Source organism: Bradyrhizobium sp. Kon56, from assembly GCF_055807635.1.
In genome coordinates, this window is record NZ_JBVVOU010000016.1 from 114192 (window position 1) to 170264 (window position 56073).

General features: G+C 64.3%; 51 protein-coding genes and 2 pseudogenes (1 of these 53 cut by a window edge). 32 read left to right on the forward strand and 21 right to left on the reverse strand.

Translation table 11 applies throughout. From position 1 onward, the window contains the following. Positions 1-114 precede the first annotated feature (114 nt). A complete protein-coding gene (locus AC0L3B_RS24160) occupies positions 115-693 on the forward strand; it encodes a hypothetical protein (RefSeq protein WP_247487493.1) in 579 nt (192 codons plus the stop codon). Positions 694-719: 26 nt separating this feature from the next. On the opposite strand, the pseudogene AC0L3B_RS24165 reads toward AC0L3B_RS24160, so the two are convergent. Beyond that, positions 720-936, reverse strand: a pseudogene (locus AC0L3B_RS24165) (hypothetical protein). Beyond that, positions 936-1202 (reverse strand): hypothetical protein, encoded by a 267-nt coding sequence (locus AC0L3B_RS24170; protein WP_473381132.1) that lies wholly within the window; start codon positions 1200-1202, stop codon positions 936-938. Before AC0L3B_RS24170 ends, AC0L3B_RS24165 begins: the two are co-directional and overlap by 1 nt. A gap of 694 nt (positions 1203-1896) precedes the next feature. On the opposite strand from AC0L3B_RS24170, the gene ilvD reads away from it, so the two are divergent. Continuing rightward, positions 1897-3621 carry a dihydroxy-acid dehydratase gene (gene ilvD / locus AC0L3B_RS24175; RefSeq protein WP_446481451.1) on the forward strand — a complete coding sequence of 575 codons (1725 nt, stop codon included), beginning with the start codon at positions 1897-1899 and terminating at the stop codon, positions 3619-3621. Further along, positions 3608-4429: a tetratricopeptide repeat protein gene (locus tag AC0L3B_RS24180; protein WP_007590646.1), complete on the forward strand. Its 822-nt coding sequence runs from the start codon at positions 3608-3610 to the stop codon at positions 4427-4429. Before ilvD ends, AC0L3B_RS24180 begins: the two co-directional genes overlap by 14 nt. Before the next feature lie 15 nt (positions 4430-4444). On the opposite strand, the gene xth is transcribed toward AC0L3B_RS24180, so the two are convergent. Further along, positions 4445-5242 carry an exodeoxyribonuclease III gene (gene xth / locus AC0L3B_RS24185; protein ID WP_473381133.1) on the reverse strand — a complete coding sequence of 266 codons (798 nt, stop codon included), beginning with the start codon at positions 5240-5242 and terminating at the stop codon, positions 4445-4447. Positions 5243-5375: 133 nt separating this feature from the next. On the opposite strand from xth, the gene AC0L3B_RS24190 reads away from it, so the two are divergent. Next, positions 5376-7706, forward strand: coding sequence for a hybrid sensor histidine kinase/response regulator (locus AC0L3B_RS24190; RefSeq protein ID WP_473381134.1), 2331 nt, complete (start codon positions 5376-5378; stop codon positions 7704-7706). Positions 7707-7715: 9 nt separating this feature from the next. On the opposite strand, the gene erpA is transcribed toward AC0L3B_RS24190, so the two are convergent. Further along, complete coding sequence (gene erpA / locus AC0L3B_RS24195; RefSeq protein WP_007610737.1) at positions 7716-8045, reverse strand: iron-sulfur cluster insertion protein ErpA; 330 nt, start codon at positions 8043-8045, stop codon at positions 7716-7718. 134 nt (positions 8046-8179) lie between these two features. Here erpA and AC0L3B_RS24200 point away from each other — a divergent pair, with 134 nt between their 5' ends. From AC0L3B_RS24200 to surE, 12 genes are all read left to right on the forward strand, one after another. Further along, positions 8180-9388, forward strand: a complete 1209-nt coding sequence (locus AC0L3B_RS24200; protein ID WP_026233487.1) for a deoxyguanosinetriphosphate triphosphohydrolase — start codon at positions 8180-8182, stop codon at positions 9386-9388. Between the two features lie 9 nt (positions 9389-9397). Then, positions 9398-11188 (forward strand): arginine--tRNA ligase, encoded by a 1791-nt coding sequence (argS, locus tag AC0L3B_RS24205; RefSeq protein WP_473381135.1) that lies wholly within the window; start codon positions 9398-9400, stop codon positions 11186-11188. A 139-nt stretch (positions 11189-11327) separates the two neighbouring features. Further along, positions 11328-12902: an SPOR domain-containing protein gene (locus tag AC0L3B_RS24210; protein WP_247392821.1), complete on the forward strand. Its 1575-nt coding sequence runs from the start codon at positions 11328-11330 to the stop codon at positions 12900-12902. A gap of 45 nt (positions 12903-12947) precedes the next feature. Then, entirely contained in the window at positions 12948-13976 is a 1029-nt protein-coding gene (gene nagZ / locus AC0L3B_RS24215; protein WP_247409280.1) for a beta-N-acetylhexosaminidase, read from the forward strand. Further along, entirely contained in the window at positions 13973-14812 is an 840-nt protein-coding gene (locus AC0L3B_RS24220; protein ID WP_027518127.1) for a segregation and condensation protein A, read from the forward strand. The genes nagZ and AC0L3B_RS24220 overlap by 4 nt, the downstream gene beginning before the upstream one ends. A 21-nt stretch (positions 14813-14833) precedes the next feature. After that, on the forward strand, positions 14834-15586 hold the full coding sequence (gene scpB / locus AC0L3B_RS24225; protein WP_018458030.1) for an SMC-Scp complex subunit ScpB: 753 nt from the start codon (positions 14834-14836) through the stop codon (positions 15584-15586). A 166-nt stretch (positions 15587-15752) separates the two neighbouring features. Beyond that, positions 15753-15989: a twin-arginine translocase TatA/TatE family subunit gene (locus AC0L3B_RS24230; protein WP_007610722.1), complete on the forward strand. Its 237-nt coding sequence runs from the start codon at positions 15753-15755 to the stop codon at positions 15987-15989. Between the two features lie 88 nt (positions 15990-16077). Continuing rightward, the gene (tatB, locus tag AC0L3B_RS24235) at positions 16078-16632 is read left to right on the forward strand and encodes a Sec-independent protein translocase protein TatB (protein WP_018458029.1); all 555 of its coding nucleotides are present in this window, start codon (positions 16078-16080) and stop codon (positions 16630-16632) included. Then, complete coding sequence (gene tatC, locus AC0L3B_RS24240) at positions 16629-17441, forward strand: twin-arginine translocase subunit TatC (RefSeq protein WP_018458028.1); 813 nt, start codon at positions 16629-16631, stop codon at positions 17439-17441. Before tatB ends, tatC begins: the two co-directional genes overlap by 4 nt. A gap of 199 nt (positions 17442-17640) precedes the next feature. Next, a complete protein-coding gene (gene serS / locus AC0L3B_RS24245; protein ID WP_247392815.1) occupies positions 17641-18972 on the forward strand; it encodes a serine--tRNA ligase in 1332 nt (443 codons plus the stop codon). Between the two features lie 94 nt (positions 18973-19066). Then, positions 19067-19429: a hypothetical protein gene (locus tag AC0L3B_RS24250; RefSeq protein WP_247392816.1), complete on the forward strand. Its 363-nt coding sequence runs from the start codon at positions 19067-19069 to the stop codon at positions 19427-19429. 104 nt (positions 19430-19533) lie between these two features. Next, positions 19534-20301: a 5'/3'-nucleotidase SurE gene (gene surE, locus AC0L3B_RS24255; protein WP_085353192.1), complete on the forward strand. Its 768-nt coding sequence runs from the start codon at positions 19534-19536 to the stop codon at positions 20299-20301. 35 nt (positions 20302-20336) lie between these two features. Here surE and AC0L3B_RS24260 read toward each other — a convergent pair whose 3' ends face one another. Beyond that, complete coding sequence (locus tag AC0L3B_RS24260; RefSeq protein WP_007590670.1) at positions 20337-20708, reverse strand: response regulator; 372 nt, start codon at positions 20706-20708, stop codon at positions 20337-20339. A 225-nt stretch (positions 20709-20933) separates the two neighbouring features. Here AC0L3B_RS24260 and AC0L3B_RS24265 point away from each other — a divergent pair, with 225 nt between their 5' ends. Together AC0L3B_RS24265 and AC0L3B_RS24270 are read left to right on the forward strand one after the other, a co-directional pair. After that, entirely contained in the window at positions 20934-21584 is a 651-nt protein-coding gene (locus AC0L3B_RS24265) for a protein-L-isoaspartate(D-aspartate) O-methyltransferase (protein ID WP_026233485.1), read from the forward strand. Positions 21585-21693: 109 nt separating this feature from the next. Then, positions 21694-23079 carry a LysM peptidoglycan-binding domain-containing M23 family metallopeptidase gene (locus tag AC0L3B_RS24270; protein ID WP_247548107.1) on the forward strand — a complete coding sequence of 462 codons (1386 nt, stop codon included), beginning with the start codon at positions 21694-21696 and terminating at the stop codon, positions 23077-23079. Between the two features lie 157 nt (positions 23080-23236). Here the strand turns inward: AC0L3B_RS24270 and AC0L3B_RS24275 are convergent, their stop codons facing one another. Continuing rightward, on the reverse strand, positions 23237-24253 hold the full coding sequence (locus AC0L3B_RS24275; RefSeq protein ID WP_018458021.1) for an ATP-binding protein: 1017 nt from the start codon (positions 24251-24253) through the stop codon (positions 23237-23239). 180 nt (positions 24254-24433) lie between these two features. Between AC0L3B_RS24275 and yajC the strand changes: the two genes are divergently transcribed. Genes yajC through AC0L3B_RS24305 form a run of 6 tightly spaced genes read left to right on the forward strand, consistent with a single transcriptional unit; the run spans position 24434 to position 30087 of the window. After that, positions 24434-24799: a preprotein translocase subunit YajC gene (yajC, locus tag AC0L3B_RS24280; protein ID WP_007610701.1), complete on the forward strand. Its 366-nt coding sequence runs from the start codon at positions 24434-24436 to the stop codon at positions 24797-24799. A gap of 59 nt (positions 24800-24858) precedes the next feature. Beyond that, positions 24859-26463: a protein translocase subunit SecD gene (secD, locus tag AC0L3B_RS24285; RefSeq protein ID WP_018458020.1), complete on the forward strand. Its 1605-nt coding sequence runs from the start codon at positions 24859-24861 to the stop codon at positions 26461-26463. A 10-nt stretch (positions 26464-26473) separates the two neighbouring features. Then, positions 26474-27493 (forward strand): protein translocase subunit SecF, encoded by a 1020-nt coding sequence (gene secF / locus AC0L3B_RS24290; protein ID WP_018458019.1) that lies wholly within the window; start codon positions 26474-26476, stop codon positions 27491-27493. Positions 27494-27553: 60 nt separating this feature from the next. After that, positions 27554-27937 (forward strand): Mth938-like domain-containing protein, encoded by a 384-nt coding sequence (locus AC0L3B_RS24295; protein WP_018458018.1) that lies wholly within the window; start codon positions 27554-27556, stop codon positions 27935-27937. After that, positions 27934-28797 carry a phytoene/squalene synthase family protein gene (locus AC0L3B_RS24300; protein ID WP_018458017.1) on the forward strand — a complete coding sequence of 288 codons (864 nt, stop codon included), beginning with the start codon at positions 27934-27936 and terminating at the stop codon, positions 28795-28797. The genes AC0L3B_RS24295 and AC0L3B_RS24300 overlap by 4 nt, the downstream gene beginning before the upstream one ends. A gap of 45 nt (positions 28798-28842) precedes the next feature. After that, on the forward strand, positions 28843-30087 hold the full coding sequence (locus AC0L3B_RS24305; RefSeq protein ID WP_473381136.1) for a threonine ammonia-lyase: 1245 nt from the start codon (positions 28843-28845) through the stop codon (positions 30085-30087). A gap of 16 nt (positions 30088-30103) precedes the next feature. On the opposite strand, the gene AC0L3B_RS24310 is transcribed toward AC0L3B_RS24305, so the two are convergent. From AC0L3B_RS24310 to AC0L3B_RS24330, 5 genes are all read right to left on the reverse strand, one after another. Continuing rightward, on the reverse strand, positions 30104-31282 hold the full coding sequence (locus AC0L3B_RS24310) for an aminotransferase class V-fold PLP-dependent enzyme (protein ID WP_473381137.1): 1179 nt from the start codon (positions 31280-31282) through the stop codon (positions 30104-30106). Positions 31283-31360: 78 nt separating this feature from the next. Beyond that, positions 31361-31939: a CAP domain-containing protein gene (locus tag AC0L3B_RS24315; RefSeq protein WP_247392817.1), complete on the reverse strand. Its 579-nt coding sequence runs from the start codon at positions 31937-31939 to the stop codon at positions 31361-31363. A gap of 84 nt (positions 31940-32023) precedes the next feature. Next, complete coding sequence (locus tag AC0L3B_RS24320) at positions 32024-33118, reverse strand: serine/threonine protein kinase (protein ID WP_085384637.1); 1095 nt, start codon at positions 33116-33118, stop codon at positions 32024-32026. Between the two features lie 7 nt (positions 33119-33125). Further along, positions 33126-34553, reverse strand: a complete 1428-nt coding sequence (trmFO, locus tag AC0L3B_RS24325) for a methylenetetrahydrofolate--tRNA-(uracil(54)-C(5))-methyltransferase (FADH(2)-oxidizing) TrmFO (RefSeq protein ID WP_085353185.1) — start codon at positions 34551-34553, stop codon at positions 33126-33128. 126 nt (positions 34554-34679) lie between these two features. Then, on the reverse strand, positions 34680-34832 hold the full coding sequence (locus AC0L3B_RS24330; RefSeq protein ID WP_018458011.1) for a DUF1127 domain-containing protein: 153 nt from the start codon (positions 34830-34832) through the stop codon (positions 34680-34682). Between the two features lie 616 nt (positions 34833-35448). Between AC0L3B_RS24330 and AC0L3B_RS24335 the strand changes: the two genes are divergently transcribed. Then, positions 35449-35775: a hypothetical protein gene (locus AC0L3B_RS24335; RefSeq protein WP_018458010.1), complete on the forward strand. Its 327-nt coding sequence runs from the start codon at positions 35449-35451 to the stop codon at positions 35773-35775. 76 nt (positions 35776-35851) lie between these two features. On the opposite strand, the gene AC0L3B_RS24340 is transcribed toward AC0L3B_RS24335, so the two are convergent. Both AC0L3B_RS24340 and AC0L3B_RS24345 read right to left on the reverse strand, forming a co-directional pair. Further along, entirely contained in the window at positions 35852-36676 is an 825-nt protein-coding gene (locus tag AC0L3B_RS24340) for a lytic murein transglycosylase (RefSeq protein WP_018458009.1), read from the reverse strand. Positions 36677-36806: 130 nt separating this feature from the next. After that, positions 36807-37715, reverse strand: a complete 909-nt coding sequence (locus tag AC0L3B_RS24345; protein ID WP_026233481.1) for a DUF2189 domain-containing protein — start codon at positions 37713-37715, stop codon at positions 36807-36809. Between the two features lie 334 nt (positions 37716-38049). Between AC0L3B_RS24345 and AC0L3B_RS24350 the strand changes: the two genes are divergently transcribed. Further along, a complete protein-coding gene (locus tag AC0L3B_RS24350) occupies positions 38050-38433 on the forward strand; it encodes a DUF3597 domain-containing protein (protein ID WP_085384623.1) in 384 nt (127 codons plus the stop codon). Positions 38434-38486: 53 nt separating this feature from the next. On the opposite strand, the gene AC0L3B_RS24355 is transcribed toward AC0L3B_RS24350, so the two are convergent. Together AC0L3B_RS24355 and AC0L3B_RS24360 are read right to left on the reverse strand one after the other, a co-directional pair. Continuing rightward, positions 38487-38762, reverse strand: a complete 276-nt coding sequence (locus AC0L3B_RS24355; protein ID WP_018458006.1) for a GNAT family N-acetyltransferase — start codon at positions 38760-38762, stop codon at positions 38487-38489. A gap of 248 nt (positions 38763-39010) precedes the next feature. Beyond that, positions 39011-39367 (reverse strand): hypothetical protein, encoded by a 357-nt coding sequence (locus tag AC0L3B_RS24360; protein WP_018458005.1) that lies wholly within the window; start codon positions 39365-39367, stop codon positions 39011-39013. Between the two features lie 179 nt (positions 39368-39546). On the opposite strand from AC0L3B_RS24360, the gene AC0L3B_RS24365 reads away from it, so the two are divergent. Both AC0L3B_RS24365 and AC0L3B_RS24370 read left to right on the forward strand, forming a co-directional pair. Continuing rightward, positions 39547-41154, forward strand: coding sequence for an acyl-CoA synthetase (locus AC0L3B_RS24365; protein ID WP_473381138.1), 1608 nt, complete (start codon positions 39547-39549; stop codon positions 41152-41154). 9 nt (positions 41155-41163) lie between these two features. Continuing rightward, complete coding sequence (locus AC0L3B_RS24370; protein WP_473381139.1) at positions 41164-42024, forward strand: PCC domain-containing protein; 861 nt, start codon at positions 41164-41166, stop codon at positions 42022-42024. A gap of 16 nt (positions 42025-42040) precedes the next feature. Here AC0L3B_RS24370 and AC0L3B_RS24375 read toward each other — a convergent pair whose 3' ends face one another. Continuing rightward, a complete protein-coding gene (locus AC0L3B_RS24375) occupies positions 42041-44113 on the reverse strand; it encodes a DUF1217 domain-containing protein (protein WP_473381140.1) in 2073 nt (690 codons plus the stop codon). Positions 44114-45276: 1163 nt separating this feature from the next. On the opposite strand from AC0L3B_RS24375, the gene AC0L3B_RS24380 reads away from it, so the two are divergent. Both AC0L3B_RS24380 and AC0L3B_RS24385 read left to right on the forward strand, forming a co-directional pair. Beyond that, a complete protein-coding gene (locus tag AC0L3B_RS24380; RefSeq protein WP_018458001.1) occupies positions 45277-45858 on the forward strand; it encodes an SRPBCC family protein in 582 nt (193 codons plus the stop codon). Positions 45859-45860: 2 nt separating this feature from the next. Further along, positions 45861-46814 carry a YVTN family beta-propeller repeat protein gene (locus AC0L3B_RS24385; RefSeq protein ID WP_085353173.1) on the forward strand — a complete coding sequence of 318 codons (954 nt, stop codon included), beginning with the start codon at positions 45861-45863 and terminating at the stop codon, positions 46812-46814. 48 nt (positions 46815-46862) lie between these two features. On the opposite strand, the gene AC0L3B_RS24390 is transcribed toward AC0L3B_RS24385, so the two are convergent. The 5 genes and pseudogenes from AC0L3B_RS24390 to AC0L3B_RS24410 form a co-directional block, all read right to left on the reverse strand. Next, positions 46863-47537, reverse strand: a complete 675-nt coding sequence (locus tag AC0L3B_RS24390; protein ID WP_377790973.1) for an HAD-IA family hydrolase — start codon at positions 47535-47537, stop codon at positions 46863-46865. An 18-nt stretch (positions 47538-47555) separates the two neighbouring features. Beyond that, positions 47556-48096 (reverse strand): annotated as a pseudogene (locus AC0L3B_RS24395) (DinB family protein). Between the two features lie 46 nt (positions 48097-48142). Then, a complete protein-coding gene (gene uvrA, locus AC0L3B_RS24400) occupies positions 48143-51124 on the reverse strand; it encodes an excinuclease ABC subunit UvrA (RefSeq protein ID WP_018457997.1) in 2982 nt (993 codons plus the stop codon). A 282-nt stretch (positions 51125-51406) separates the two neighbouring features. Further along, a complete protein-coding gene (locus AC0L3B_RS24405) occupies positions 51407-52096 on the reverse strand; it encodes an outer membrane protein (protein WP_018457996.1) in 690 nt (229 codons plus the stop codon). Between the two features lie 231 nt (positions 52097-52327). Further along, positions 52328-53110, reverse strand: a complete 783-nt coding sequence (locus tag AC0L3B_RS24410; RefSeq protein ID WP_204511275.1) for an outer membrane protein — start codon at positions 53108-53110, stop codon at positions 52328-52330. A 459-nt stretch (positions 53111-53569) separates the two neighbouring features. On the opposite strand from AC0L3B_RS24410, the gene AC0L3B_RS24415 reads away from it, so the two are divergent. Both AC0L3B_RS24415 and gyrA read left to right on the forward strand, forming a co-directional pair. Further along, positions 53570-54067, forward strand: coding sequence for a single-stranded DNA-binding protein (locus tag AC0L3B_RS24415; protein WP_007590726.1), 498 nt, complete (start codon positions 53570-53572; stop codon positions 54065-54067). A 370-nt stretch (positions 54068-54437) separates the two neighbouring features. Then, positions 54438-56073: the 5' portion of a DNA gyrase subunit A gene (gyrA, locus tag AC0L3B_RS24420; protein WP_085353167.1), read on the forward strand. Its footprint extends 1109 nt past the window's final position; the window shows 1636 of its 2745 coding nt (coding positions 1-1636); the start codon lies at positions 54438-54440; the stop codon falls past the right edge of the window.

Sequence of the window (56073 nt, forward strand, 5' to 3'; positions counted from 1 at the left end):
GCAAGAGGGCGCGCGTCACCATCCGTCGGGACCTCTGATGAGGCAGTTGGAACTGCCGCGGGAGGTGATCCAAGCAGGTGCAAATGTGCTAGGATCGTCGGCATGAGTTCATCCATGCCCCGTCCAATCCTGCCGCCCCTCGGCGACCGTTTCCGCCTTAACCCGGTCGCGGCGCGCCTTGCGCCGCTGTTCGGCTTCGCGCTGCTGATCGTGTCATGCGCGCTGGCAAGCTTTGCATTCGCCTGTGCCACGCCGTTTGCGGCTTGCGCGGTTGTCGCCGCCGCCATGCTGCCGCTGCGTCCGGCGCTGCTCGTCGTCACGGGCGCCTGGCTGGTGAACCAGGGCATCGGCTTCGGCGCGCTGCACTATCCGATCGACCCCAGCACTATCGCCTGGGGCTTCGTCATCGGCGCTGCTGCGCTGCTATCGACCGCAGCAGCATCGACGGTCCTCCGTAGGCTGCCGCAAGGCCGCACGCCGCTGATGCTTGCGATTGCATTCGTTGCCGCCTACGCGGTCTATGAGTTCGCGCTGCTTGCCGCGACGCCGGTCCTGGGCGGCGAGGGCGCCTTCACCGCCGCCATCGTGACACGGATCGGGCTGACCAGCGCCATCTGGCTCGCCGGCCTCGTCGCCGCCTGTGAGATCGTCCGTCTGGCCGATCCGTTCGGGCGCGCGATGCGGAACGCCTGAGCGCCAACCAAGGCACTGAAGTCCGGTCAGGCCGATAACCGGACCTTTGCCCAGCGCTGCAAGGCGACCGCTGTCCAAACCGTCTCGACAAACCCGAACGGCCAGGCGCCCTGGAGAAAGCCATAGACCCCGCTGAGCGCGCAGGCTGCCGCGAAGGCCAGCACGAAATGCGGTCCGCGCGGCTCGAGCGCGTAAACAGCAGCATCGCACTGATCGCAGTCCGAAGATTGTGATTGCGTCCATCAGCCGGCCGGAGGCTTCGGCTTCTTGGCGACACCGCGGGTGTGGAAGACGGCGGACCCCATCACCGGCCACAGCGCGGCCGTCGCGGTCAGAACGGTCGCGGCGCACATTGCAGCCAGCACGGACGATCGGATTTTCAAGCCGCGCGTCCGCGATCGACAGACGATCCAGACCCAGGCGCAGACCACGACGGCGATGGACAGTTTCGCCATCAGCCCGTGCGCACGGTCGAGCACCGCGATCAGGCTGCCCACGCTGGCGAGCACGACAGCGGGTACCCTGCGCCCTCTTGGACAAGAGGGTGAAGCGACGAAGCAAAGCTCGGGCGGAATCAGCCGCGAGAACGCGAAGCGTGTCTGCAAGTTGAATCTGCATTGGCGGATGGCGATTGCTGCCCCTTGCTCCGTCATTGCGAGCGCAGCGAAGCGATCCAGAGTCTTTCCGCGGAGGATTCTGGATTGCTTCCGCCTTCGCTAAAGCTTCGGCGGACAAGTCGCTCCGCTCGCAAAGACGATGTGGAGAGAGTGTGCACAACACTTCGATCTGTGGCCTGGACGCAGCGCCCTTGCAGCGCGTCCGGACAGGCGGGGAGATGAAGGCGCCGACTCACCTTGGCTGCGCCTCGTGGTCGCGCCGAAGTTGCAACGCAGGCACGCACCGGAAACTTGAAGTGGATTGTCCTCCCGCCGGGGGTATCGCAGTAAGCTCGATCGTGTCCTCACGGCCACGATTGTGCCGTCCGTGCAACACCCGTCACGGATTTAACCATCTTCTCTGTCCGTTCGCATCGACGCCGCTTTTTGGCCACACCCGAACATGAATAAAATCACTCGAATATTTTAGCGGCAGCGGTGATCCTGGAAGACGACGGAAATCCCCAAGGTCGATTCAAAAGGTCGATTAAAGTCTTGGCTCTGATTTTTCGGGTCTGAAAGGGTTGGCCGGGGAAACTGGTTTGCGATGGACGCGAAGAGCAACATCAAGCAGAGGCTGCCGAGCCGTCACGTGACGGAAGGTCCTGCGCGCGCGCCCCATCGCTCCTACCTCTACGCCATGGGTCTGACCACCGACCAGATCCACCAGCCCTTCGTCGGCGTCGCCTCGTGCTGGAACGAGGCCGCGCCCTGCAACATCTCCCTGATGCGCCAGGCGCAGGCGGTGAAGAAGGGCGTCGCAGCCGCCGGCGGCACGCCGCGCGAGTTCTGCACCATCACCGTGACCGACGGCATCGCGATGGGGCATGACGGCATGCGCTCCTCGCTGCCGTCGCGCGAATGCATCGCCGATTCCGTCGAACTGACGATCCGCGGCCACGCCTATGACGCTCTCGTTGGCCTGGCCGGCTGCGACAAGTCGCTGCCGGGCATGATGATGGCGATGGTCCGTCTCAACGTGCCCTCGATCTTCATCTATGGCGGCTCGATCCTGCCCGGCAATTTCCGGGGCCAGCAGGTGACCGTGCAGGACATGTTCGAAGCCGTCGGCAAGCACTCGGTCGGCGCAATGTCGGACGAGGACCTCGACGAGATCGAGCGCGTGGCGTGCCCCTCGGCGGGTGCCTGCGGCGCGCAGTTCACCGCCAACACGATGGCGACCGTCTCCGAGGCGATCGGGCTGGCCTTGCCGTACTCGGCCGGTGCTCCGGCACCCTATGAAATTCGCGACGCCTTCTGCATGACCGCGGGCGAGCAGGTCATGGAGCTGATCGCCCAAAACATCCGGCCACGCGACATCGTCACCCTCAAGGCGCTGGAGAATGCCGCCGCCGTGGTCGCCGCGTCCGGTGGCTCGACTAATGCTGCACTGCACCTGCCGGCAATCGCGCACGAGTGCGGCATCAAGTTCGACCTGTTCGACGTCGCCGAAATCTTCAAAAAGACACCGTACGTCGCGGATTTGAAGCCAGGCGGCCGTTATGTCGCCAAAGACATGTTTGAAGTAGGTGGCATACCGCTTCTGATGAAGACGCTGCTCGACAACGGATTTCTCCACGGTGACTGCATGACCGTCACCGGTCGAACGATCGCCGAAAACCTCAAAAGCGTGAAGTGGAATCCGCACCAGGACGTGGTGCACCCGGCAGACAAGCCCATCACCGTCACCGGCGGTGTGGTCGGTCTGAAGGGCAATCTGGCGCCAGAAGGTGCGATCGTGAAAGTCGCGGGAATGTCCAACCTCAGGTTCACCGGTCCGGCCAGGTGCTTCGACCGTGAGGAGGATGCTTTCGAGGCCGTCCAGAAGCGCACCTACCGCGAAGGCGAAGTCATCGTGATCCGCTACGAGGGGCCGAAGGGCGGTCCCGGCATGCGGGAAATGCTCCAGACCACCGCGGCGCTGACCGGCCAGGGCATGGGCGGCAAGATCGCGCTCATCACCGACGGCCGCTTCTCCGGCGCCACCCGCGGCTTCTGCATCGGCCATGTCGGGCCGGAAGCCGCCATCGGCGGCCCGATCGGGTTGCTGGAGGACGGCGATATCATCGAAATCGACGCGGTCGCCGGTACCCTTAACGTAAAATTGAGCGACCAGGAGCTTGCCAAACGCAAGACCAAATGGACCGCTCGCGCGACTAACCACACGACGGGCGCGCTCTGGAAATATGCTCAGCAGGTTGGACCAGCGGTCGGTGGGGCAGTGACCCATCCGGGCGGCGCGCACGAGAAACAGTGCTATGCGGACATCTAGGCGTACCATCGTTGCATTTGTGTTGGGGGCTACTGCGCTGGCCGCGCCGGCGCTCGCCTTTGACGGCGCACCCGTCAGCCAGAAGGATGCGACCATCCCGGTGGTCACGACCTTGCCGGGCGCAGCAGGCAAGGTGCGCAATGTACCGCCAGTCGTGCCCCAGGAAACCTCGCTCAGCGCCCTGCAATATGCCGCGGAGGGTGGCCACCCCATCGCGCAGTGGAAGCTCGGCCGCATGTACGCCAATGGCGACGGCGTCGCCCAGGACGATGTGCGTGCGTTCGAGTATTTCACCCGCATCGCCAACGCGCACGCCGAAGACAGCCCGTCCGCGCCGCAGGCGCAGATCGTCGCCAACGCCTTTGTGGCGCTCGGCCGCTATTATCTCAGCGGCATCCCGAATTCGAAGGTCAAGCCGGACCAGGAGCGGGCGCGGGAGATGTTTTCCTATGCCGCGTCCTATTTCGGCAATGCGGATGCGCAATACGATCTCGCCCGCCTGTACCTGAAGACGCCGGACGCTTCGCGCGAGGATTTCCGCTACGGCGCGCGCTGGCTTGGGCTCGCCGCGCAGAAGGGTCAGCACGAGGCCCAGGCGCTGCTCGGCCAGATGCTGTTCAACGGTGACCGCCTGCCGCGGCAGGCCGCCCGCGGCCTGATGTGGCTGACGCTGGCGCGCGACAGCGCAGGCAGCGACGAGACCTGGATCAAGGAAAACTACAACCGCGCCTTCGCAAAGGCCTCCGACGACGATCGCGCCATGTGCCTGCAGATGCTGGAGCAATGGGTGCAGGGTCGACGGGAGTGATGGGTTGAGGCGGCCTCACGCCGCCTCAAGATCGAGATCCGCCCACACCGGCACGTGGTCCGACGGCTTCTCCCAGCTGCGCACATAGCTGTCGATGCCGACATTGGCGAGCCGGTCGCTGGCCTGTGGCGACAGCAGAAGGTGGTCGATCCGCAGGCCGTGGTTCTTCTGCCAGGCGCCGGCCTGGTAGTCCCAGAACGTGTAGAGCCCGGGCTCGTCGGTGACGGCCCGAAGCGCATCGGTCAGGCCGAGGCCGAGCAGGGACTGAAAACTTTCCCGCGTCTCGGCCTTGAACAGGGCGTCCTCGGTCCAGGCGGCGGGATTATGGACGTCCCGGGCATGCGGGATGACGTTGAAGTCGCCTGCGAGGATCAGCGGCTCCTCGGTCTTGAGGCGCTCCTTCGAATACTCAAGAAGCCGCGACATCCATTTGAGCTTGTAGGGATATTTCTCGGTGCCGACCGGATTGCCGTTGGGCAGATAGAGGCAGGCGATGCGCAGCACGCCGGACTTGAGCGTCACCACGCCTTCGAGGAAGCGGGCATGCGCATCCTTGTCGTCGCCGGCCAGCCCCGACTTGGTCTCGTCGAACCGGAGCTTGGAGAGCAGGGCGACACCGTTGAACGTCTTCTGCCCGTGGGTGACCACGTTGTAGCCGAGCGCCTCGATCTCCAGCCGCGGGAAGGCGTCGTCGACGCATTTGATCTCCTGGAGGCAGACGATGTCCGGCTGGCACTCCTTCAGCCAGGTCAGGAGGAGATCGATGCGCTGCCGGACCGAGTTCACGTTCCAGGTGGCTATTCTGATGGGCATCTTGGCGGCTCCGGGCAGGGGCCATGGTTAGAACAAAATGCAAACGCGCCCGTCAAGGACGCTGCGAAATCTCCCACAAAATTAACCCGGCTTAAGTCGGGCCTGGGCCATTGATCGTGAAAAGGTTTTTCGAATGGGACGGCCGAACAAAGCCATGAAGCGAACCGAGCCCCGCGACGGGTTGATCGGCGCGTTCCTGTACTGGCTCGGCGGCTACGAGATCGAGGACGGCCTGACCGCCGGTCTCAGCGAGCGCGAGCTGAGCCGCATCCGTGCCAAGCAGATCGACGCGGTGATACGCCTGATCCCGGTGACGATGGCCGTCACTATGCTCAACGTCGCGGTGGTGCTGATTTTGTTCTGGGGTCGTGGCTGGAACGACTTTCTCGCGATCTGGGGCATGACCCTCGCGACCGCCGCCTCGCTCGCGGTGCGCGCGTGGCGGCGCTCCCACCAAAGCCCGCCTCAGGAAGCCTCACCCCGCGCCGCGCGGCAGATGTTGCGGCAGGCGTTCTTCCTCGCCGCAATCTGGGGCACGCTGCCGGTCGCGCTGTTCAGCCGCATCGAGCCGACCAGTCAGCTCATTCTGGCCTGCCTTATGGTCGGCATGATGTCCGGCGGTGCCTTCACGCTCTCGACCTTCCCGCGTGCGGGCCTTGTCTATCTCGCGACGACGACGATCGCCTGCGCCGGTGCGTTGCTGTTATGCGGCACCGGGCCTTACCTCGTGACCGCCGTGTTCCTGCTGCTGTTCGCGTTCTTCATGGCGCGCAACATCGTCTCGCAAGGCAATCTGTTCCTTGGCAATCTCAAGGCCCAGCTTGAGCTCGAGCGCCAGACCGAGATCATCTCGCTGTTGCTGAAAGATTTTCAGGAGAACGCCAGCGACTGGCTGTGGCAGACCGACGCCGAAGGGCATTTGGTCGACGTGCCCGAGCGCTTCGCCGCGGTCGCACAGCTGCCACTGCCCTTGCTGAAGGGCTCGCATTTCGCCGACGTGCTCGACATGCTGTGCCCCGAAGACAAGAGCGCGGCCTACAATGTCGTCGGCCTGATGGAGCACGCCGAACCGCTGCACGAGATGAATCTCAAGGTCGTCGCCGGCGGCGAGGCGCGGCTGTGGTCGCTCACCGCGAAGCCGGCCTACGACCGCGACGGTCAATTCCTCGGCTATCGCGGCTTCGGCCGCGACGTGACCGAGCGCTGGCGCGCGGAAAAGGCCGAGGCCGAGAGCCGCGCCAAATCGGATTTCCTCGCGGTGATGAGCCACGAGATCCGCACGCCGATGAACGGCGTGCTCGGGCTTGCCAGCATGCTTCTGGAGACAAAACTCGATCCGGAGCAGCACGAGGCCGTCACCACGATCCGCGAGTCCGGCGACAATCTCCAGCGCATCCTCAACGACATCCTGGACCTCTCCAAGCTCGAGGCCGGACGCTTCGCATTCGAGGTGATCGACTTCGCGCCGCAGGCGCTGGTAGAGACATTGGCGACCGTCGTGCGCGCGAGTGCCAAGAGCAAGGGGCTCGCGGTCAAGGTCAAGCTCGATCCGAACCTGCCGCCGACGCTGCGCGGCGATGTCGCGCGTATCCGCCAGGTCCTGCTCAACCTCGCATCCAACGCGGTGAAGTTCACCGACCAAGGCGAAGTCACGATCGCAGCCGTCTGTCAGGCCCGCCGCGATCTGCTCGCCACCGTCGAATGGAGCGTGACCGACAGCGGTATCGGCATCGCCCCCGAGAAGCTTGGCCAGCTCTTCTCCGACTTCGCGCAGGCCGACGCCTCGATCAGCCGCCGCTTCGGCGGGACCGGGCTTGGGCTTGCGATCTCCCGGCGCATCATCGAACAGATGGGCGGCACCATCGGCGTCACCTCGACGCCGGGCGAGGGCTCGACATTCAGCTTCACGCTGGTGCTGCCCTGGAGCCAGGAGCAGGCATCCGACTACATTGCCGACCGCGACGAAGCCGACGACCTCAAGGCGCGTATCGCGAGTCTCGACCGACCGCTGAGGGTGCTGGTCGCCGAGGACGACGCCGTCAACCGCATGGTCGTGAGCAAGATGCTTGGCGCCTTCGATGTCGAGTTGCGCGTCGTGACCGACGGTGTTGACGCCGTCGCGGCCATGTCCCAAGGCGAATACGATATCGTGCTGATGGACGTGCGGATGCCCGACATGGACGGCCTTGCCGCAACCCGGGCGATCCGTGCGCAAGGTGGCCGATTCGAATCCTTGCCGATCATCGCGCTCACCGCCAATGCCTTCCCCGAGGACGTCAAAATCTGCCGCGAGGCCGGCATGTCGGACTTCCTGGCCAAGCCGCTACGCAAACCCGCGCTGCTGGCGGCGCTGCTGCGCGCGCTCGATGGACATGTGATGGCGGGAGACGCACCACTTCAGCCGGAGCTCATGTCGGTCGACGTGGAGTGGACGGACGAGGAAAGGCAGATGACCGGCGCCTAGCCGGCGACGTCAGATCGAGAAGCTGGTCCCGCAGCCGCAGGACGCCGTGGCGTTCGGATTGTTGACGCGGAACGAGGCGCCGATCAGATCGTCGACGAAATCGACCTGCGACCCCGCCAGGAACGGCTGCGAGGCGGAATCGACCAGCACCACCGCATTGTCCTGCTCGATCACGAGATCGTCGTCAGTGCGGGCACGGTCAATGTCGAACTTGTACTGGAAGCCGGAACAGCCTCCGCCCTCGACCGAGATCCGCAGCATCGCGCCAGACCCTTCGCCCTTGAGGATCTCCCCAATCCGGCGTGCGGCCTTGTCACTGATGGTCACGTCAGTCGTCATCGTTCGTCTCCGATAGGCCCGCGGTCACACCAAGGTCACCTGAAGGTCACGTGCCCTATTCAGTTGGTATCCCGCGTCCGGCATAGTTAAGTGCCACCATACGCAGAATCAAATGGATAGAGACTAAATTCGCCGTGTCCGTCGGAATGGCTGCCCCCCACGCGCCCTATGCCTGCGATCCCGAGCGCAGTCGCGGCCGATTGGTCGCGGAACCGCCAAGCCGGACCCGCAGCCCGTTTCGACGGGATTGCGACCGGGTGATCCATTCCACCGCGTTCCGCCGGCTGAAATACAAGACCCAGGTGTTCGTGTTCCACGAGGGCGACCACTACCGCACCCGGCTGACCCATTCGCTGGAGGTGGCGCAGATCGCCCGCGCGCTGGCCCGGCAGCTCGGGCTGGACGAGGACCTCACGGAAACCCTGGCGCTCGCCCACGATCTCGGCCATCCGCCGTTCGGGCACGCCGGCGAGCGGGCGCTGGACGCCTGCCTGAAGGATTTTGGCGGCTTCGATCACAACGCCCAGACGCTCCGCGTCGTTGCGGCCCTGGAACAGCGCTATCCCGAATTCGACGGGCTCAACCTGACCTGGGAAGCGCTCGAGGGCATCGTCAAGCACAACGGCCCGCTGACCGATCGCAGCGGTGCGCCGGCCGGGCGTTATCGCGAGCGCGGCGTTCCCGTCGGCATCGCCGACTACATCAAGATCTATGATCTCGAATTGTGGAGTTTCGCCTCGCTGGAGGCACAGGTCGCCGCGATCGCGGACGACATCGCCTATGATGCCCACGATATCGACGACGGTCTGCGCGCCGGCCTGTTTCACCTCGACGACCTCAAGGTGATGCCGCTGACCGCGGAGATTATCGCCGAGACTTCTGCGCATTACCCCGATCTCGAAGACGTCAGGCGCGGCGCCGAGCTGGTGCGCGAGCTGATCTCACACTTGATCGGTGCCGTGTTCGCCGAGGCCCAGATAAACCTTGCCGCCGTGAAACCGCAATCCGCACAGGACGTGCGCCAGCAGAGCCGGGCATTGATCGCATTCCCCGCCGCGGTCGCCGAGGAGGAGGCCGCCATCAAGCGCTTTCTCTATCAGCACATGTACCGCCACAAGCGGGTCATGCGGGTGATGGGCGAGGCGGAACAGATCCTGTTCGACCTGTTCGCAAAATACCTCACCTCGCCCGGCGAGCTGCCGCCGGAATGGCTGGTCGGGGCGGAGGCGGACAATGAGGGCGACCGGGCCCGCCGGATCGGGAATTTCATTGCCGGAATGACCGACCGTTTCGCCCTGACCGAGCACCAGCGGCTCTTTGACTCGACCCCGGATTTGCGTTAGGCGGCGCCCATGCCCGACACATCCTCAGCACTGCACCTGTTCGCCGACGTGCTCGCACGCGTGCACGCGGTCTGCCGCGCGCTCGCGGCGGAAGCCAACTGGCCCGAGGGCATCGATTTCTCGCGCGTGGTGGTCGAGCCGCCGCGCGATGCTTCCCATGGCGACATGGCGACCAACGCAGCCATGGTGCTTGCGAAAGAGGCAAAGGCAAAGCCGCGCGACCTCGCCGAGCAGATCGCCGAACGGCTGCGCGCGGACCCGTTGATCGCCAAGGTCGACGTCGCAGGTCCAGGCTTCATCAACCTGACGCTGGAGCCGGCCGCATGGGCCGAGGCGCTACGGACCGTGCTGCGCGAGGGCGCCGATTACGGCCGCGTCCGCGGCGGCTCCAAGGTCAACGTCGAATATGTCTCCGCCAACCCCACCGGACCGATGCATGTCGGCCATTGCCGCGGCGCCGTGTTCGGCGATGCGCTGGCGAGCCTGCTTGAATTCGCAGGCCGTGACGTCACGCGCGAATATTACATCAACGACGCCGGCGCGCAGGTCGACGTGCTCGCCCGCTCCGCGTTCCTCCGGTATCGCGAGGCGCTCGGCGAAGACATCGGCGCGATGCCGGAAGGCCTCTATCCCGGCGACTATCTGAAGCCGGTCGGGCAGGCGCTGGCGCAGGAGCACGGCGACAAGCTCCTCGCCGTGAGCGAGGGCGCGTGGCTACCGACGGTGCGCGCCAAGGCGATCGCGATGATGATGGACGAGATCAAGGATGATCTCGCCGCGCTCAACATCCGCCACGACGTGTTCTTCTCCGAGCGCTCGCTGCAGGACGCCAGCAACAACAAGGTCGCCGAGACCATCGATTTCCTGCGCGCCAAGGGCGACGTCTACCAGGGCCGTCTGCCGCCCCCAAAGGGGGCTCCGACCGAGGATTGGGAAGATCGCGAGCAGTTGCTGTTCAAGGCGACCGCCTATGGCGACGACGTCGATCGCCCGCTGATCAAGTCGGATAATTCCTACACCTACTTCGCCGCCGACATCGCCTACCACAAGAACAAGTTCGATCGTGGTTTCGCGGAGATGATCGACGTCTGGGGCGCCGACCATGGCGGCTACATCAAGCGCATGCAGGCGGCGGTGAAGGCGACCACCTCCGGCAAGGGGGCGCTCGACGTCAAGATCGTCCAGCTGGTGAAGTTGCTGCGCAACGGCGAGCCGGTGAAAATGTCCAAGCGGAGCGGGGACTTCGTCACCTTGCGTGAGGTGGTGGATGAAGTCGGCCAGGACGCCGTCCGCTTCATGATGCTCTACCGCAAGAACGACGCGGTGCTCGACTTCGACCTCGCCAAGGTCATGGAACAGTCGCGTGACAACCCGGTGTTCTACGTGCAGTACGGCCACGCCCGCGGCCACTCGATCTTCCGCAACGCCCGGGCCGAGGTGTTCCCGGAACTCCCGGAGGAAACGGAAAAGCGCATCGCCTGGCTGGGTGAGTCGGCGGTGGAACGGCTGTCGAACCCGGCTGAACTCGACCTTCTTAAGCGGCTCGCAATATTTCCGCGCATGCTGGAAGCGGCCGCAACCGCCCACGAGCCGCACCGAATTGCCTTCTATCTCTATGATTTAGCCAGCGAATTTCATGCACTTTGGACGAAGGGGCGCGATTTGCCCTATTTACGCTTCATTATCAATAATGATGCAGATCTAACGAAGGCGCGGCTGGCCATGGTCCAGGGCGTCGTCTCTGTCCTGGCATCGGGCCTCGCCATCCTCGGCGTCCATGCTCCGGACGAGATGCGGTAGTTTGGGGCGAACTACTTAAGGGATTTCGGGGGTAACCGGCAGAAGCCGGATCGCTTAGACTTGGTTGAAAGCCTTGTGGGTCGAAAGCCGCGCCTTGGTCGAGGGGCGCGCGGCTTTCCCGAAGGGACGCATCATCACGATGGCCGAACGATATCAGGACAGACCGTTTCCTTCCGATGACTATCGCGGTGGCGATCAGCATGGGAGGGCGGAGAACGGTGATCCCTTGGCCGAACTTGCTCGCCTGATCGGGCAAACCGATCCGTTCGCAGCGCAAGGGCGGCCGGGCGTGCACCCGCCTGCAGCACCTGCGCCTGCCCAGAGCTATCAGGACGATGACTATCGCCAGGACGATGGCCAGCAGGACTATGCCGAGCAGGCCCCGCCGCCGCCCGGGCCACCCTCATGGATGCGGCGCGCCAATGTGCAGCCGCAGACGGTGCCAGCTGAGCCTGCCTATCCCGCTTCCGTAAACCCGGTTCATCCACTGCATCGTTATTCAGCCCAGCCGACTGCGCCCGAGCCTGAACCTGATTATCGTCAGCCGCAGGCCTATCCGGATCAGGCCTATCAAGCTCGCACCCATCAGGGGCAGGCCTATCAGGATCAGGCATATCAGCAGCCCGATCAGGCTTACCAGGAGCAAGCCCACCAGCAGCCCGATCCGGCGCGCTACGACGAGGCGCTCTACGGACGGCTGGAGGCGGGCGAGCAGGACTATCAGCGCGATCCCGCCTATCCCGACGATCCTTACGCGTTCCAGAGCGACTATCCCGAGGCCGATCTCGACGAGCCGAAGAAGCAGCGCGGCGGCATGATGACCGTCGCGGCGATCCTGGCCCTTGCCGTGGTCGGGACCGGCGCTGCGTTCGCTTACAAGACCTATGTGGGCTCGCCCCGCAGCGGCGAGCCGCCGATCATCAAGGCCGACAACACGCCGACCAAAATCGTGCCGGCGCCGTCGGACTCCTCAGCCAAGGTACCGGACCGCATGGTCACCGGAGATGGCGCCGAGAAGATAGTGCCGCGCGAGGAGGCGCCTGTCGACGTCAACGCCAAGGCGGGAGGTCCCCGCGTGGTGTTCCCGGCGCTGAACCAGAACGCGAACCCGCCGCCAGTCGCGAGCGTGTCGCCGTCCAGCATTCCGCTGTCGAGTGCGGGCCCGAATCCGAGTAACGGCACGCTGCCGAACAATTCGCCGCGCGCGATCAGGACCGTGGCCGTGAAGGGCGATCAGACCGACGCCACCGCGTCGCAAGCGGCCACGGCCGCGAAGCCGACAGCTCTCCCGAAGCCCGTTGCGGCACCAGCTGCACCACGCACGCCGCCGACCTCGGCCAATGCCAGTGCCAATCAGCCGCTCTCGCTGGCGCCGCAATCGGCGCCGGCCGCGGAGCCACCGCAGCGGATGGCTGCGACCAATCCGACGCAAATTGCGCCCGCGAGCAGCGGTGGCGGCGGCTACGTCGTGCAGGTCTCCTCGCAGCAGACCGAGGATAGCGCCCACGCCTCCTACCGGGTGCTTCAGAGCAAGTACGGCAGCGTGCTTGGCTCCCGCGCACCCGTGGTCAAGCGGGTCGACCTGACCGACAAGGGCAAGGGAATCGTCTACCGCGCCTTCGCTGGGCCGTACGGATCGCTCGAAGAGGCGAACCAGGCCTGCAACAGTTTGAAATCCGCTGGCCTGTCTGCCTGCTTCGTCCAGAGGAATTAACGGCCGTTTCCTTGACCCTCTCGCGGGTCAGGGTTAATCGGCCGTATGAGCACGCGGGCCTTCATTACCGGCGTTTCCGGAACGGAACTAACCGCCGCCGAGCGGGAGTTTATCCGCAGCGAACGCCCGTGGGGCTTCATCCTCTTCAAGCGCAATGTCGAGACGCCGGCTCAAGTTGCTGCACTCGTTGCGGAATTGCGGGCGGTTGCGGGTTTCGCTGATGCCCCTGTCCTGATCGATCAGGAGGGTGGGCGGGTGCAGCGCCTGGCGCCGCCGCATTGGCCGGTCTATCCGCCGGGCGCTATTTTCGCAGGCCTCTACGATACTGATTCGGCGCTCGGGCTGACCGCGGCGCGCCTCAGCGCCCGGCTGATCGCGTGCGATCTCGCAGATCTCGGCATTACCGTGGATTGCTTGCCGCTGGCCGACGTGCCGGTGGCTGGCGCCAACGCCGTCATCGGGAACAGGGCTTACGGCACCGAACCGGGAAAGGTCGCCGCGATCGCCCGCGCGGTCACCGAGGGCCTGGAACAGGGTGGCGTGTTGCCGGTGCTCAAGCACATCCCCGGCCATGGCCGAGCTACGGCCGATACCCATTTCAATCTGCCGACGGTCGACACGTCGCGCGACGAACTGGATCGCACCGACTTCGCGGCATTCAAGCCTTTGGCGGATTTGCCGATGGCCATGACTGCACATGTTGTGTTTAGCGCGGTCGACCCCGCCCATCCGGCGACGACATCTGCGACAATGATCGCTGAGGTGATTCGCGGCGCAATCGGGTTCCAGGGTTTGTTAATGAGTGATGACGTGTCGATGAACGCGCTGTCGGGCAACATCGCCGAACGGACCCGCGCCATTTTTGCGGCCGGCTGCGACATGGCCCTGCATTGCAACGGCAACATCGAGGAAATGCGTGAGGTCGCCGGCCAGACACCCGAACTGGCGGGCAGGGCGCTGGAGCGGGCGAACGCCGCGCTCGCTGCGCGTAAAGGACCGCAACCGTTCGATCGCGCGGCCGCGCGCGCCGAACTGGAGGCATTGATCGCACGGGCAAACACGGCATCGGCATGACCGCAGAAATCCTATCGTTTGAAACCGGGCGGCCCGCAGAGCTCGCCGAGGGTGAGCCGGCGTTGGTGGTGGACGTCGAGGGTTATGAAGGTCCGCTCGACCTGCTGCTCGCACTGGCGCGGCAGCAGAAGGTAGATCTCGCCAAGATCTCGATCCTGGCGCTCGCCGACCAGTATCTCCACTTCATCGAAGCCGCGCGAAAGATCCGCCTCGAGCTCGCCGCCGACTATCTCGTGATGGCGGCATGGCTCGCCTTCTTGAAATCGCGTCTGCTGCTGCCGGAGCCGCCGAGTGCGGAAGGCCCGAGCGCCGAGCAGATGGCAACGGCGCTCGCCAATCGGCTGCGCCGGCTGGAGGCCATTCGTGAAGCCGCCAACCGGCTGATGAACCGGCAGCAATTGCTGCGCGACATTTTCCCGCGCGGCGAGCCCGAGCAGATCGCCGAGATCAGGCATCCGAAATATACCGCGACGCTCTATGACCTGCTCACCGCCTATGCCGCGCAGCGCCAGTCGCGCGTGCTGGCGAGCGTGCATCTGGCCAAGCGCACGGTGTGGTCGCTCGCCGAGGCGCGCGCCACGCTGGAGCGGCTGGTCGGCAGCATCAGCGAGCAAGACGATTGGGGCGTTCTCGACGATTTTCTGCTTCAGCATGTCGCCGATCCGACGCAGCGCGCGACGGTGCTCGCCTCGAGTTTCGCGGCTGCGCTCGAGCTGGTGCGCGAAGGTCAGCTCGAGCTGAATCAGAAAGAGGCGTTTGCGCCCATCTATTTCCGGAAGGGGCGCCCCAAGCCGGTCATGGACGCAGCTCCTGCGCCCGATGCGCCGGTCGCTTAAGTGCAACAAGGAGAATCTGCCATGGCAAGCCTGGCTGAAGTGCGGGTAGAAGAGGCCGAGCCGATGGAGAACGAGTCCCAGGCACGTCCCGAAGAATTGCGGCTGCTGGAAGCGCTGCTGTTCGCTTCGAATGAACCGCTGGACACCGCGACGCTGGCCAAGCGCATGCCCGAGGGCGTCGACGTGAAGGCCGCGCTCGAGCAGTTGCAGGCCGACTACTCCCTGCGCGGCGTGAATCTCGTGCGGGTCGCCAACAAATGGACCTTCCGTACCGCGGGCGATCTCGCCTGGCTGATGACCCGCGAGAGCACCGAGACCCGCCGCCTGTCGCGCGCCGCGATCGAAGTGCTGGCGATCATCGCCTATCACCAGCCGGTGACGCGCGCCGAGATCGAGGAGATCCGCGGCGTCGTCACCTCGAAGGGCACGCTGGACGTGCTGCTGGAAACCGGCTGGATCAAGCCGCGCGGTCGTCGCAAGACGCCGGGCCGTCCCTTGACCTTCGGAACCACCGAGGACTTCCTGTCGCAGTTTACTCTGGAACAGCTCGGCGATTTGCCGGGCCTGGAGGAGCTGAAGGGCACGGGCCTGCTGGATTCGCGCCTGCCGACCGGATTCAGCGTGCCGACGCCGTCGGATGACCCGACTTTGCGGGAAGACGAGGATCCGCTGGAGCCGGGCGAGGACCTTGATCTGGCGCTGGCGCCCGCGGTCGAGCCCGAGACGCCGCCGGAAGGCGGCCATGAGGGGGGCGGGGGTGGCAGCGAGGACTGAAGTCCCGGCCTTTTACCGGCCGCCTGCGACCAGTTAACACTAGCAAAATTACGTAGCGCCAACAGCGAATTGGCGCTGCCTTGGTCCTTGTTTTTGACACCTGCCAAGCCTAGGTTTCGGTGAAGATCGGCCGGTCCCCGGCCATGCGCGTTTGGAGGGTTGCAGGATGGGTTCACTCAGCATTTGGCACTGGGTCCTGGTGATCGCAGTGGTCCTGCTGCTGTTCGGTCGCGGCAAGATCTCGGATCTGATGGGCGACGTGGCGCAGGGCATCAAGGCGTTCAAGAAGGGCATGCAGGACGACGACAAGGTCGCCGACAAGCCCGAGCCGGCCAAGTCCATCGAGCACAACAATGCCGCGCCGACCGCGGCACGGTCGGACGTCGGCAGCAAGGCCGTCTGAGCCAGAGAGCACGCGAGACGCGGGTAGCGGACCCGATCCTGCGCGCGAGGGATTGGGCCGGCTGCGGCTGGCGTGAACGGAAGACCTCATGTTCGACATCGGGTGGAGTGAACTGGTCCTGATCGGGGTCGTGGCCCTGATCGCCATCGGCCCGAAAGAGCTGCCGGGCGTGCTGCGCATGGTCGGGCAGTGGATGGGCAAGGCGCGCAAGATGGCCGCCGAATTCCAGGGCCAATTCCAGGAAGCGATGCGCGAGGCCGAAATGGCCGACCTCAAGAAGAGCTTCGACGAGGTCAAGGAAGCGGCTTCCGGCTTCGCCGGCAACAATTTGATGACCTCGCTCCAGAAAGACGTCAGCGACGCGCTCCGCGTCGATGCGCTGGACAAGCCCGCCGAGACCTCGATCTCCACCGCTGTCGAACCGTCGGCGACTTCAAGCGAAGCGCTGACGACGCCCACCACGCCGGAAGCGCCGACGCCGGAGACCTTCGTGGAAGCCGAGGCACATGCGGCCGTGAACGAGCCGCTCGCCATCACCCGTGAGGTCGAGCAGGCGCAGGTCGCTCAAGGTTCGGTCACGCAAGATTCGGTCACCCAGGACACTGCGCCGGCCGAGGCGATTAAGGGCGCCAAAGCGTCATGAGCGCCGCCGATATCGAGGCCAGCAAAGCTCCCCTGATGGACCATTTGATCGAGCTGCGTTCGCGGCTGATCAAAGCGCTGCTCGGCTTCGGCATTGCCTTCATCTTCTGCTTCTTCTTCGCCAAGCAGATCTACAACGTGCTGGTCTGGCCGTTCGTGTGGATCGCGGGTCCCGAGAACTCGAAATTCATCTACACCGCGCTGCTGGAATATTTCATCACCCAGCTCAAGCTCGCGCTGTTCGGCGCCGGCTTCATCTCGTTCCCGATCGTCGCGACACAAATCTATAAGTTCGTCGCTCCCGGACTCTACAAGCACGAGAAGCAGGCCTTCCTGCCGTATCTGGTCGCGACCCCGTTCTTCTTCGTGCTGGGCGCAGCACTGGTCTATTTCGTCGTGCTGCCCATGCTGGTCCGCTTCTCGCTCGGCATGCAGCAGGCCGGCAGTGACGAGACCGCGCAGATCCAGCTGCTGCCCAAGGTCGGCGAATATCTGTCGCTGATGATGTCGCTGATCTTCGCCTTCGGCATCGCCTTCCAGCTTCCGGTGATCCTGACGCTGCTGGGGCGCATCGGCATCGTCACGTCTAAAATGCTGCGCGAGAAGCGCCGCTATTTCATCGTCGTTGCCTTCGTCATCGCGGCCGTTCTGACCCCGCCCGATGTGCTCAGCCAGTGCTCGCTCGCGATTCCCTTGCTCGCGCTCTACGAGGGCTCGATCATCGCGGTGGGAATTGTGGAGAAGAAGGCTGCAGCTTCGCAAGCCTCTAGCGGCACCGACGTATCGACGCCGGCCAATCCGGCAGAGTAGGGCGCCCCATACTCCGGTGTCATTCCCCGCGAAAGCGGGGAATCCAGTACGCCGCGGCCTATCGGGGAATCAGTGATGTTTCTGGAATACTGGATCGCCCGCTTTCGCGGGCGATGACAGCCGTGCTAGGGGAAGCAGCCATTTGCATAAATGCAAATCCAGGATTTGCAGGGTTGCAACAAGCCCCAGGACCACGGCCATGCACGACATCAAATCGATCCGCGACAACCCGCAAGCCTTCGACGCCGGCCTCGCACGACGCGGCCTGAAGCCGATGTCGGCATCGCTGCTTGCGATCGACGAGACCCGGCGTGCGGCGATCCTGGCTTCCGAGCAGGCGCAGGCGCGGCGCAATGCGGCCTCAAAGGAAATCGGCGATGCCAAGAAGACGAAGGACGAGGCGCGCGCGGCGAAGCTGATGGCGGAGGTCGCCGAGCTCAAGACCACCATGCCGGAGCTCGAGGCGACCGCGAAGGCTGCCGACGCGGAGCTCGCCAAGGAGCTGGCGGCGATCCCCAATCTGCCGCTCGGCGAGGTGCCCGATGGTGTCGACGAGCACGGCAATGTGCAGCGCCATGTCTTCGGCAACAGGCGCAACTACGCGTTCGTGCCAAAACCCCATGACGATCTCGGCGCCGCGCTCGGTGACATGGATTTCGAGACCGCAGCGAAGCTCTCCGGCGCGCGCTTCGTCGTGTTGAAGAAGGGACTGGCGCGGCTCGAACGCGCGCTCGGCCAGTTCATGCTGAATCTACACGTTGACGAGCACGGCTATACCGAGATCAATCCGCCGCTGCTCGTGCGCAACGAGATCATGTTCGGCACCGGACAATTGCCGAAGTTCGAGGACGACCAGTTCTGGGCGATCAAGGGCGAATTGCTCGCCGCGCCCGACCATGAGCGGCTCCGGACCGAGCGTCTCGGGATCATTCCGACCGCGGAGGTGGCGCTCACCAATCTCGTCCGAGAATCCATCCTCGACGAAAAGCAGCTGCCGATGCGGCTGACTGCGCTGACGCCGTGTTTTCGCGCGGAGGCGGGCGCCGCAGGGCGCGACACCCGCGGCATGATCCGGCAGCACCAGTTCACCAAGGTCGAACTGGTCTCGATCACGACGCCGGAGACGAGCAAGGACGAGCACGAGCGCATGCTCGCCTGTGCCGAGGAAGTGCTGCGACGGCTTGAGCTGCATTACCGCGTGATGACGCTGTGCACCGGGGATATGGGTTTCTCGTCGCAAAAAACCTATGACATCGAGGTCTGGATGCCGGGTCAGGGCGACGGCGGGGCATTCCGCGAGATCTCAAGCTGCTCGGTTTGCGGCGATTTCCAGGCCCGCCGGATGGACGCGCGCTCGCGCGGCCCCGATGGCAAGCCGCGGTTCGTGCACACGCTCAACGGCTCCGGCACAGCGCTAGGCCGCGCGTTGATCGCCGTGATGGAGACCTATCAGCAAGAGGACGGCTCGATTGCGGTCCCCAGCGTGCTCCAGCCCTATATGGGCGGGCTGAAGGTGGTCGCACGCGACTAGGCGTGCCGCCAATCTGAAACGGAGAAACGTTTGGTTGCGAAGATCGGGCGGCCGGTTATCCTGCCGGCCACCCGACAACGCGAACCGATCGTTCATGGCCTTGCACCGCGATATCTTCTGGGTCGGCAGACAATGGGCGGTGACGGGTGCCGGTATCCAGGCCGTCGATCAGCGGCTGCGTGGCGTGCTCGACATCGCGATCACGCGGCTCTGGGACGACGATCTGGTCCAGAGCCGGCGCGCCAAGCCCGGTGTGAATGCCGCGGATTTCGACCAGGCACTGTCGCTGGCACGCGAACGCTTTCCGCAGGCGCCGGTGCCGGACGCGTTCGTCGCACAGCTGGAGGCGCTCGGCGTCATCGAGGCTCCCATCGTGAGCCCGGTCGTGCCGGCGATGAAATTGCACGCGGAGGGCCGGCTGGCGCGCTTCCTGCCGCAATGGCGCGTTCGCCGATAGCCGGCCAAGCCGGCAACCGGGTGCCGCCCCCAGCCGGCCGGTTTGCCTGATGGGCCCCGGCCGGATAAGACGGCTCAGACCCGCTTCAGGAATCGACCTTTCCCATGCGCATTCTCTGCACCAATGACGACGGCATCCACGCCCCCGGCCTCAAGGTCCTGGAGGAGATCGCGCGTGCATTGTCCGATGACGTCTGGGTGGTCGCGCCTGAGCTCGACCAGTCCGGCGTGTCGCATTCGCTGTCGCTGAACGATCCGCTGCGCCTACGCGAGGTCGGACCGCGGCATTTCGCGGTGCGCGGCACGCCGACCGACTGCGTCATCATGGGCGCGCGCCACATCCTCGGCGCCAAGCTGCCCGATGTCGTGCTGTCCGGCGTCAACAAGGGCCGCAACGTCGCCGAGGACGTGGTCTATTCCGGCACCATCGCCGGCGCGCTGGAGGGCACCATCCTGGGGCTGCCGTCCTTCGCCCTGTCGCAGGAGTTCAGCGTGGAGACCCGCGACCGGCCGCTGTGGGACACGGCCCGCAAATTCGGGCCCGACATCCTGCGCAAGGTGATCGCCGCCGGCATCCCGAAGGACACCGTCATCAACGTCAACTTCCCGGCCTGCGCGCCGGAGGATGTGCTGGGCATCCGCGTGACGCGGCAAGGCAAGCGCAATCTCGGCTTCCTTAGGATCGACGAGCGCAGGGACGGCCGTGGCAATCCGTATTTCTGGATCGGCTTCGAGCGCACCGCGATGATGGATACGCCGGCCGACGGCACCGATCTCGCGGCGCTCCGCGAACGCTACGTCTCCGTCACGCCGCTCAGGCTCGACCGGACCAACGAGGCGTTTTCCGAGGCGCTGAGTGCGACGCTGAAGTAAGTCCGACGCTGAAGTAATCCGACCTGGAATGGGGCCTAGCCGCCGCGAAGCGCGGCTTCGATGGTCTTGCCGAGGGCGTCGAGCTGAAATGGCTTCTGAAGCGCCGGCCGATCGCGGTACTGCTCGGGCAGGCCCGAGGAACCGTATCCGGTGGCGAAGATGAACGGGCAGCCCTTCGCCTTGATGACATCGGCGACCGGCGAGATGACCTTGCCGTTGACGTTGACGTCGAGAATGGCGATGTCGAACTCGGTTGCCTGGGCGAGCCGCATGGCTTCGGTGATGTCGCCCGCCTCGGCTGCGATCTTGTAGCCAAGCTCTTCGAGCATGTCCGCGACCATCATCCTGATCATCACCTCGTCTTCGACGAGGAATACAGAGCGGCCAGTAAGCCCCGTCGCGGTCATGGTCGAGTCCTTGCCCATTGCCAAAAACGTTCGCAGATAACATGAATCGACGCAATGCGCGTTTCGACGAACGGATGCCTGAAAATGGCCATCGCGGCTCGCCCGTTGCAAGCCAATTTATGGTCAACTACGCCATCCGAAGCCTATCATGGGTTCCCTGAGCCGGAACAGGAATCTCGCGCCCGGGTTGGGCGTCCCGGACCGCAAACACAGCACAAGCAGGCAATGACCCCCCATCAGCACCCGCCGGAAAAGATGATGTTTCAGCTCACGCTGAGGCGTCGGGGCATCAGCGACCAGGCGGTCCTGAGGGCCATGGAGGAGGTGCCGCGCGATCAATTCGTCGACGACGCCGATCGGGACGGCGCATATCGCGACAGCGCGCTCCCGATCGCCTGCGGGCAGACCATCAGCCAGCCCTTTGTCGTCGCCTACATGACCGAGCAGCTCCAGCTTCAGAAGAAGCACCGCGTCCTCGAGATCGGCGCCGGCTCGGGCTACCAGGCGGCGGTGCTGTCGCGGCTCGCCGGCCAGGTGTTGACGGTCGAGCGCTACCGCAAGCTTGCGGATGCCGCACGTATCAGGCTTGAAAAACTCAACTATCACAACGTCGAGGTGATGCTGGGCGACGGACTCAATCTGCCCCCCAATATTGGCCCGTTCGATCGCATCATCGTCACGGCCGCGATGGAGCAGCTCCCGGAGAACCTGGTCGAGCGGCTGGAGGTGGGTGGCATCCTGATCGCGCCCGTCGGCCCGCATCAGGGGGTGCAGACGCTGATCCGGCTGAGCCGGACCGAAGCCGGGATCGAGCGCAAGGAACTCGTCGAGGTCCGCTTCGTGCCGGCGCTGCCCGGCGTGGCGCGGGAGCTGTAGAATTCCGGATTGGCTGCGCTGCCAACATCTTATTGGGAGGGTTAAGCCGTTATTTACTCGGCGCGTGTTTACTTAAAACACCAGTTCTGTTGCGTACGAGTGAGTAACCATGTCCGTTGCCGCCGAGTTGCTTTACTCGCGCCGTGTGCCGCAGGTCGCGGTGCTGGCGCTGATCTCCTTCAGCTTCGCAGGGTGCAGCGCCGACATGTCGTCGCGCATGTCCCAGTCGAACTTCTCCAATCCCTTCGCGCAGGAATCGACCGGTTCAGTGCAGCAGGCCCCGCCGCCGCAGCGTGAGTTGCCGCAATATTCGCGGCCGCAGACGCAGTCCGGTTATTATCAGTCGCAGCCTTTGCCGCCGGCGGTATCCACGCCGCAATCCTACCCCGTTGCAGCAGGCGGTGTGTCCGGAGGCGGACGCGGCGTGGGCTCCTACGCACCCCCGGCGCAGCCGCATCTCGAGACCACGGCCACCGTGCCGCCACGCTCGGTTGCAGCCGCCCAGCCGGTCGGCGGAACCAAGATCATCGTCGGCACCAGCGATACGCTCGACCTGCTTGCCAAACGCTATCGCGTCACGCCGCAGGCGATCCTCGCCGCCAACGGCTATAAGGGGCCGCGCGCGCTCTCGCCCGGCCAGCAACTGATCATTCCGCACCAAGCTACGGCGGCTGCGCCCGCGCCGCTTATGGCTCCCCTTGCCGCTGCCCCAGCGCCCGCTGCGAAGCCGGTTGCGGCCGTTGCCGCGCCGTCAAGCACGCACTTCGTGAACCACGGCGACACGCTCGCCAGCATTGCCCGCAAGAACCATATCTCGGCGGCCGAATTGGCCCGCGCCAACGGCCTCGATCCCTCTGCAAAACTCAAGCTCGGCGCCAGGCTGGCCGTGCCCGGGGCCAAGACCGCCGCTGTCGCAGCACCGCTTGCCGCGGCTCCGGTCGGAGCCGCTCCCGTCGCGGGGACGCTGCAGCCGGTTGCTGCCGCGCCTGCGCCCGCCACCAAGATGGCCGCCGTCGCCGCGCCGGTGCAGAGCGCGCGCCTGGCCCAGGCCACCGCCAACGTCGAAGACAAGGCCGCGGACACTCCCGCGAAAGCTGCGGAGACCACCAGCGCGCTGCCGACTTTCCGCTGGCCGGTGCGCGGCAAGGTGGTCACGAGCTACGGCGCCAAGACCAATGGCAAATCCAACGACGGCATCAATCTCGCGGTGCCCGAGGGCACGCCGGTCAAGGCGGCCGAAGACGGTGTCGTTGCCTATTCCGGCAACGAGCTGAAAGGTTACGGCAATCTGGTCCTGGTTCGGCACTCCAACGGCTACGTCACCGCATATGCCCATGCGAGTGAGCTGATGGTGAAGCGCGGGGATACCATCAAGCGCGGCCAGGTCATTGCCAAGTCGGGTCAATCCGGGGAGGTGGCGTCGCCGCAGCTCCACTTCGAGATCCGCAAGGGATCGAGCCCGGTTGATCCGCTTCAATTCCTGAACGGGGCGTGATGAGGCCTACATTGTCTCCCAACTGAAGCTGTCGTCGCCCGGCTTAACCGGGCGACCCAGTACGCCGCGGCCTCTCGATCGATCACAACCGTCTCTGGAATACTGGATCTCCCGCTTTCGCGGGCGATGACAGTTTTGGGTTGGGCTATGACTGTGGCTACGTCGCCGCCAGCTTGACGCCGAGCCGTCCCGCAAGCTCCTGGACGAACTGCCAGGCGACACGGCCCGAGCGCGAGCCGCGCGTCGTCGACCATTCAAGTGCCTCGCGTTCCAGGGCGTCATCGTCGATCTTCACGCCGAAATGGCTGCAATAGCCCCGCACCATGGCGAGATATTCGTCCTGGCTGCACCGGTGGAAGCCGAGCCAGAGACCGAAGCGATCCGACAGCGAGACCTTCTCCTCGACGGCTTCGCCGGGATTGATCGCGGTCGAGCGCTCGTTCTCGATCATCTCGCGCGCCAGCAGATGGCGGCGGTTGGAGGTGGCGTAGAGGATGACGTTCTCCGGCCGCCCCTCGATGCCGCCTTCGAGCACCGCCTTGAGCGATTTGTAGGACGCATCATTGCCGTCGAACGAGAGGTCGTCACAGAACACGATGAAACGGAAGGATGAGGCGCGAAGCTGTTCCATGAGGGCGGGCAGGCTCTCAATGTCCTCGCGATGAATCTCGATCAGCTTCAGTCTGTCGGCCGGTTTGCGCTCCGCGTTGATGCTGGCATGCGCCGCCTTCACCAGCGACGACTTGCCCATGCCGCGCGCGCCCCAGAGCAGCGCGTTGTTGGCGGGCAATCCGTTGGCGAAACGCTCGGTGTTCTCCATCAGGATGTCGCGCATCCGGTCGACGCCCTTGAGCAGGAACATTTCGACGCGGCTGACCCGCGGCACCGCCGCAAGGCGGCCGTCCGGGTGCCAGACGAAAGCATCCGCCTGCTTGAACGACTCGCGTTCGGCGGCGGGCTTGCCTTGCGCGGAGAGGTGCGCCGCAATCGTCTCCAGCGCGCGAACGATGCGCTGCTGGGAGACGTTTTGGTTCGTCTTGGACGTCGTCTTGGAAATCGTCTTGGAAGCCGCCTTGAGGGCCACCTTGGGACGTTTTGCCGCGACGCCGGCTGCCTTCGCGGCAGGGGTGCGAGGGCCTTTGCCGGCCGGGCTTTTGCTTGGTTTTTGGGGCATGTCCGAAGTTCCTGAGAATGCAGCCTTATCGGGCCTGTGCGCGCGCCGCAAGGTGGCTAAAAGGGCGGTCTGGCAGCGTTGCAATTGGGGCAATGGCCGCTATAGTCCGCGCGGATTTGACCGAACCGGTCGCCATTTGGGCCTGACCGGTTTTCCCCCGTTCTCACGAGGATCGTCCGAATGCTGATTACCCCTGCGTATGCCCAGGCTGCGGGCGCCGGCGACACCAGCGGCATGCTGATGTCTCTGCTGCCGTTCGCCCTGATCTTCGTGATCATGTACTTCCTGATTCTGCGTCCGCAGCAGAAGAAGGTCCGTGACCACGCCGACCTGGTGAAGAACATCCGCCGCGGCGACACCGTCGTGACCTCGGGCGGTCTCGTCGGCAAGGTCACCAAGGTTGTCGACGACGACCAGATCGAGTTCGAGATCGCCGATGGCGTGCGCGTGCGGCAGATGCGCTCGATGGTCTCCGGCGTACGCGCCAAGGGCGAGCCGGCCAAGGAATCCAAGGAAAGCGCCAAGGAAGACGCCGCGTCGAAGTGAGTGCTTCCGCGAGTCTCTCAAGTTTTCCTGCAAATCTCCTGATCTGACAGGTCCAGTCGATGTTGTATTTCACGCGGTGGAAGGCGCTCGGGATTATCCTGACGGCGCTGATCGTGTGCCTCTGCGCGGTCCCGAACTTCTTCCCCGAAGCGCAGGTCAAGACCTGGCCCGCCTGGGCGCAGCGTCGGCTCGTGCTCGGCCTCGATCTTCAAGGCGGCTCCTATCTGCTGCTCGAGGTCGACGGCAACTATGTGAAGAAGGAAAGGCTCGACCAGGTCCGCGACGATGTTCGCCGGACGCTGCGCGATGCGAAGATCGGCTTCACCGGCGGCGTCACCGTGCGCAACGACGCGGCCGAGGTTAGGATCACCAAGGAATCGGACCTGCAGCCTGCGCTCGCCAAGCTGCGCGAGCTGTCCCAGCCGCTGGGCGGACTGGTCGGATCCAGCGGTCAGCGCGACCTGGATGTGACTGACGCCGGCGGCGGCGTGATCCGCCTTACGATCCCGCAGGCCGCGATGCTCGACCGCATGCGCAAGACGATCGAGCAGTCGATCCAGATCGTCGAACGCCGCGTCAACGAGCTCGGCACCGTCGAGCCTGTCATCCAGCGCCAGGGTAACGACCGCATCCTGGTGCAGGTCCCCGGCCTCCAGGACCCGACTCGTCTGAAGGAATTGCTGGGCAAGACCGCGAAGATGGAATTCCGCATGGTCGATACGTCGGTGCCGCCCGATCAGGCGCAGCAAGGACGTTTGCCGCCGGAATCCGAGCTTCTGATGAGCGCGTCACCGCCGCCCACACCCTATGTGGTCAAGAAGCAGGTGCTGGTCGCCGGCGGCGACCTGACCGATGCCCAAGCGAGCTTCGACCAGCGCACCAGCGAACCCGTCGTGAGTTTCAAGTTCAATACGTCGGGCGCGCGCAAGTTCTCGCAGGCCACGCAAGAGAACGTCGGGCTGCCTTTTGCGATCGTGCTCGACAACAAGGTCATCTCGGCTCCCGTGATCCGCGAGCCCATCACCGGCGGACAAGGCCAGATCTCGGGCAGTTTCACGGTGCAATCGGCCAACGATCTCGCGATCCTGCTGCGCGCCGGCGCGCTGCCGGCACCGCTCACGGTGGTCGAGGAGCGCACCGTCGGTCCGGGCCTCGGCCAGGACTCGATCGAAAAGGGCGAGCTCGCCGCCTATGTCGGCTCGATCTTGGTCATCATCTTCATGCTCTTGACCTACCGGCTGTTCGGCGTGTTCGCCAACATCGCGGTGGCCATCAACGTCGCCATGATCTTCGGCCTGTTGTCGCTTCTCAACGCCACGCTGACGCTGCCCGGCATCGCGGGCATCGTGCTCACCGTCGGTATCGCGGTCGATTCCAACGTGCTGATCTACGAGCGCATCCGCGAGGAGTTGCGTGGCGGCCGCAACGCGATCTCGGCGATCGACGCCGGCTTCAAGCGGGCGCTTGCGACCATCCTCGATTCCAACATCACCACTTTTATTGCCGCCGCGGTGCTGTTCTACATCGGTACCGGTCCGGTGCGCGGCTTCGCCGTGACGCTCGGAATCGGCATCATCACCACGGTGTTCACCGCTTTCACCCTGACCCGGCTGATCGTGGCCTGGTGGGTGCGGTGGAAGCGGCCGCAGAGCGTGCCGATCTAGGAGCCTGATCGTGAATCACACTGTTCTCATCGGGCTCGGCGTCCTCATTGCCATTCTCACCGTGGTTGCGGCATTCGGCTGGCTGCCGTCGCTGCGCATCGTCCCCGACGATACCCATTTCGACTTCACGCGTTTTCGCCGGATCAGCTTCCCGATCTCGGCGGCGTTGTCGATCGTCGCGATCACGCTGTTCTTCACCCATGGACTGAATTTCGGCATCGACTTCCGCGGCGGCACCCTACTGGAGGTGCAGGCCAAGTCCGGCACCGCCGATATTGCGGCGATGCGTACGACGTTGGATGCCCTGCGTCTGGGCGAAGTCCAGTTGCAGCAATTCGGCGGCCCCGCCGATGTCCTGATCCGTGTCGCGGAGCAGCCGGGCGGCGACGCCGCCCAGCAGGAGGCCGTGCAGAAGGTCCGCACCGCGCTTGGCGATTCCGTCGACTATCGCCGCGTCGAGGTGGTGGGACCGCGCGTATCGGGCGAATTGCTCGCCTACGGCATGCTCGGCCTGATGCTGGCGATCGTCTCGATCCTGATCTACCTCTGGTTCCGATTCGAGTGGCAGTTCGCGCTTGGCGCCATGATCGCCAACGTGCACGACATCGTGCTCACGATCGGGTTCATGTCGATCAGTCAGGTCGATTTCGACCTGACCAGCATCGCGGCGCTTCTGACGATTTTGGGCTATTCGCTCAACGACACCGTCGTCATCTACGACCGCATCCGTGAAATGCTGCGGCGCTACAAGAAGATGCCGATGCCGCAGCTCCTCAACGAATCAATCAACTCGACGCTGTCGCGCTCGATCATCACCCATTTCACTGTGACGCTGGCGCTGCTGGCCCTGCTGCTGTTCGGCGGCCATGCCATCCACAGCTTCACCGCGGTCATGATGTTCGGCGTGGTGCTGGTCGGCACCTATACCTCGATCTTCATTGCGGCCCCGATCCTGATCTATCTCGGCGTCGGCGAGCATCGCGAGGATGCGGTCGATAAGGCTACGCCGGCGAAGAAAAGCAAGGCATGATCCGAACCGCATGCCCTCGCAGGAGTTTGGGAGGGCAGTAAGCTCATTCGGACGAAGCTCATGGCCGGCGATCCCAACGCACCGCATTTCCCCCGCTCGGCGCCGATCGAAGCCTATGGCAAGGGCGGCTTTGCCTTTGCCGGCATGTCGCATCGGGGATCGCTGCTTTGCCTGCCCGACGCGATCTGGGCCTGGGACATAACGGACCCTGCAAAGATCGACCGCTATTCGCTGGATCGAGTCTTCAAGTCTGCCAACAGCATCGACACGCTCCTGGTCGGCACCGGAACCGGGGTCTGGCTGCCGCCGCCGGAACTGCGCCAGGCGCTCAAAGCGGCGAGGGTGGTGCTGGATGCGATGCAGACCGGTCCCGCCGTGCGTACCTACAACATCATGATGGGCGAACGGCGGCGCGTCGCGGCCGCGCTGATCGCCGTGCCATGAGTGGCTCCGCGCCGCCGCCGGATTCTGCTGCGTTCTGTGCTGACCTCGTGCGCAGCCACGACTTTCCGCACTATGCCGCGACCCTGTTCGCGCCCGCTGCCGAGCGCCGCGGGCTGCTGGCGCTCTATGCCTTCAATGTCGAGATCGTCCGCGTCCGCGATCAGGTGAGCCAGCCCTTGCCCGGTGAAATCCGCCTGCAATGGTGGACCGACATGCTGTCGGGCCAAGTCCATGGCAGTGCCGAGGGCAATCCGGTGGCGGCGGAGCTGCTCCGCGCAATCCGTGATTTCGACCTGCCGGTCGAGCCGCTGTCGCTGCTCGCCGACGAGCATCAATTCGATCTCTACAACGACCCAATGCCAACAATGGCGGCGCTGGAGGGCTACCTCGCGGCGACCTCATCGGCGCTGTTCGATCTCGCCGCCCGGATCATGGGACCACCGTCGGCGGCGGCCGAGCATCTCGCCCGCCATGCCGGGCTGGCGCAGGGCATCGTACAGGTCATCGCCAATCTGCCGCGCGATGCGGCGCGCCGGCAATTGTTCCTGCCGCAGCAGGTGCTGGCGAGCCACGATTGCGACGTGGAAGACGTGTTCGCCGGAAAGGAGACGCCAAACTTGCGCGCCGCGCTGGGCCAACTCTCGGGCGAGGCGCAGCAACATTTGACGACGGCCTTGTCGCTGCTGGTGGAGGTGCCGGCATCAGTGCGTCCAACGTTCCTTCCGCTCGGACAAGCGCGGGCCGACCTCAAGCGCCTGTCGCAACCCGGGCGCAATCCATTTACGCCGCAACCGTCATCGCGGCTGCGTACGCTGTGGACGCTGTGGCGGGCTTCACGTTCGCGGGAATTTACCAAATAGCGGTTGGCTTATCGCCGGAGCCGGGCAAATGCTCTATGCTGTCCTATGGCTGAGTTGTCCCAAACCATATCTTCCGATCTGGGCGGCCTTCCGGTCGTACCGGCCGACATCCATGCCGCCGCCGAGACGATCCGCGGCGCCGTCGTCGAGACGCCCTGTAGCTACAGCCGCACGCTGAGCAATATCTGCGGCTGCGACATCTGGCTGAAATTCGAGAACCTCCAGTTCACGTCCTCGTTCAAGGAGCGCGGCGCGCTCAACCGCCTCAAGGCGCTGACGCCGGAGGAGCGCGCGCGGGGCGTCGTCGCGATGTCGGCGGGTAACCACGCGCAGGGCGTCGCCTATCACGCCAAGCGGCTCGGCATTCCCGCCACTATCGTCATGCCGGTCGGCACGCCCATGGTGAAGGTCGAGAACACCAGGCATCACGGCGCCGAGGTGGTGGTGACGGGCGCCACGCTGGAGGAGGCGGCCGCGTATGCGCGCAGCCACGGCGAAGTCCATGGCATGATCTTCGTCCATCCCTATGACGATCCGCTTGTCATCGCAGGGCAGGGCACGGTCGGGCTGGAAATACTCGAGGCCGTGCCGGAGCTCGATACGCTGGTCGTCCCGATCGGCGGCGGTGGCCTGATCAGCGGGATCGCCATTGCCGCGAAATCGATCAAGCCGTCGCTGCGGATCCTCGGCGTCGAGGCCTGGCTCTACCCCTCGATGTACAATGCCATCCATGACGGCAATTTGCCGGCACGTGGCGACACACTCGCGGAAGGCATCGCGGTGAAGTCGCCCGGCAAGATCACGACCGAAATCGTCCGCCGCCTTGTCGACGACATTGCGCTCGTCAACGAAGCCGAGCTCGAGCGCGCGGTGGCGACCCTGATCTCGATCGAGAAGACGGTCGTCGAAGGCGCCGGTGCCGCTGGCCTCGCCGCGCTGATGTCCGACCCGTCCCGTTTCGCCGGTCAGAAGGTCGGGCTGGTGCTGAGCGGGGGCAATATTGACACACGTCTGATCGCATCGGTCCTGACCCGCGAGTTGGCGCGCGAGGGGCGGCTCACCCAATTGTCGCTCGACATTCCCGACAGGCCCGGCCAATTGGCTGCGGTCGCGGCACTGCTGGCCGAGGCCGGCGCCAACATCATCGAGGTCTCGCACCAGCGCACGTTCTCGGATCTTCCGGCCAAGGCGACGTTGCTGCAATTGGTGATTGAAACCCGCGACAGCGCCCATCTCGACGAGGTCATGGCGAGGCTTGGCGCATCCGGATTGAGTGCGCGCTGTACCTGAGCGTGCATGATCGCCGCTATCGCCGCGTCAAACCCGCCAAATGGGCGATCAGCCGATCGATCTCCGCGTCCGTATTGTAGTAGTGCGGGGAGGCGCGTACCACCGGCGGCAGCGAGCGGATTTCGGCATCGATGCGCGTGCTCGACGGATCTGAGGCACCGATCGTGATGCCGGCTGCGGCCGCGTCGCTGACGACCGCTTCCGCCTCGTACCCTTCCACCGTGAAGCTGACGATGGCTCCCGGAGTGCGTCCGAGGTCGCGAACTCTGATGCCGCGAATGGATGCAAGGCCGCCCCGGAGGCGGTCCGCCAGCATGCGGCAACGCCGCTCGATCGGGCCGATCCCGATATCGAGGGCATAGTCGACAGCCGCGCCGAGCCCAAGCCGGGCTGCGTAGTTGTTCTCCCAGGTCTCAAAACGGCGCGCATCGTCACGCAGCCGAAAAGCGTCCCGGGAGACCCAGGGTGCGGCGAAGTGATCGATCATTGGCGGTTCGAGCCGCTGCAGCATTTTTCGGCCGACGTAGAGAAAGCCGGTGCCGCGCGGGCCGCGGAGGAATTTACGCCCGGTCCCCGACAACATGTCACAGCCGATGGCCTCGACGTCGACCACCATCTGTCCGACTGCCTGGCAGGCGTCGAGCAGATAGGGGATGCCGTGCGCCCGCGCTATCTTGCCGACGGCTGCAGCCGGATTGACCAGCCCGCCATTGGTCGGAACCCAGGTGATCGCAATCAGCTTCACGCGCTCATCGATCATGCGTTCGAGCGCGTCGACGTCGAGCTCGCCGCTGGCATCGCTCGGCACGACGTCGATCGCGACGCCTGTTCGGTTGGCGACCTGAAGAAAGGCGACATAGTTGGCCGCGTACTCCGCCTCGGCGGTCAGGATCCGGTCGCCCTTGCTGAATGGAAGCGCGTAGAAAGCCATCTGCCAGGCAACCGTCGCGTTCTCCATGAGGGCGATCTCATCGGGCGCGGCGTTCAGGAGGCGGGCGACCGAGCCGTAAACGGATTCAAGTCGGCGCGCCTCGCGGTCGGCGGCGGCATAGCCTCCGATCTCGCTCTCCAGATCGATGTGTTCCTTCATCGCCGCAACAACCGGCGCCGGCATCAGCGCTGCGCCCGCGTTGTGGAGATAGGCGAGCCGAGAGGCAGCCGGCGTGTCGCGACGAATTCGGTCGATATCCATCATCCATGCCTCCGCGTCTCGCGATCCTCGTGCATGGATTAAACGCGTCGAGGGATGCGGACAAGATGGCCAAGCTTGGTCTCAGATGCAAAGGCCGAGCAGCTTGATGTGGCAGCCGCTGGATTTTGGCTTGCTGGCGGGCGCAGCCTCGCGCTTCACCGCAACCAGCGGCTCCCCGTCTTTCTTGCCTTTGCCTTTGCCCTTCGCCTCGTAGTCGCCGGCGATCACCATTGCCCAATAGGTGCGCTTGCCGCTAGCGTTTTTCGCGCTCGCGATCCCGACGCGGGAAGCGTTGTGCAGCAGCAGATTCTTGCGGTGTCCCGACGAGTCGATCCACTGTCCGAGGGTCTTCTCGAAATTGTCGTAGCCGTAGGCGATGTTCTCGGCGGCGCGGCCTGCGCCGGCCGGTGCGACCCGGCGGTTGAACGGGCCGAGGGCGTCGTGACTGAGGTCGTCCTTCGTCGCCATCGCGCGCGCCTGGTCCATGGCGATGCGGTCGAGGGTCGAATCGCGGACGACGCGGACCTCACCATGCTTGAGGCGGAAGCTCGAGATCAGCTCGGCGGGGGACTCGGCCATTGCGGACGTGGTGGCGAGCAGCAGAAGGCTAGCGATCAGGCCGCCAACCACACGATGCATCATGTACCCCCGAGTGCCCATGACCCCGCCAAGTCCCCCCACCAAGTTCGAATTATCGGATCGCTTCTCTATCGCCAATGTGGACGCTTCAAGGCGTGATCCACGTTAGCTCGCCGGCAGGTCGGCCTCGAAATTGAAGCGGTCGCGCAGGTTCTTGCGCTGCTCCAGGATGTCCTTGAGGAAAGCACGGTCCTGGTCGTTCTTCATCATCGGCTCGATCAGGTCGAGCTGGTTCATGGCGACCAGTTGCAGGATCTCCGTGCGCGGCTTGCCGTCCGGATTGCGTGGCAGTGCGTGCACGACCTGGATGTGTTCCGGCGGCTTTGGCCCCTTGGCAGCGGTGAGCTCGTTGCGCAATTGGCCTTCGAGCGCGGCCTGATCGGCTTCGACGAAGGCATAGAGGCCGACACCGGAGCGGCGGTCGGCAAAGGCGACGATGGCGGTGTCGCGCACGGCGGGGTTCTTGCGGATCAATTCTGCCAGCACCGGCGCGTCGTTGACGAGCCTTCGGCCGCCGCCTTCACGGTCGGTGAAGTTGAACAGGCCGCGGGTGATTGCCCGATAGACCTTCTTGCCGGTGGCGAGCCAGAGGCTGGCGGCGAACGACTTCTTCGCCAGGATCTTGCGCTCGCGCGGCGTCAGCGCCTCGGGCGCGTAGGATCGCTTGTGCTTGAGCAGATGCCGGAGATCTTCATAGGCCAGGATCCGGTAAAGCCGGCCGCGACGGTCGAAGCAGGCGGCGAGCTGGAAGTCGGTCACATAGGCGCGACCGTCGCGGCCGACCAGCCAGTTCTGTTCCTTGGCAAGATCGTTGTGGCAGATTCCGGCGCGGCGCAGCCGTCGCAGCGCGGCCTTCGCCGAGCGAAAATAGGCGAGGTCGCCATGCGGTTTCGCCAGATGCAGCGCGACACCATCGACGAAGCTGCGCACCAGCGCGCGGCGTCCGGCCCACAGCAGCTCCGGGCCGACATCGAGTCCCTTAGCGAGTGCCAGCGCATGCTTCTCGCGGGCGAACAGGTGGCGCGCCAAAAGGAATGACCACCACGGCACCTCGTCGAGGCGGCGCAGCACCGCGTCGACCTCGCCGTCATCGTCGCGGAATCGGCCGCGCTCGACGGTCGAGAACACGTCGCGCTTGAGCAGCACGCCCTCGGTCCAGCGCGCCGAGAGTGTTGCGGCGTCGTCTTTGGGAAGGTTCATCGAAAACTCACGCCGCGGCGGCAATGCGCAGGTGATCGGCGATCCAGCGATCGAGATCGGCGAGCGCCAGCGCGCTCATCGCCTGCTTTTTGGCCACCGTCTTCTCGTTCCCGCGCAGCCGGCTTCCGTCGGGCTTCTTCGTCGGTGCGCTGGCGAGCGGCGGGAACAGGCCGAAATTGATGTTCATCGGCTGGAACGAGCGCGTGCCGGGCTCGATGGTCTCGATATGGCCGCCGGTGATGTGGCCGAGCAGGGATCCGAGCGCAGTCGTGACCGGCGGACTCGCAAGCGTCTCGCCGCGCACCTCCGCTGCCGCATAGAGACCGGCAATCAGGCCGACGCTGGCGGATTCCACATAGCCCTCGCAGCCCGTCATCTGGCCGGCAAAGCGCAGCCGCGGCTGCGCGCGCAGGCGCAATTGGCCGTCGAGCAGCTTTGGCGAGTTGAGAAAGGTGTTGCGATGCAGGCCGCCGAGGCGAGCAAATTCGGCCTTCTCCAGCCCCGGAATGGTGCGGAAGATGCGCTGCTGCTCGCCGTATTTCAGTTTCGTCTGGAAGCCGACGATGTTGTAGAGCGTGCCGAGCTTGTTGTCCTGGCGCAGCTGCACGATCGCGTAGGCCTTGGTGGTGGGATCGTGCGGATTGGTGAGGCCGACCGGCTTCATCGGTCCATGGCGGAGAGTCTCGGGGCCGCGTTCCGCCATGACCTCGATTGGCAGACAGCCGTCGAAATAGGGCGTGTTGGTCTCCCATTCCTTGAACTCGGTCTTCTCGCCGGCGACCAGCGCTGCGACGAAGCCGTCATACTGCTCCTTTGTCATCGGGCAGTTGATGTAGTCGGCGCCGGTGCCGCCGGGACCGACCTTGTCGTAGCGTGACTGAAACCAGGCCACCGACATGTCGATGGATTCGCGGTGCACGATCGGCGCGATCGCGTCGAAGAAGGCGAGGGCGTTCTCGTCGGTCAACTCGCGGATCGCATCGGCCAGCGGCGCCGAAGTGAGGGGGCCGGTCGCAACGATGACGTTGCTCCACTCGGCCGGCGGCAGGCCTGCGACCTCACCGCGGGCGATCTCGATCAGCGGATGATCGTTCAGCGCCTTGGTGACGGCCGCCGAGAAGCCGTCGCGGTCCACCGCCAGCGCGCCGCCGGCGGGTACCTGGTTGGCGTCGGCTGCGCGCATGATCAGCGAATCGAGGCGGCGCATCTCGGCATGCAGCAGGCCGACGGCGTTGTTGGCGGCATCGTCCGAGCGGAACGAATTGGAGCAGACGAGCTCGGCAAGCCCATCGGTGCGGTGTGCCTCGGTCATGCGGGTCGGCCGCATCTCGTGCAGCACCACGGGCACGCCGGATTTGGCCACCTGCCAGGCGGCTTCGGAGCCGGCAAGGCCTGCGCCGATCACGTGCACGGTATTTGATTGGGGTCCTGTCATGGGGCGGACAGGTAGCGCTTTTCGGCGATCAGTGGAATCGCCGAGATCGAGTTTTCTGCCTCCGGATGCGACAACGCCCGCACGAGGCGGGCGCTATCGGTCTGTCCGGTTCAGGGCTGAACGATATCAGCCCTGATACTGACCGGCGGCAACGCGCGGGATGTCCGAGCGATCGAGGCCGATATCGGAAAGCTCGCGATCGCTGAGCTGGGACAGCTCGGCAACATTGCGCTGATAGTCCCGGAAAGCTTGGATCATGCGGATGAGCGAGAGCAGCATTGGTAATCTCCTGTAGTTCGATTCAGCTCTTGCCCGAGCCTCATCGTTGAAATGAATATAGGTGAGAGTGGTGCAGTGCGAAAGTTCCGATGCTGCGATGCAGCTAAGCGCTGAATGCATGGCGCTGGTAACGGACGATTAACCCGAAAGCACTCCCGCCCAAAGCGTAGGCGGACAGGGAGCACAGGTCTGAAGTCCCGTGAATTCACGGATTTGCTATGGGCTAGTCGGTTCCGTTCGGAGCGAAATAAGTCGCTTTGCTCTTGTCCGCAAGCGGATCGACTAGCTTCTACAACCAAGTCTCACATGCGAGAATCGCATGATTCTAATGAACTTATACTCATTACTTGGCGCGTGCGTACACTTTTGCCAACTCTCGCCAGCGATTCGCCTGGTTGCAGCGGATCCACATGACGAAGGGCGGCGAGTCAGGACTATCCCGCTTGGTTAGCCACAACCGTCCCCGCTCGCAGTGCACACACGCTGAACGTGTGGCGTTGATTACAAGCGTGTAATGAAAATCAGAAATTTTGCATGCAGCTCTGCGCGCCGCGCAACATCACGCAATTCTCGCGGGGAATTCATTGCGTCAAGTTGCCGCGCCCGGAGGAAGGTGATGTCGCAGATTCCGGCAATGTCGCTGGCTCTGGCCCAAGAACAAGAGAAGGAAGGTAACGTCATGACGAAGTTACTCGGGGTTATCGCAATTGCCGCCGTTGCGTTCGCCGTCACGCCGGCCCAGGCCGCCAAGCACGCCGCCGGCGGCTGCAGCTCGGCCAATCTGGAGAAGACAGAGACCGCGATCGAAAACATGGCCGATGGTGATGGCAAGTTCGTCGCGCAGAAGGAGATCGCGGCCGCGCAGGACTCGCTGCTCAACGGCAAAATGGGTGCGTGCGGCGCGCATCTGAACAAAGCGATGCACGCCACCATGGGCAAATAGGAACTTCAGGAACGCATTAGGAGAGGGCCGGTCGCCGAGCGATCGGCCCTACGCTTTTGTCCTGCAAGCATCTCATCTAAGGGGCGCGCGCGAGCTGGGTGGCGAAATAGGCGACGGTCTTCGAGTAGACCTCGCTCTTGTTCCACTGCTGCAGCACCGCGAAATTCGGACTGCCCGGCTGCCAATCCTTACCCTTCTGCCAGCCATAACCGGCAAGATAGTTCGCGGTGGAGGCGAGCACGTCAGGGGCGTTGTGCAGGAGATCGCGCTTACCATTGCCGTCGAAATCGACGGCGTATTTCATCCATGACGACGGCATGAACTGGGTCTGTCCGAGCTCGCCGGCCCAGGCGCCCTTCATGTCGGCCGGTGCGAGGTCGCCGCGCTGGACAATGCGGAGCGCATCCAACAGCTCGGCGCGAAACTGCTCGGAGCGCCGGCAGTCATAGGCCAGCGTCGCCAGTGAGCGGATGGTCGCGAACTTGCCGGTATTGACGCCGAAATCGGTCTCGAGACCCCAGATCGCGACCAGCACCTCGCCAGGCACGCCGTAGGTCTGCTCGATACGCGACAGCACCGAGCCGTATTGCTTCATCATGTTGGAGCCGCGCGTCAGGCGCGGCGGCACCATGCGGCCGGAAAACTCCTCGAAGGTCTGGCTGAAGACCTTCTGCGAGCGGTCGCGGTTGAGCACGTTCTGATCGAGCGTCACACCGGCGAGCCCGGCGGAAATGGCCTGTTGCGAGACGCCCTTGGCCGCGGCGTCCGTTTTGAAGTCTGCAAGCCACGCGTCGAAATTGCCTGAACCGCAGGCAACAGCGGCGAGCGCTGGCTGAGCGGATAGGATGGACGCGGTGATGGCTAAGGCTGCGAGGGCGAGACGAGAAATCGTCGGGGTCATTCGAGCAAATAAATTCCGTGAAGTGATCTGAACGGCGCGCGCAATCTCGATGGAAACCGCGGCCAAAGCAAGGCGTATGACAGTGCGCGATCCTGCCCGCACCGGGGCAGGATCGCATGTCACGATATCGTCAGGCGTCGGTCCGATTGCGCCAGGGGAAGAGGTTGGCGGGGAAGTCGGCGGCCGGCTTGCGTGCACGATGCGGCGGAGGCGGCACCGGACGCGCGCCCGGATCGGCCGCGATCACCTTGCGGTAGAGATGCCAGGTGGCATGGCCGAGCACGGGGACCACCACGGCAAGGCCGAGGAAGGCCGGAATGGTGCCCAGCGCCAGCAGGACGGCCACGATCAGGCCCCAGGCCGCCATCGGCACCGGGTTCTTCGCGACGACGCGCAGTGACGTCACCATGGCCTCGAACGCGCCGGCATGGCGGTCAAGCATCAGCGGGAACGACACGGCGCTGATGCACAGCGCGGCAAGGGCGAACAGGAAGCCGGTGCCGCAGCCGACCACGATCAGCCACCAGCCTTGCCGGCTCGTGAGCACGCGCGTCAGAAAATCCGAGATCCCGGATGCGCCTTCATAGCCGAAAGCGGCGACATAAATTGCCTGCGCGGTCGCAACCCAGGTCACGAACAGGGCCAGCAGCAGCGCGCCGAGACCGAGCATGGCGCCGAACGAGGGCGAACGCAGCACCTCCATGGCGTCCCAGGCGCTGGCCTCCTCATGGCGCTCGCGCCGGCTGGAGAGCTCGTAGAGACCGAGAGCGGCGAACGGGCCGATTAGCGCGAAGCCTGCGGCCAGTGGGAACAACAACGGCAACACTGAATAGCCCATCACCACGCGGGCGAGCACGAGGCCCAGCACAGGATAGATCACGCAGAGGATGATGGCGTGGCTCGGCACCGCCTTGAAATCGTCCCAGCCGCGCTTGAGCGCATCCTGCAGATCGGAGAGTTGGATGGTTCGGATCACCGGTCCAGCCGCTTCGGCGGTCTGGGCCATGGACGGGACATTGCCCGGGTAGAGTGTGGCCATGGTCGCTAGCTCCCTTGCCATGCGGCCGCATCTGGCGCCAGCAACGGCGCAAGCGGCCGCTATTCTGAGTTTCGCGATCCCCAACCAGACGCGAATTCCGGATGGCATCGCGAACTGAACGTCAACCGTACGCCCATTTGCGAGTCCTGTCCCTCACGCTTGGGTGAGATTCGATGCCGCGGTGCAATCTCTACAGTGTCATTCGGTCGTTATTTCGCCGCAGATAAGCTGATGCTGCGTGCTTGTTCGCGGAACTTTGGCGGGCGCAACGACGCAACTTGGTCTATAAGTGCCACTCAAGGCCCTTCCAGCGGGTCCTTTTCGGGGAGCAGACATGAGCATTTTCGGGAAAATTATGGGCGCGATCTTCGGTAGCCAGCCAGCTTCCGCCGCGCCCGCAGGCAGCGCACCGTCGGGCAGCGCGCCCGCAGGGGCCGCGCCGAGCGGATCCGCGGCGACGGTGGACGTTGCCTCGATCGTCGACGCGGCGGCCGCTGCGCACAAGGGCGAAAAGCTGGAATGGCGCACCTCGATCGTCGATCTGATGAAGGCGCTCGACATCGATTCCAGCCTCGCTGCGCGCAAGGACCTCGCCAAGGAGCTCGGCTACAGCGGCGACACTAACGATTCCGCGACCATGAACGTCTGGCTGCACAAGCAGGTGATGTCCAAGCTCGCCGCCAATGGCGGCAAGCTGCCGCCGGAGATCAAGCACTGACCGATCGCCCGGTCGCAATCCAAGGGCCCGCGATCGCGCGGGCCCTTTTGCATTCAGGCGACGAGATCCGCATCTTCCGGATGCCTGTCGAGATAATCGACGACGAAACCGCAACCGGCAATCACCTTCCTGCCGTCGCGCCGGATCAATTCCAGCGCGCCCTTGACCAGCTCGGAGCCGATGCCGCGGCCGCGCAGCGCGCGCGGCGTCTCGGTGTGGGTGATGATCACCGCCGACGGCGTCAGCCGGTAATTGGCGAAGGCGATTTCGCTGCCGACATCGAGCTCGAAGCGGCTTCTGTCCTTGTTATCCCGTACCGACGGCGCCATGCAAAAATCCTTCCGACATGCTGCTTGCCTCTGATCTAGGCGCCTCAACCGGTCCTTGCCAAGGTGCGAGCAAGAGTGGTTGCCGCAGGGGAGATATCCGGAAACTGCGTGTCCCGCTCAGCCTGGAATTGAAGCCGGGCTTGCCGACGGTGCAGGAGTCGTTATGGAAGCTCGGGGCGTTGTAGCCCCCCGCCGCTTCTCGCAACGCCGGCGTTGGATCTCTTCCTAGGCCTGATCGCCCGGATGCTTCAATCGGTCGCCTTGGCGAGCCTGGAATCCTCCGGCTGCGCCTGCGGGCGCAGGCATCCCTGGCAGATGACGAGGGAACGGTTGACCATGGCGTCCCGTTCCTCCTCGATGCCATCCTTCGCCTGCCACCATTCCTTTGAATAGGGCTGAAGCGCGGCTTGCGACCTGTTGCGCTCGGATCGGGCCGCGCGCACTGGTTCTGAAGCAGCGCGCGGGTGATTGGGATTTTCGCCGGCGCCGTCCCAGGCATAGCGCGCGGGCTTGAAGGCAGGATCGGAGGCGAGGTGCGCTTGTGGGCCCACGGCACATCCGGCAAGCGCCAGCGATAACATGAGGAGGGCGGGCGCTTTGACCATGATGCGGCACTCTGTACGCGAGAACTGAGCGAGGTTGCGCCGATCATGTTTAAAATTTCCTGAACGGTTGGATGGGCTGCGCTGCGCCCGGCAACCTTGCAGGGCTCCTGGCGATGGCGATAAATGGGCTGCAATGAGCGGGCGGCTCGCGTGCCGTCCGCCGCCGAAGAGGAAGCCCGATGCAGCCCCTGCGCATGTCCCGCCGCGTCATGAATCTCGCTCACATGCTGACCCAGAATGCGCGGCGGCATGGGGCGCGTCCCGGTTTCGTCTGGGGCGACAGATCCTGGACCTGGCGCGAGATCGATGCGCAGGTCTCGGCACTGGCAGCCGCTCTCGCGGCGCGCGGGATCGCGAAGGGCGACCGCATCCTCGTTCATTCCAAGAACGGCGATGAGATGTTCTTCTCGATGTTCGCCGCGTTCCGGCTTGGCGCGGTCTGGGTACCCACCAATTTCCGCCTGATGCCGGACGAGGTCGCCTATCTCGCGCAGGCCTCCGGCGCGAAGGCGTTTCTGTGCCATGTCGATTTTCCCGAGCACGCCGCGGCCGTAAGCGGTGGCGCGCTGGAATTCACCTGGAGCATCGACGGTCGGGCGCCGTTTGCCGAGACGTCGGTTGCGGATGCCGTCGCGTCGCGCGCCGGCACGGTGGTCGAGAACGTCGCAGTCGAGCACGACGATCCCTGCTGGTTCTTCTTTACATCGGGCACCACCGGCCGCTCCAAGGCTGCGGTGCTCACCCACGGTCAGATGGGTTTTGTCGTCACCAACCATCTCGCCGATCTCACGCCCGGCGTCACCGAAGCACATGCCTCCCTGGTGGTGGCGCCGCTGTCGCATGGCGCCGGCGTGCATCAGCTGGTGCAGACCGCGCGCGGCGTGTGCACCGTGCTGCTGCCGACGGAGAAATTCGACATTGACCAGGCGTTCCGCCTGATCGAGGCGCATCGCGTCAGCAATCTCTTCGTGGTGCCGACCATTCTGAAGATGATGGTCGAGCATCCCGCCGCCGACAAATACGATCATTCCTCGCTACGCCATGTGATCTATGCGGGTGCGCCGATGTATCGCGAGGACCAGAAGGCTGCGCTGAGGAAGCTCGGCAAGGTGATCGTGCAGTATTTCGGCCTCGGCGAGGTGACCGGCAACATCACCGTGCTGCCGGCAGCGCTGCATGACCCCGAGGACGGGCCGCACGCGAAGATCGGCACCTGTGGCTTCGAGCGTACCGGCATGCAGGTCTCGATCCAGGACGACGAGGGCCGTGAACTCGGCGCCAACCAGAGCGGCGAGATCTGCGTAATCGGCCCCGCGGTGCTGGCCGGCTACTATGACAATCCCGAAGCCAATGCGAAGGCGTTCCGCAACGGCTGGTTCCGCACTGGCGATCTCGGCCACATGGACGAGGAGGGGTTCGTCTACATCACGGGACGAGCCTCCGACATGTACATCTCCGGCGGCTCCAACATCTATCCGCGCGAAATCGAGGAGAAGATCCTGACCCATCCTTGCGTCGGCGAGGTCGCGGTGCTCGGCGTACCCGATGCGACCTGGGGCGAGGTCGGCGTTGCCGTCTGCGTCGCCCGCGAAGGCGCGAAGCCGGTGAGCGAAGCGGAGATGGCGGCATTCCTCAGCCCCAAGGTGCCGCGCTACAAGATGCCGAAGCGGTTCTTCTTTTGGGAGGCCTTGCCGAAATCCGGCTACGGCAAGGTTCCCAAACGGATGGTTCGCGACGAGCTCGAGGCGCGCGGGCTGCTCGATCTCGACAAGACACGGGCGGGCTGAGCGAAGGTCATGCGCAGTATCAAGCAGCCCGGCGCGCCGGTCGCCGAGCGCATCCAATGGGCGGAGGCGAGGGGACGCGCTTTCTCCTTCACGCTTCAAGCAGGTCTGCCGCTGCTGGAGACGGCGCGCCGCGGTTTCGCCGCGGAGGGATTCGCCGGCGGCGTGCTCAGCTTCGGGCGCGGCGCGCTCGGGCCGTTCGGCTATGTCATGCCGGCGCTGTCGAAGACCAGCGAGAATGCCGCGTTTTATAGCGACACATTCCGGCCAAGCGGCGTGACGCGCACCAGGCTCGGCAGCATGACGCTGGGCATGCGCAATGGCGCCCCGTTCTTTCATTGCCATGGGCTGTGGACGGAGGCCGATGGCCGCGCCGGTGGTGGCCACATGCTGCCGGACGTGACCGATGTCGCCGAGCCGTTCGAGGTCGAGGCCTTCGGCATCGATGGTGCGATGTTCGCCGCAGAGCCAGATCCCGAGACCAATTTCAAGCTGTTCGGGCCCGTGGCGGCTGCGAGCACCGGCGCACGCACGACCAGCCGCGCTTTCGCGCTGCGGCTGCGCCCCAATCAGGATTTCGCGGGCTGTCTCGAAGACTTCTGCCGCGCGCAAGGCATCGCGCGCGCGAGGATCCATGGCGGTGTCGGCTCGACCATTGGGGCGCGCTTCACCCATGGCGGCGTGACTGAGCCCTTCGCGACCGAGCTTGCGGTAACCGGCGGCGCGATTGCGGCCGGCTCCTCCGGCGCCCTCGAAGCCGCACTCGATGTCGCCCTGATCGACTACACTGGCGGCATAGCGGAGGGCCGTCTGATTCGTGGCGACAATCCCGTGCTGATGACCATGGAGCTGGTGCTCGAGGTGTTGGGCTAGTATCGGCGAGCGATCATCAGCGGGTGCGCAGCTTGGCGATGGCCAAGTATGTGGAGTCACTGATCCCCGAACTGGATCCCTGAAACAGGTTGAGCAGGGGGGATTGACCCTGGCCGGTGCTCTGGCTGTTTCTGATGTCATACATGGCGGAGAAACGGCTCAACAGCTTTGTCACCTTCGCGGGATCGGACAGATCCTTGATCTTCATGAATCTGTCTACGAACTTGGCCTGCTGATCGATCGGCATCGCCGCCATCGAGTCAGGCAAATCGAAAGTGGTCCTGAACACCTCCGAAAGAGCCTTGTCGGCAAGGATGTCGTATGCGGACGTGATGTCCCCCGCCTTTCGCTGGAAATAGAGCGCAAGGCGCACGCCGGGATTGGCATCGCCCTGCTGCTGCTCCAGGCTTTGCTCGACATAGTTCGCTTGTGTTTCCCGAAACTGATCCGGCTTTTGCGGACCCATCATCGGAAGACGCGCGACGTTGCCTTTACTGTCGAAATTGAACGACGCCACGATTTCGGCAAAGCGAGGATCGCTCTCGGTGTTCGCGAAGCTCTTTGGATCGTTCAGGTCGGAGCTGAAGATCTTCTTGAGAAATTCGGTGCTGACCTTCCTGGGATCCAGACCCTTGGCCAAGAGAATGAAATCGACCATCGGCCTGTTTGCGAGAAGATCGGAAACACTGTCGATGCCGGCGATGGCCTGCTGATATTCCGACGCATCCTTCGTGGCCTGTGCCCGAACTGCGGCCTGCTGCTGGGGAGTCGCCGTGCTGGCGCTCTTCACCGCTCCAATGACGTAGTCCTTGGCGATCTGGAGGACTTCAGCCGAGTCCTGAGCCACCAAGGGGGTGGTCAGATTGCCTTTTGCGTCGAAGTTGAAGGCGCGTGCCAGCTCCAAATATCGATTGTCCTTGAGGGTATAGACGTAGCTTTTGGGGTCGTTGATGTCGCTTTCGAGCACGGCCTTGACAGTCGCCGGCGAGACGTTCGCGGGCTCGAGGCCGACAGCTCCCAGCGCAAATTCATACACGCCCGGTGTCGATACGAACGCCTGGACTGAATTGATCTTGAGGATGGCAGTTCTAAATTGCCTGATTGCAAAAGCTTCGTTCAACGGGCTCGCCGCCGAATAGACGGCGGACTTGCTGTCGTCGAACTTCTGTTTCGTGATCGTGACATTTGCAGCAGTCTGCGCCGACACACCTGACGGAAGCGACCCGTCGGAGGAAAACTCGAACGCACCGGCCAGGTCGACGAACCCGCCAATCGTCCCTATCTGCTCGCTAAGGCTGGAAATGCTGCTCGCATATGACTCCAAATGATGCTTTTCGACCAGAATCTGGACGTTCAACTGGGTCACGTTCGCGCCCGGTTGCGATAGTTGGGCGGTGTAGTCGGCGATCCTTGAATTGGCCGCGGTGACATCCGATCGGGCCTGAGCAAGGTCGGCGTTGAGGCCACTTAGCTGAGAAGCGAAAGTGGTGTTGACGTAGCTGTTGGGATCGGATGGATCGCTGCGCAAGACCTGGCTTATGGTGTCACGCGACCACTTGCTTTGATCGATCCCGTACGCCGAATAGACATAGTTGCGAAGACGGTCGTTGTTCAGGAGCTGGTCTGCACTGCTGATGTTACCGATTTCGGCGCTGTAGTAATTCGAATGGCCGGCAAGTGCATCGACCTGGCTTTTCCTGGTCGCCGTGTACAGACCAATCATCTCGTCGGTCTGGTTCTCCGATTGCGCCACCGGCGTGGCACTGCCATTGAAGGAAAACGCGGCGGCGAACTCACGGTAACGCTTGTCGACCAGCTTGTTGACAAAGCTGTTTGCGTCGGAGAGGTCGCTCTCCAGCACCTTTTTCATGAAGGCCTTGGCGTAGGCCATGTCTTCCAGGCCATACGCCTTCGTTGCATAATGATAAAGGCGATAGTCTTTCATGAAGCCGTCGACGGACTTCACCTTGCCGATGTGGGCTTTGTAATAGGCGGCCTCTCGCGCTACGTCCTGTTGCTGTTCGACCCGCGTCAGGGACTGCTTGAGATTGCGCGTGATGTAGCTGTAACTGAAATACGTTGATACCATCGCGCACTCCTACGGTCCCGGACGTCCGTCAATCATTGCGGGGTCGCGAGGTGGGGCTGGCCTCATGCCGGCAAACTGTCTCAGAGCCAGGTTCTCCAAGGCCATTTTCGGACCGCGATCCCAGATTCAAGTTTGCCCTCGCGAGGCATATCGGGTTTTGTTGCTGCATGTTTCTCAGATACAGCTTTCGTGAGGGTTGCGTTCCGGATATGTCCCGATCAAGAGATCGATCGGAATGGCTCTCGTCCCGAACGCGACGCAGCGCCATAGCGCGTCGAAGACGCGCGTAAACGCGCTCACGGCGGTGTGGCGTTGAGCCGGGATCCAGAAGCCGTGCATTCTGCCGCAGGATGGGTCACGGCTCTGCGGCGCATCGCCGAAGGGGCGCTGCGCCGCGTCCGGGGCACGAGAGCCCGAAGTCATCTGGCATTGCTATTCGCGTGATACGCGCGGTTTCGCATTCTCGCGGCCTGGGCGGCCCGAGCTTTGCGGCATTCTTTGCCCCCAAAATGCCGAGGGCGCAGGGAAGGCCGGGTGCCGGCTGGCACCCACGGTCCACTGTGCGAAGGTTGCGCTACGAGAGGCTGCACAGCGGCATACAGGTGAAGCCCAACACACGGCCTTCCCTGCGCAGTGGTTTTACGGCTTATGTCGTGATCTCCCCGGGGAGCGATGCACTATTGCCCCCGTCGCCTTGCGGATGGCTGACGCTGCGGCCCGGTCGGCCCGCACGCATCACCGCAAGACTTGGCGCACAGACCCCGGGCGCCAGGACCACACGATTTTGCCGTACGCAGGCTGCACCGGTCGTGTGCGCGACACTTTCGCTCACGGTTGCCCGCCCTGCGAAGCCTTCGCGCCGGTGTGGCCCACGTCCACCACGTCCCATCCCGCGTTCGTGACGATCGCGATCCGCCCCTCGGCCGGGTTGGGATGGCTCTTTATATGATAATCCGAAATGCGGATAAAGAGAAATATTTTTAAGCGCCGTGATTGACCCGCTTATTGGTGTTTTGCCCGCCGGGGCGGCAAGGGGTTGTGGGGCGCGCGGGCCCCGCCGCAACGCGGCCACGAACGGGTCTCCCCGCGGCCGCAAAATGCGCTACCATGATTCCAGCGCGCTTCAAGTCGCGCATGATCAACGACACGTATGAGGAAACGAGATGAGGGTGACGATTGGACGGCGCACGGTCCTGGCCGCGGTGCTGATTGCCGCGGGCGCGGTGGCTTTGACGGCGGCGTTTGGCCCGGTTTCGACATCGGCCTGGGCCCACGGGCCGACCCGTCAGAAGGTGCGCGAATCCATCGAGATCAACGCCGCCCCGGCCAAGGTGTGGGCCGCAATGGGCAATTTCCAGGACATGAGCTGGCTGCCACCTGTCACCAAGACCGAGGGCGAGAAGGGCAACGAGATCGGCGCGACGCGGAAGCTGACGCTGACGGGAGGCGCGACCGTCGACGAGGAGCTCTACAAGTTTGACGCCGCCGCGATGAGCTATTCCTACCGGATCACCAATGTGGACGTGAAGGTGCTGCCGGTCACCAATTATTCCTCGACATTGACGGTGACGCCGAGCGCTGACGGCAAGGGCTCGACGCTGGAATGGGCCGGCGCGTTCTATCGTGGCTTTCCCAACAACGAGCCGCCGCCGGAGCTGAGTGACGAGGCCGCGGTCAAGGCGGTGAAGGGGCTGTACCAGGCGGGCCTCGAGGCACTCAAGAAGAAGATCGAGAGCGGAAGCTGACGGTGCGGGCGCTGGTCCTGGCGGCGCTCGCCGCCAGCTTTTGCCTGGCCGGCATCGCGCATGTGTTCGCCGAAGAGGCATTCGTCACCAACCAGCTCAGCGACGATCTGATGGTCGTGGACCTCGCCACGGCGCGCAGCGTCGCGACCATCCCGATCGGCGGCAAGCCGGCCGGCGTCGCCGTCAGCGCGGACGGACGTTTTGCCTATGTCACGAGCCCGGATGCCAAAGCCGTGACGGTGGTGGACGCAGCAACGCGGCAGGTTGCGGCGCGGATCGAGGTCGGCGGCGGGCCGCTCGGCATTGCCGTCGCGCCGGATGGCCGCACCGTCTATGTCGCGGACTGGTATGCGGCGGCGGTGCGGGTGATCGACGCGGCCTCGCGCAGCGTCACGGCCAGCATTGCGGTCGGCGCCTCGCCATCGGGGCTCGCGGTAACGCCGGATGGCAAGCTGCTGCTCTCGGCCGACCGCGACGACGACAGTGTGTCGGTGGTCGACACCGCGACGCGCCAGCGCACGACGACCATCAAGGTCGGCACCCGTCCGTTCGGCGTCACCATCGATGCCGAGGGCAAGCGCGCCTACACCGCCAATGTCGGCTCCAACGACGTCTCCGTGATCGACATCGCCACTGGGGCCGAGACCGGCCGCGTGCAGGTCGGGATGCGCCCTTATGCGGTGGCGCTGGCGCAGGGCCGCGGCTTCGTCACCGATCAGTATGGCGGCACTGTCAGCGTGTTCGATCTGGCGACGTTGAAGCCGCTCAAGCGCATCAATGTCGGCGATTATCCCGAAGGCATTGCCGCGACTGCCGACGGCAAGCGCATTATCGTCGCCTGCTGGGAAAGCAACACGCTCGATATCATCGATGCGGTCGAGCTGAAGCTGATCGGCGAGGTCAAGACCGGCGACGGCCCGCGCGCGTTTGGGGCATTCTTGCGCAGGACGGAGTAGGGGCGTGTAGCCCGCGTGAGCGGAGCGACATGCGGGACGGGGCTCTCCTCATCCACCGGCGTTCCCGGATATCGCTTCGCTCATCCGGGCTACGGCACCGGGGCACAGCGTCCATACAATCTCATCCATCTGATCAAACATGTGATCCGGCGCCATCGCCCGCAGCGCCGCCGGCGCCGCATAACCCCAGCCCACCGCTCCGCAGGCAATTCCCACTGTCCGCGCCGCCTCGATGTCGCGCACTTCGTCGCCGATCGAGATGACCTTGCCCGGCTCCACGCCGGCGCGGCGGATGACCCGTCGGAACTTCGCGGGCTTGCCGAAAAGCGAGGCCGCGCAATCGAAATGGGCGAACAGCGTCGCGCAATCGCCGAGCTTCTCGCGCGCATTGGCTTCGCTGTCCGACGTCACCATCGCGAGCTGCACGCCACCCTCCGCCAGCGTCCGCAGCATTGTCTCGACCCCCGCAAACAGCGAAATCTCCGCTGCAGCCTCCGCCTTCAGTCGCCGCGCATGCCGCGCGATCGCCGGCAGCTTCCACAGCGGCACCTCGAGCCGGCTCAGAATCTCCCGCGAAGAAGCATGCCGCAGCCCCTCGATATCCTCGTCCGCGACGCGGCGGAAGCCGAAGCGATCGGCGACGTCGTTGATGGTGCGCAGGAACCACGGAAAGCTGTCGGCCAGCGTGCCGTCGAGATCAAAGATGGCGAGGGAGTAGGGCATGGAGACGAAGCTACACCGCTAGGCTTTCCACACGGTTTCCTCGGTCCATCCGAGTTGGTCGAATTCGGTGGCCCTGAGCGGCGCCTCTCCCTCGGCGAAGAACTCGTCAAGCTGAGGCGGCGCGACGCTCGTTTCGGACAGCATGGCGTGCGCTTGTCCGCGGTGATGAATTTGATGCTGGAACAGATGCATGAGCAGTCGGTCGCGGCGTTCGGTCTGGACCCGCGTGTCGCGGTTGATCCGCACAATGCCGTTGAGAATCTCGGGCGTCAGTCCATCGCAGACGGCAATCAAGCGCTTGTCGATCGCGGCCTGCGCAGCCTTCAACGCGGCAAGGGAGGGGTGCGGCACCTCGTTCTTCCAAGCCGCCGGTCCTAGCCATCCGCCCTCCAGTGCATCGACATAGAAGAGGTCGATGACATGGATGTGGTTCAGCGTGCGTTGCAGGCTCGGAAAGAAGCCGGTCCGCTCGGCTTCGAAGTCGGCCTGAGACAGCGCCGCGCAAGCGGTGAGCAGCCTGGGCGAACGCACGATAGGTTTGCACAAGTCCGGCAGGCAAACTCAGTCTCCCTCAGACAATGTGTCGGCCGCTCCCGCGGCGTAACCTACTCGGCCGCCTCGCTCGCCGCGCGTCTCCGCTTCGGCTTCCGAGCCTTCGCCAGCACCGGCGCCAGGAACTTCCCCGTATAGCTCCGCGGCGCTTTTGCGATGTCCTCTGGCGGGCCCCAGGCGACGATCTCGCCGCCGCCATCGCCGCCTTCGGGGCCGAGGTCGATGACCCAGTCGGCGGTCTTGATCACTTCGAGATTGTGCTCGATGACGACGACCGTGTTGCCCTGCGCGACCAGTTCGTGCAGCACCTCCAACAGCTTCTTGACGTCGTGGAAATGCAACCCGGTGGTCGGCTCGTCCAGGATGTAGAGCGTGCGGCCGGTGGCGCGCTTTGACAGCTCTTTTGCGAGCTTGACGCGCTGGGCTTCGCCGCCCGAGAGCGTCGTGGCCTGCTGGCCGACATGGATGTAGTCGAGGCCGACGCGATGCAGCGTCTGGAACGTCTCGCGTACACGTGGGACCGCCTTGAAGAACTCGGCCGCTTCCTCGACGGTCATGTCGAGCACGTCGGCGATGCTCTTGCCCTTGAATAGGACCTCCAGCGTCTCGCGGTTGTAGCGCTTGCCCTTGCAGACGTCGCAGGTGACGTAGACGTCGGGCAAGAAGTGCATCTCGATCTTGATGACGCCGTCGCCCTGGCAGGCCTCGCAGCGGCCGCCCTTGACGTTGAAGGAGAACCGGCCGGGCTCGTAGCCGCGCGCTTTCGACTCGGGCAGGCCGGCGAACCATTCGCGGATCGGCGTGAAGGCACCGGTATAGGTCGCGGGGTTGGAGCGCGGCGTGCGACCGATCGGCGACTGGTCGATGTCGATGATCTTGTCGATGTGCTCGAGGCCCTCGATGCGGTCGTGCGGCGCGGCGCCTTCGCTGGCATTGTTCAGCTTGCGGGCGATCGCCTTGTAGAGCGTGTCGATCAGCAGCGTCGACTTGCCGCCGCCGGAGACGCCGGTGACGCAGGTGAACAGGCCGAGCGGAATTTCGGCCGTAACGTTCTTGAGGTTATTGCCGCGCGCGTTGACCACCTTGATGGTGCGGCGATGGTTCGGCGGGCGCCGCTCGGGCACCTCGACCTCGAGCTCGCCGGTGAGATATTTGCCCGTCAGCGAGTTGGGGTTGCGCATGATCTCGGCGGGCGTGCCTTCGGCGATGATGTTGCCGCCATGCATGCCGGCGCCGGGGCCGATGTCGAGCACGTGGTCGGCGAGCAGGATCGCGTCCTCGTCGTGCTCGACCACGATCACGGTGTTGCCGAGGTCACGAAGTCTCTTGAGCGTGTCGAGCAGGCGCGCGTTGTCGCGCTGGTGCAAGCCGATCGAGGGCTCGTCGAGCACGTAGAGCACGCCTGTCAGGCCCGAGCCGATCTGCGAAGCCAGCCGGATGCGCTGGCTCTCGCCGCCGGACAGCGTGCCGGAGGAGCGGGAGAGTGTGAGGTAGTTGAGGCCGACATCGAGCAGGAAGGTAAGGCGCTCGCGGATCTCCTTGAGGATGCGGCCGGCGATCTCGTTCTGCTGAGTGTTCAGCGCCTCCGGCACGGTCTCGAACCACGCGCCGGCGCCCTTCACCGACATCTCGGAGATGTCGCCGATATGCTTGCCGCCGATCTTGACGCAGAGCGCCTCGGGCTTGAGCCGAAAACCGTGGCACGCCTCGCAGGGTACGTCGTGGAAATACTTCGCCAGCTCCTCGCGCGCCCACTCGCTCTCGGTCTCGCGATAGCGGCGGTTGATGTTGGTGATGACGCCCTCGAACGGCTTCTTGGTGTCGTAGGAGCGGACGCCGTCCTCGTAGGAGAACTTGATCTCGTCCTCGCCGGAGCCATGGAGGATCGCGTTCTGCGTCTTCTTGGGCAGATCCTTCCATTTGGTGGTCAGCGTGAACTTGTAGTGCTTGCCGAGCGCAGTCAGCGTCTGAATGTAATAGGGCGACGAAGACTTGGCCCAGGGCGCGATCGCGCCCTTGCCAATGGCGAGCTCCTTGTCGGGAATGACGAGGTCTTCGTCGACATGCTGCTCGACGCCGAGGCCGCCGCACGCGGGACAGGCGCCATAGGGGTTGTTGAACGAGAACAGCCGGGGCTCGATCTCGGGGATGGTGAAGCCGGACACCGGGCAGGCGAACTTTTCCGAGAACAGCATGCGCTCGGGTCCGCTCTTGTCGTGGATCTTTGCGGTCTTCTTCTTCTCTTCCGCGGGTGCTGCCGCAGCCGGCGCATCCGCGAATTCGATGACGGCGAGGCCCTCGGCAAGTTTCAGCGCGGTCTCGAAACTTTCGGCGAGGCGCTGGCCGATGTCGGGGCGCACCACGATGCGATCGACGACGACGTCGATGTCGTGCGGGAATTTCTTGTCGAGAACAGGGGCTTCGGCGAGCTCGTGGAAGGCGCCGTCGATCTTGACGCGCTGAAAGCCCTTCTTGAGCCATTCGGCAAGCTCTTTGCGGTACTCGCCCTTGCGGCCGCGCACGACCGGCGCGAGCAGATAGAGGCGCGAGCCCTCGGGCAGCGCCAGCACGCGATCGACCATCTGCGAGACGATCTGGCTCTCGATCGGCAGGCCGGTGGCGGGCGAATAGGGCACGCCGACGCGCGCCCACAGCAGGCGCATGTAGTCGTAGATTTCGGTCACCGTGCCGACGGTGGAGCGCGGGTTCTTCGACGTCGTCTTCTGCTCGATCGAGATCGCCGGCGACAGGCCGTCGATCTGGTCGACGTCGGGCTTCTGCATCATCTCCAGGAACTGGCGGGCGTAGGCAGACAGCGATTCGACGTAGCGGCGCTGGCCTTCGGCGTAGATGGTGTCGAACGCGAGCGAGGATTTGCCGGAGCCCGACAGCCCCGTGAACACCACCAGCTTGTCGCGGGGAATCTCGACATCGACGTTCTTGAGATTGTGCTCGCGCGCGCCACGGATGGTAATTGCGCGCAGGTTTGATCCCACGTTCTGCTGTTGGCGCTTCGCCTTGATCACTTCATCCATCCGGGTTGCCCTCAAGGAATCCCAAAGGCGCGCGATCGCGCCAACAAAAAAGGCGCGCTTCGCCCGGAACCGGGATCGGCGCCGATGGGGTTGTCAGCGAACGTAGGAAGAACGGAGACGGATTTCCAGTGGGACTTGCGAATCGTCAACGGATTGTTGGCGCACTGGCGGCATCTGGCAGGAGCAGGGTGGAACTGCGCGGCAACGTGCCCGACAAAACAAAAAGGCCGGCACAAGGCCGGCCTTTCGTAACGCGGATGGCGTTGGGGCTAAGTACTGAACTCAGTACTTGGCGACCACCGGGCCCCCGAAGTGATAGTTCACGCCGACCTGCACGGTGTGAAACTCGAGCGTGCCGGAGGGCAGGGCGCCCGAGAAGTAGGTCTCGCCGCCGAGGCTGCGAAAGAGGTACTCGCCCTTGACCGACCACTGCGGAGCGAAGAACGCTTCGACGCCCGCACCGACGGTCCAGCCGGAGTGCCACTTGCTGTCGGAAACGGTCACGCCGAGCGCGCTGACGCTGAGCTTGTTGTCGATCCAGGCGTAACCACCGGTGCCGTAGAACAGGACGTTGTTGACGGCGTAGCCGATGCGGCCGCGCACGGTTCCCATCGCATCGGTTTTGGAGCTGAGGGTGGTGCTGACGAGGCCGAAGCCGGGGACGGCAACGGGGCCGGTGACCGACGCGCTGACATCAGCCCAGGAACCATCGGCCTCGACGCCGAGCACGACATTGCCGGTCTGCCAGTTGTAGCCGGCAGTACCGCCGACGAAGCCGCCCTTCATCTTCGGGTCGGTCGAGGAATTTTCCCAAGCGCCGCCACCGACGATACCGAGGTAGAAGCCGGTCCAGTTGTAGACCGAAGCCATGGCCACGGGGGCCTTGGTGTAGGGGCGCGCCGCGAGATCAGCGGCCGAAGCCGGGGCAGCGAGAGCGAACAAACAGGCCGAAGCCAACAAAACCTTTTTCATTTTCAACTAATCCCAGTCCCAGTTTCTGATTGTGCCTTCCAAGATAGGGAAGGGCATCGGACTCACTTGCCCAACTGATGCCGTACTTACACCAGTGAAGCCGCAAGTTGTGTCACTCAAAAGCAACAACGGTCGGAAAACGGAACGGTTATTGACCGATTAATATCGGAGGACTGCACAGCAAAAGGCCGGCGCAAGGCCGGCCTTCGAAGTGCGATATGTCCAGCGCGATCAGTACCTTGCGATGGCCGGACCGCCCCAGCGATAGTTCAAGCGGACCAGGCCCATGTCTACGTCCTGGCGAATCCGGTCGCTGCCGAATACCGCACCCGCGGGCGTTGTGAAGCCGATCGTGCGATCGCCAAGGAAGATGTGGTCGTACTCAAAGCCCAGCGACCAGTTCGGGGCGAAGCCGAATTCCAGACCGGCCCCGACCGTGCCACCCCAGCGAGTCTCCCGGGCCGAAGCCAACAGCGCGCCCGCGCCGGGCGTACCCGCAGCAGCGTAGATGTCGTACTTGTCACCGACGACGGCGGCGCCGCCCTTCACGTAAAGCAGCACGTTGTTCCAGGCGTAACCGACCTGACCGGTGATGAGACCGAAAGCGTCGATGCGGGAACGGTTGCGATCACCCGTCACCAAAGCGGTACCAGGGAAGAGGGTGCTCACGTTGTCGCCCCGGAAATCAGCCCAGTTGCCCTGGCCTTCCAGACCGAACACCCAATTGGCGGACTGCCAGCGATAGCCGATCTGGCCGCCGACGGTGCCCCCTGTTGCATTGTGACAGCCTTCGCCGACGAGAACGCCGGTCGCGGGCGTGACGAAGTCCCAGCACTTGTGGCTGGAGCCACCGCCGCCGTTGATGCCGATGTAGAAGCCGCTCCAGTCGTAGATGGCGGCAACCGCCGGCGGCGGGGCTTTGGTGTAGGGACGCGCGGCCATGTCCGCCGCGCTTGCGGGAGCCGACAAGCCCATCGCCACTGCACCGATTGTACAAATAAGAAGCTTATTCATTGCCAGTCTCCCCAGGTTTCGTCCGCTTCTTATGTCCCCGAAGCGGCTGATCAGGCGCGAGGGCCCATATGAACTAAGTCCGAGGCAACCGTAGCTCTACGGAGCGGCAGAGTCCGTCTCCCAAATGCAACAATACCGGGGCAGTGCGAGTACCCATAACTTGCTGAATGTTAAGTTCTTTCTTCCATTTTTGGGAACCTACAAAGGTTCCAATCGACGTGTGCCTTTCCGCAACACATTTGGCCGATCGATCCCACGCCTTCAGATCTGTCTTCGCCAAGAACAAATCTGGAACGAACCGGAGGTCGATGCTATATGTGGGGATAACCGGAAGGGTGACGGCCTGATCGTCGTCCGCAAGTGTTCGGCGAGCGTATAGGGTCGCCTCAACAGGCACGGCGGAACGCGGGAGCGGACCGGCCTTCTTGAATTCAGTGGCATTCGGAGCGGAGAGCGGAGATGGCGGGAAGCGTCAACAAGGTCATTCTGGTTGGAAATCTCGGCAAGGATCCTGAAATCCGCCGCACCCAGGACGGGCGGCCGATCGCCAATCTGAGCGTCGCGACCTCGGAGACGTGGCGCGACAAGGCGACTGGCGAGCGCAAGGAAAAGACCGAGTGGCACCGCGTCGTGATCTTTAATGAAGGGCTCTGCAAGGTCGCCGAACAGTATCTGAAGAAGGGCGCCAAGATTTACGTCGAGGGTGCGCTCCAGACCCGCAAATGGACCGACCAGAGCGGTGTCGAAAAGTACTCGACCGAAGTCGTGCTGCAGGGGTTCAACTCGACCTTGACGATGCTGGACGGTCGTAGCGGCGGTGGCGGAGGCGGCAGCTTCGGCGACGAGCCGGGCGGCGATTTCGGCTCCTCCGGTCCGGTCAGCAGCGCGCCGCGGCGCCCTGTTGCCGCCGGCGGCGGTGGCCGCAACAGCGACATGGACGACGATATCCCGTTCTGAGCGATTCCGCTCCAAGAACGCGGCGCCTGATGCGGACGCCCGGCCGGATGGGCGGCGCTTCTCATCTCATGTCAGAACATCCCACTAATCGACAGGACGGGCTCGGCATTTCCGGGCCCGCTTCATGTTTGGGGTGAGCTCGGATTGCGGCTTGGCAAACGCGCCGACGCGGCAAGCTCACCGCGCGGTTTTCCACGCGTGAGCGGCGATTTTGCAAGGCCGATGCGAGTGCTGTCCGAGACACCGCTCGCAAGGGCTTAAGTTGTTGGAAAAATAGGCGGAAAAAGCGCTTCCCAGAACGCCGCGAGGGTGGTTATCAGAGGCTCGATGCGCTATATGATTCCCAGATAAAACCTCACCGGATTTCCCCTTGGCTGACGACGACGACAAGCCCGGCGACCAGCCGGCGCAACCCTCGGATATTCGCCCCGTCTCCATCTTCGAGGAGATGAAGAAGTCCTATCTCGACTACGCCATGAGCGTGATCGTGGCGCGGGCGCTGCCTGACGCCCGCGATGGCCTGAAGCCGGTGCATCGCCGCATCCTGTACTCGATGAACGAGCAGGGGCACACGCCGGACAAGAAGTACGTCAAGTCCGCCCGCGTGGTCGGTGACGTCATCGGTAAATATCATCCGCATGGCGACCAGTCGATCTACGACGCCATGGTCCGGATGGCGCAGGACTTCTCCATGCGCGTGCCGCTGATCGACGGCCAGGGCAATTTCGGCTCGGTCGACGGCGATCCCCCGGCTGCCTATCGTTATACCGAAGCCCGATTGACGAAGGCGGCGCTGGCTCTGCTGGCCGACATCGACAAGGACACGGTCGACTTCCAGCCGAACTACGACAACAACGAGACCGAACCGTCGGTCTTGCCAGCCAAGTTCCCGAACCTTCTCGTCAACGGCGCCGGCGGCATCGCGGTCGGCATGGCGACCAACATCCCGCCGCACAATCTCGGCGAGGTCATCGACGCCTGCGTCGCGCTGATCGACAACCCCGCGCTCACCATCGACGAGCTCATCAACATCGTGCCGGGACCCGACTTCCCGACCGGCGGCGTCATCCTCGGACGGCAGGGCATCCGCGCCGCCTATCACCTCGGCCGCGGCTCGGTCATGATGCGCGGCAAGGTCGCGATCGAGACCATCCGCAAGGAGCGCGAGGCGATCATCATCACCGAGATTCCCTACCAGGTGAACAAGGCGACGATGGTCGAGCGCATCGCCGAGTTGGTCAAGGAAAAGAAGATCGAGGGCATCGGCGACCTGCGCGATGAATCCGATCGCGACGGCTACCGCGTCGTCATCGAATTGAAGCGCGACGCCGTGCCGGATGTGGTGCTCAATCAGCTCTATAGGTTCACGCCGCTGCAGACGAGCTTCGGCGTCAACATGGTGGCGCTCGACAGCGGCCGTCCACGGGTCATGCACCTGAAGGACCTGCTGGCGATCTTCGTCGACTTCCGCGAGCGGGTCGTCACGCGGCGCACCAAGTTCCTGCTCGCCAAGGCCCGAGATCGCGCCCATGTTTTGGTCGGTCTCGCCATCGCAGTCGCCAATATCGACGAGATGATCCGCGTCATCCGGACCTCGCCCGACCCGACCACCGCCCGCGACACCCTGATGTCGCGCGACTGGCCGGCCCGGGACGTCGAGGACATGCTGACGCTGATCGACGATCCGCGCCACCGCATCAGCGAGAACGGCACGATCCGGCTGTCGATGGAGCAGGCGAGGGCCATTCTCGATCTGCGCCTGCAACGCCTCACCGCACTCGGCCGCGACGAAATCCGCGAGGAGCTCGACAAGCTCGCCGGCGAGATCGCCGACTATCTTGACATCCTGCGCTCGCGCGACCGCGTGCTGGGCATCATCAAGTCCGAGCTCGCCGAAGTGAAGGCCGAGTTCGCAACCCCGCGCCGCACCGTCATCATCGAGCAGGAAGGTGAGGTCGAGGACGAGGACCTGATCCAGCGCGAGGACATGGTCGTCACCGTCTCGC

Excerpts from the sequence above, each read along its gene's own strand:
- AC0L3B_RS24295 (WP_018458018.1), top strand. The coding sequence starts at position 27,554 with ATGGCCGGCGATCCCAACGCACCGCATTTCCCCCGCTCGGCGCCGATC.
- AC0L3B_RS24355 (WP_018458006.1), bottom strand. The coding sequence starts at position 38,762 with ATGGCGCCGTCGGTACGGGATAACAAGGACAGAAGCCGCTTCGAGCTC.
- secD (WP_018458020.1), top strand. The coding sequence starts at position 24,859 with ATGTTGTATTTCACGCGGTGGAAGGCGCTCGGGATTATCCTGACGGCG.
- AC0L3B_RS24320 (WP_085384637.1), bottom strand. The coding sequence starts at position 33,118 with ATGAACCTTCCCAAAGACGACGCCGCAACACTCTCGGCGCGCTGGACC.
- AC0L3B_RS24270 (WP_247548107.1), top strand. The coding sequence starts at position 21,694 with ATGTCCGTTGCCGCCGAGTTGCTTTACTCGCGCCGTGTGCCGCAGGTC.
- AC0L3B_RS24410 (WP_204511275.1), bottom strand. The coding sequence starts at position 53,110 with ATGAATAAGCTTCTTATTTGTACAATCGGTGCAGTGGCGATGGGCTTG.
- AC0L3B_RS24330 (WP_018458011.1), bottom strand. The coding sequence starts at position 34,832 with ATGCTGCTCTCGCTCATCCGCATGATCCAAGCTTTCCGGGACTATCAG.
- AC0L3B_RS24375 (WP_473381140.1), bottom strand. The coding sequence starts at position 44,113 with ATGGTATCAACGTATTTCAGTTACAGCTACATCACGCGCAATCTCAAG.
- AC0L3B_RS24415 (WP_007590726.1), top strand. The coding sequence starts at position 53,570 with ATGGCGGGAAGCGTCAACAAGGTCATTCTGGTTGGAAATCTCGGCAAG.
- argS (WP_473381135.1), top strand. The coding sequence starts at position 9,398 with ATGCCCGACACATCCTCAGCACTGCACCTGTTCGCCGACGTGCTCGCA.
- AC0L3B_RS24275 (WP_018458021.1), bottom strand. The coding sequence starts at position 24,253 with ATGCCCCAAAAACCAAGCAAAAGCCCGGCCGGCAAAGGCCCTCGCACC.
- AC0L3B_RS24220 (WP_027518127.1), top strand. The coding sequence starts at position 13,973 with ATGACCGCAGAAATCCTATCGTTTGAAACCGGGCGGCCCGCAGAGCTC.
- AC0L3B_RS24260 (WP_007590670.1), bottom strand. The coding sequence starts at position 20,708 with ATGACCGCGACGGGGCTTACTGGCCGCTCTGTATTCCTCGTCGAAGAC.
- AC0L3B_RS24190 (WP_473381134.1), top strand. The coding sequence starts at position 5,376 with ATGGGACGGCCGAACAAAGCCATGAAGCGAACCGAGCCCCGCGACGGG.
- AC0L3B_RS24300 (WP_018458017.1), top strand. The coding sequence starts at position 27,934 with ATGAGTGGCTCCGCGCCGCCGCCGGATTCTGCTGCGTTCTGTGCTGAC.
- ilvD (WP_446481451.1), top strand. The coding sequence starts at position 1,897 with ATGGACGCGAAGAGCAACATCAAGCAGAGGCTGCCGAGCCGTCACGTG.
- AC0L3B_RS24250 (WP_247392816.1), top strand. The coding sequence starts at position 19,067 with ATGGCCTTGCACCGCGATATCTTCTGGGTCGGCAGACAATGGGCGGTG.
- AC0L3B_RS24265 (WP_026233485.1), top strand. The coding sequence starts at position 20,934 with ATGACCCCCCATCAGCACCCGCCGGAAAAGATGATGTTTCAGCTCACG.
- yajC (WP_007610701.1), top strand. The coding sequence starts at position 24,434 with ATGCTGATTACCCCTGCGTATGCCCAGGCTGCGGGCGCCGGCGACACC.
- AC0L3B_RS24345 (WP_026233481.1), bottom strand. The coding sequence starts at position 37,715 with ATGGCCACACTCTACCCGGGCAATGTCCCGTCCATGGCCCAGACCGCC.
- AC0L3B_RS24405 (WP_018457996.1), bottom strand. The coding sequence starts at position 52,096 with ATGAAAAAGGTTTTGTTGGCTTCGGCCTGTTTGTTCGCTCTCGCTGCC.
- AC0L3B_RS24380 (WP_018458001.1), top strand. The coding sequence starts at position 45,277 with ATGAGGGTGACGATTGGACGGCGCACGGTCCTGGCCGCGGTGCTGATT.
- AC0L3B_RS24180 (WP_007590646.1), top strand. The coding sequence starts at position 3,608 with ATGCGGACATCTAGGCGTACCATCGTTGCATTTGTGTTGGGGGCTACT.
- scpB (WP_018458030.1), top strand. The coding sequence starts at position 14,834 with ATGGCAAGCCTGGCTGAAGTGCGGGTAGAAGAGGCCGAGCCGATGGAG.
- AC0L3B_RS24360 (WP_018458005.1), bottom strand. The coding sequence starts at position 39,367 with ATGGTCAAAGCGCCCGCCCTCCTCATGTTATCGCTGGCGCTTGCCGGA.
- AC0L3B_RS24305 (WP_473381136.1), top strand. The coding sequence starts at position 28,843 with ATGGCTGAGTTGTCCCAAACCATATCTTCCGATCTGGGCGGCCTTCCG.
- AC0L3B_RS24340 (WP_018458009.1), bottom strand. The coding sequence starts at position 36,676 with ATGACCCCGACGATTTCTCGTCTCGCCCTCGCAGCCTTAGCCATCACC.
- AC0L3B_RS24335 (WP_018458010.1), top strand. The coding sequence starts at position 35,449 with ATGTCGCAGATTCCGGCAATGTCGCTGGCTCTGGCCCAAGAACAAGAG.
- AC0L3B_RS24365 (WP_473381138.1), top strand. The coding sequence starts at position 39,547 with ATGCAGCCCCTGCGCATGTCCCGCCGCGTCATGAATCTCGCTCACATG.
- surE (WP_085353192.1), top strand. The coding sequence starts at position 19,534 with ATGCGCATTCTCTGCACCAATGACGACGGCATCCACGCCCCCGGCCTC.
- AC0L3B_RS24390 (WP_377790973.1), bottom strand. The coding sequence starts at position 47,537 with ATGCCCTACTCCCTCGCCATCTTTGATCTCGACGGCACGCTGGCCGAC.
- tatB (WP_018458029.1), top strand. The coding sequence starts at position 16,078 with ATGTTCGACATCGGGTGGAGTGAACTGGTCCTGATCGGGGTCGTGGCC.
- serS (WP_247392815.1), top strand. The coding sequence starts at position 17,641 with ATGCACGACATCAAATCGATCCGCGACAACCCGCAAGCCTTCGACGCC.
- tatC (WP_018458028.1), top strand. The coding sequence starts at position 16,629 with ATGAGCGCCGCCGATATCGAGGCCAGCAAAGCTCCCCTGATGGACCAT.
- AC0L3B_RS24315 (WP_247392817.1), bottom strand. The coding sequence starts at position 31,939 with ATGGGCACTCGGGGGTACATGATGCATCGTGTGGTTGGCGGCCTGATC.
- AC0L3B_RS24160 (WP_247487493.1), top strand. The coding sequence starts at position 115 with ATGCCCCGTCCAATCCTGCCGCCCCTCGGCGACCGTTTCCGCCTTAAC.
- uvrA (WP_018457997.1), bottom strand. The coding sequence starts at position 51,124 with ATGGATGAAGTGATCAAGGCGAAGCGCCAACAGCAGAACGTGGGATCA.
- AC0L3B_RS24310 (WP_473381137.1), bottom strand. The coding sequence starts at position 31,282 with ATGATGGATATCGACCGAATTCGTCGCGACACGCCGGCTGCCTCTCGG.
- nagZ (WP_247409280.1), top strand. The coding sequence starts at position 12,948 with ATGAGCACGCGGGCCTTCATTACCGGCGTTTCCGGAACGGAACTAACC.
- AC0L3B_RS24350 (WP_085384623.1), top strand. The coding sequence starts at position 38,050 with ATGAGCATTTTCGGGAAAATTATGGGCGCGATCTTCGGTAGCCAGCCA.
- AC0L3B_RS24370 (WP_473381139.1), top strand. The coding sequence starts at position 41,164 with ATGCGCAGTATCAAGCAGCCCGGCGCGCCGGTCGCCGAGCGCATCCAA.
- trmFO (WP_085353185.1), bottom strand. The coding sequence starts at position 34,553 with ATGACAGGACCCCAATCAAATACCGTGCACGTGATCGGCGCAGGCCTT.
- AC0L3B_RS24230 (WP_007610722.1), top strand. The coding sequence starts at position 15,753 with ATGGGTTCACTCAGCATTTGGCACTGGGTCCTGGTGATCGCAGTGGTC.
- erpA (WP_007610737.1), bottom strand. The coding sequence starts at position 8,045 with ATGACGACTGACGTGACCATCAGTGACAAGGCCGCACGCCGGATTGGG.
- AC0L3B_RS24210 (WP_247392821.1), top strand. The coding sequence starts at position 11,328 with ATGGCCGAACGATATCAGGACAGACCGTTTCCTTCCGATGACTATCGC.
- xth (WP_473381133.1), bottom strand. The coding sequence starts at position 5,242 with ATGCCCATCAGAATAGCCACCTGGAACGTGAACTCGGTCCGGCAGCGC.